The sequence below is a fragment of the Psychrobacter sp. Pi2-52 genome (genome assembly GCF_904846705.1).
GTDB lineage: Bacteria > Pseudomonadota > Gammaproteobacteria > Pseudomonadales > Moraxellaceae > Psychrobacter.
The window spans coordinates 1-57,671 of record NZ_CAJHBS010000021.1; the positions used below are offsets into that span (position 1 = coordinate 1).

Here is a 57,671-nt window from a genome sequence, read left to right on the forward strand (position 1 = left end):
CTTTTGGGTGTTCTAAGGTCTTTTTTTTGACTGATGCCAAGTCGCTTTAGGGCATGATAAATGCCTGTTTTACTACAGTTTAGACGACGCGCTCGCTCATACTGGTAATCATCGGGATGTTCTTTAACATCATTAAGTAGCGCGTCATCTGGTATTTTATAGGGTTTGGTTTGCCTGGTTGTTTTACTATGAACACGTCTCTTCCAGTTCTGTATAGTGGTTGGGCTAAGATTATAGAACTCAGCTGCCTCGGCAAAGGTCATACCATCATCTATACTTTTAAGAACTTGTTTACGAAAATCTAGTGAGTAAGTCATGGTCTTTATAATAACAATTGGGTTTGATAATTAATTTATAACATTTTTAGGTGGGCTTGACTATAGTTTTTGAGAAGGTACTTCTTAATTTATGAGCTTCTTATTCATCAATTGCTGAAGGAGTTTGCTAAAAAGCCATGCTAAAAAATTCTGTCAAAAAAAAGAGTCGTCTTAATTAGTTAATAACACAGACGACTCAGCGTTAATTATACTAATCGGGCGCTAGCGAGTTCAGTCAATTGATATAAGCCTGTACGATAACGGTTGTCTGGTAGCGTACTCAGTGCATCTTGTGCCAGTTTAGTTTCTTCTAGAGCGCGCTGCTTACAATAAGCCAATGAGCCAGAACTACGTACCAATTCAATAAGCTGTTCAGCGTTTGGTGTCTTACCTGTCTGAACGGCAATACGTAACTGCTCATAGCCTTCAGTGTCGCTGTCTTTGAGTAGCTCGAGTGCTTTGATAGTCGGTAGGGTAGGTTTGCCTTCAGCAAGATCATCGCCTAAGTTTTTGCCCATCACTTCACTGTCGCCACTATAGTCGAGCACATCATCGATAATTTGGAAAGCATTACCAAAATGCTGTCCGAAATTGCCCAATGCCGTCATATATTCTGTCTTGTCTTGCAAGATAGCAGCACCTTGGGTCGCCATCATGAAAAGGCGTGATGTTTTGCCATCGATAATGCATAAGTAATCTTCTTCTGTCGCGGCAGGGTTATGCTGGTGCTGTAGCTGTAACACTTCGCCTTCGGCAATGTCACAAGTCCCATCGGAGAACACTTGCAACAATGGCAGGCTCTGAAAGCCAACCAAGAGATTAAAAGCACGAGCAATCAAATAGTCACCGACCAATACGGCAGTGGCGTTGTCCCACGTTGCATTTGCCGTCGGTTTTCCACGGCGTTGCCCTGACTCATCAATGACATCATCATGGACTAGGGTAGCGGTATGTAACATTTCCGTGATAGCAGCTAGATGCATGGCCTTTTCTGATGGATTGTCATCGAACATACGTGCGCAAAGCAAGGTAATCAACGGACGCATACGTTTGCCGCCAGCATTGATCACGTGTTGCGAGACGCTCATAACGAGCTGTACTTTTGAGTTGAGACTACCAAATACTTGCTTGTCCATCACCTCAAAATCATTGGCCACGATACTTTGAATATCAGCATAGCTAGGGGTTGATTGCGGAATGGAATCGGTGTTACTTAAAGAGGTAATAGTCATAATAAATAGTCATATTAATAAGAGTAAAGAGAGTTTTTATAACCTTGACTTCATTTATCTATAGGTAAGGTATTATTTCGCTTATGATAGCATAGCTATCTGCTTAAATTGTTGGTTAAAGTATATAGCACAAGTAGGTCAAGCATATGATATACAGGGCTTACTATGCCTATTGAATAGAATAAAAACGATAAGAAATGTCTTATGTTGTACAGATATATTTTCTAGCGCGTTTTAAGCTTATTGGTCACATAAATGATTCATAAAAGGCTGTAAGTAACTGATTGCATAAGTTATAATGGCCGCTGTTGGGCTTAATCTATCACTTATCATTACTATTCCTCATGTTTATATTCGTATTGTCATTTATTGACTTTCTTTGATGAGCAGCAGTTATAGCAAAACGAGAGATGGTCATTAGTGTAACCACCTTGCAAAAACAAGAGGCGCGGCTTGCTTTTATGAGCAAAAAGCCGTAAAATCTTGCCTTTAATTTTTCCCTGTCGTGTTCGTCGTAAAAGCGTTGATATAACATCAGCCACGGCACACGGGTTAAACGGAGTCATACAATGTACGCAGTAATCAAAACTGGTGGTAAACAGCACCGTGTAGTCGTCGATGAATTGCTTAAAGTTGAACTACTAAAAGCAGAAAAAGGCGAAACAATCAAATTTGAAGACGTGTTGATGGTTGTTGACGGCGATAACGTCAAAATCGGTCAGCCTGTTGTTGACGGCGCTAGCGTAGAAGTTGAAGTTGTTGAGCATGGTCGCGGCGAAAAAATCCGTATCATCAAGCACAACCGTCGTAAGCATTATCACAAAGAACAAGGTCACCGCCAATGGTATACCTTGTTAAAAATCAAAGCGATTAATGCCTAATTATCCATTTAGCAATTATTGCTAAATAGCGCACTAAATGCTTAAGAGTTATCGCATCAGCGATAAGTCAAATTAACAAGGAGATTTTCTCATGGCACATAAAAAAGCTGCCGGTTCGAGCCGTAACGGTCGTGATTCAAACCCAAAAATGCTAGGCGTAAAAATCTTTGGTGGCCAAGCTATCACAGCTGGTAACATCATCGTTCGTCAACGTGGTACAGAATTCCACGCAGGCGAAGGCGTTGGCATGGGTCGTGACCATACTTTATTTGCACTGAATGACGGTGTTGTAAAGTTTGCGACCAAAGGTAAATTTAACCGTCGTTATGTTACGGTTGAAAACGCATAATTATCTATTTAGATCGTTTGATTCTTTGAATAGAATGGTCAGATAATTAAAAAAGCCCTTACTGCCTTATGGTAGTAGGGGCTTTTTACGTTTGTAGGGTATCGTAAGATAATGATAAGAATTAGGGAATGGTATTTTGAACAATAACACTCAACGCTGGTTCTTAAAATATACTATTTCAACAATCTCAACTAGTATCTTTTTATGAAAGACGGATAGTTTGAATAAAAGGTTTGATGAGATAATAAATGAAATCGTGGATAGATTTGAAGGAAAAATGAAAAAACAGCACTATATTTCTCATAAGACCATGCTAAATATCCTTAATGACTTATCACCTTTTAAATATATCTATCTTTATGGATTCGGGCTCGTGTTTTTTACACCGTTAATGTTTGGGAATTATTTCTCGGATTTTGCCGGAATAACACCCTTCGCTCAATCCATGGAGCTAGCCTCGGGTAGAATAAGACTTTTGAATGACCTTACAGTCTTGTACTTCATAATGATTTTTATTGTTATAACAGCTGCTTATTTTTTTAAAGGATTGTCATTCGAGATTGTCAGAGAATTCAAATTAGCTGCAAGAAATTCAAATAAGTTGAATCATGAAGTGGGAGAAAATCCCAAAAGATCTATCTTTATAACTGCATCGCTACTTATCGCTATCAACTTAGGCTGGGTTTGGTTTTTTGGTTTTACTTCAGCGGGTAACTCTAAAGTAATGAGAAGTTATTTAGAGGGAACTGAAACTTTCATCATCATAGCTATTTCTTTAGGATTTCTAGCAAATTTTTATCTATTAATTTATGCATTATTAATGATGGAAGGCAGAAAGCACGTCATCTTTCAAGGAAACCATTAGTCATAATAATGAAATTGCTTACCAAAATTGAGATGAGCATTCAGTTGTAGCAGACATATTTCTTGCTCTTTTATACTGTTAACTTACCTACTTAAAGGTTTAGCTGTATTCATTACCTCGGTTTCGCCAACTAACGATGCTACATGCAAACTTTTACCGTGTAACTGTATTGGTTACAAGCGTGTATGGCAGCCGTAGTAAAGATTGCAAATCATGACTAGGCGCGTAATAAAAAAACTGGCACACTGTTGCCATTGCTGATGGTTACCAGTTTTAACTTTGTAAAATCAGTATTTATAGAAAACAAAAATTTCAATAGAATATTTTATTTTTAGCGACAACTTTAAAGCGATTATGCTTTTTTAGAGAGGATTTATGATGAACTTATCTACGAAAAAATCAACCAAACAAAAAATGATGAGTGGTGCTTTAGCAGGTGTATTAATGACATCGATAGGTATCGCAGCGCCAATGATGGCATTGACTCAAACGGCTACAGCAGCTCCTGCTGATAACCTAACAGCAGCTAAACGTTTGAATAAATTGCTGACCAATACCAAGAGTATGACGGCTAATTTTAGTCAAACGACTAAAGGTGCGAGCAGTGGTACGTTTAAAGGCTCTATGAGTGTCCAACGTCCAAATAATTTCCGCTGGGAAACCAAGTCACCATCAGAGCAGCTGATCGTTGCTAATGGTAACTCTATGTGGGTTTATGACAAGGATTTAGAGCAAGCGACTAAGCAGAATGTTGACAGTCAAGTAGGTAATACACCAGCCTTGCTACTATCAGGTGATCCAAGCAAGATTGATCAAAACTTTAAAATCACTCAGCCATATGACAACAAAAACTACTATGTGCTCTATCCTAAGTCAGACAGTGCAAGTTTTAAAAGTCTTTCAATAAGCTTTAGTGGTGGCAAACCTGTCATGATGGTATTAAATGATACTTTGGGACAGACAACCTCTATTAAGTTTAGCGGTATTAAGATGAACCCAAGTATTGGTAGTAGTCAGTTTAAATTTACACCGCCAAAGGGTGTTGATGTGATTAATCAGTAATTAACATAGATATTGCTAGGTTTTGATATCAGTTCAAAATTAGCAACATAATAAAAAGGACAGATCCTATGAGGTCTGTCCTTTTTTATGTGAGTAACTATAGTTTGTTCAGCAGAAAATTTAAGACATGGCTCGTATGGTTTCCATATCTGGCATAGGTGGTAATTCATCTAAATGGCTTAATCCAAAGGCATCTAAAAACTGCGCAGTAGTATGAAGCAATGCAGGACGGCCTAAAGTATCTTTAAAGCCTTTCTCTACAATCCATCCTTTATCAAACAACTGGCGCAGTATATTGCTCGATAATGTTACTCCGCGCACATGCTCGATATCACTGCGTGTCACAGGTTGTTTATAGGCAATAACACTTAGGGTTTCAAGTAGGGCTTGGCTCAGGCGTTCCTGACGCTGCGGAAAAATACGCTGAATTAGACTGCTATAGTCATCAGATATCTGTAAACGATAACCGCTGGCGGTCTCATGTAGCCTAAGCACACCTGTATCTAAGCGTTGTTGCAGCACTTCCAAAGTCTGCTTTAATTCTTTAGTAGATAATGACAAATGTTTCTTTAATGCGTGAGCGGTCAGCGGTGCCTCCGATGCATGCAGCAGCACCTCGATACGTTTACTCATCTCTTCCAAAGAATCATGCTGTGCTTCAGCTGATGGAGATGTAGTCATAGTTATTGGGTCTCGGGTCTCGTCATGTTGCTTTGGGCCTTCAATATCTACCATCTAAAGTATGCTCTTATTTCAATGTTTTTTTCATAGAGAATGGGCTAGGAGATAGTCTTAGAGGCTACTAGGCTAACCACTGTAATGTGAGATTTGTGGATTCATTATTCATATTAGTCTGATCAGAATTATTGGAAACAGAGTTGACGATACCGCTATCTGTCTCAATATTGACCACACCAACTAACTGCCGCTTTATAAGCTCAAGTACGGCGACAAAACTCACGACCACGCCTATTTTACCTTGTGCCTTGTCTAGTAGCTCATAAAAGGAGCGCGCCCCATCTATACTTAATTGTCTGCTAATACTGGCAATACGATCGGCAAGGGGTACCGCATCAACTTTGATCGTGTGCATTTGATAGTCGGGCTGTAGCTGCATTTTAAATAAGCTATCAATCAGCAAGTTAGGTGAGTAGCTTGGCAGTTCCGCATTCATAACGTCTTGACCAGGCATACTAACCATTGCCAAAAACACATCGTGCTCTAGACGTACTAGATTGTCTAAGCGCTGACTGACTAATTTGATTTGCGCGTATTCTTCAAGGCGCTCGATTAGCTCTGCTTTTGGGTCACGCTCGTCGGTTGGAGTATCAGGGGCAGGCAATAGCAACTCGGTTTTGATAGCGATGAGCGTTGATGCCATTAGCAGATAATCACCTGCTAACTCAAAGTGTTCGGTATCTAGTTCACTGATATAAGCTAAGTACTGCTCAGTGATGGGCAAAATGGGCATTTGGGTCAAATCGACGTTGTTCTTTTTGACCAAATACAATAGAAAATCCAATGGACCAGCAAACTGCTCTAACCAAATAGCAAAGGCTTGCGGCGGTACATATAGATCTTCTGGCAAGTGCTGCACAGGCGTCTGATAGATACGTAGCGACATATCATGGTTGACTGACTCATCATGCTCGCTCTGATTGTCTGTAAGTTCGGAGGTTGAATCAGCCATAGCAGATAAGGCGGCTTTAGACAAAGCCGCCTGTTTGGTGTTTGGTTCAGTTTGCACGTTTAGCACCCGCTTTGATAATAAATTGCGCCAGTAAAACGACTATTCCAGCAACGATTATTTAAGCTTAGCAAGCGGGCGGATACCGATAGCACGGCGAGCTTTGTCTAGTTGCTTACGACTATGGCGACGGGCTTTATTTGCACCCATCTGCAAGATTTCTTCTAGCTCTTTTGGATTGGCCATCAGCTCTTCGTAACGTGCACGGAATGGCGCGATTTCATCATTAATCTTGTCAAATAAGGATTGCTTAGCGTCACCCCAGCCAATACCAGCAGCATAACGCGCACGCATATCAGCAATCTCTTCAGCGGTCGCAAATGCTTTATAAATCTCAAAGATAGCTGAATCATCAGGATCTTTTGGCTCATCAGGTAGCTGTGAGTTAGTCACAATTTTCATGATGGCTTTATGCATTTGTTTTTCAGGACTAACCTGTGGATTTGGCTCACCGAATAGGGGAATCGTATTGCTATAGCTCTTACTCATCTTGCGGCCATCAAGCCCAGTAAGCAGCGGTATATCGTTATCAACGACTGCTGACGGTAGCGTGAAAAGCGACTTATAACGATGATTAAAAGTACCTGCGATATCACGCGCCATCTCGATATGCTGCACTTGGTCACGCCCAACAGGCACATGGGTCGCATTAAACATCAAGATATCTGCCGCCATTAGCACGGGATAACCAAACAGACCCATGGTGACACCTTGATCAGGATCGACATCGGCTTTTTCTGTATTGATATCAACGGCTGCTTTATAGGCATGAGCGCGGTTCATCAAACCTTTGGCACATGAGCAGTTCAAAATCCAAGCAAGTTCTGGAATTTCAGGCACGTCTGACTGACGATAGAACGTCACACGCTCAGGGTCTAAACCACAAGCAATCCACGTAGCGGCAATGGCTCTCGTCGATTCGTGAATGATAGCAGGGTCATAGCAGCCGATGATGCCATGGTAGTCTGCTAAAAAGAAAAACGCTTCATGATCACTATTTTGAATAGACTCAATCGCTGGACGAATAGCGCCAACATAGTTACCTAAATGTGGAATGCCAGTTGGTTTAATACCAGTCAGGATGCGCTTAGCTTCGGTTGAAGTATCAGAAGTTTGATTGTCAGGAGTACTGTTATTGCTCATGGAAAATCCGTTATTTTGTTTATCAAATTATTATCAGTGCACAGCTAAAATGCAAAATATTAGCCGCAAAGTATAGCAAACTTCACCAGTATTTTTGGGAATAAAGATTTACTTATAGATATCAGTACGACCGTTTGGGCCATGTTTGAAGCGGCGATGGAACCACATCCACTGAGTGGGATCAATACGAATGAGCCCTTCTAAAACTTCATTGACCCGAGTGGCATCAGCGACTTCATCTTTACTTGGATAGTTGTCTAATTCTGGCGTAATCGTCAAATGATAATGGGGGCGTTTACCACGCGGCAAATTATCAGGTGTCTGCCGATAAGTATGAAGTGCCATAACAGCTGGTGGCTTTGCTTTGCTGCCCAGTTTTGCCATGCGACGCGATGCAGTGATAGTCGCGGCGGGCACACCGAAGAATGGTGCCATAACACCTTGCTTGAGGCCATAGTCTTGGTCAGGAGAATACCAGATGACGTGTCCTGCTTTGATAGAGGTAACTAGGCTACGCATATCACGACTAGAGATTTGCTTACCAAATATATTGGTACGACCATTATAAATAAACCAGTCTAATAAAGGATTGTTTTGCGTACGATACATACAATCTACAGGGAAAAACTGCGCACATAATAGGCCACCCAAATCTAGCATCGTATAATGCGCACCGAGCAGGATAACTGGTCGCTGCTCATTTTGCGCATTAACAATATGCTGTAACCCTGAGATGGATACAGTTCTAGTAAATATATCTGGCCTGAACCAAGCGCATAACGTTTCAAACACACCAATACCTTGATTGACAAAGACTTGCTTGGCCATCAGTTCACGTTCAGCTTCGGGCTTTTCTGGAAAAGCCAACTTCAGATTGATTAGCGTATCGCGTCTACGTGAGCCAGCAACTTTATAAATCAACATACCGAGCTTACGACCTAGCCAAAACTGCCAACGTAACGGCAGATATATCATGGGTAGCATTATCAAAAATAACAGCCAAATGCCCCAATTCTTTGGTGATAAGAACTGCCACTGAAATGGCTTGTTATCTGCTTGCGCTGTACGCTTATGATTTTGGGTAATTGTCGGCGTGCCAGCAGGTATAGCAGGCGACTTAGCCGACTGTTTCATGCTAGGCGGTACGCTGCTATTGGCAGATGGCTTGCTAGGGTCGAATTGTTCTGGCGCTTTCATAATATCCTTCTGCAGCACGGTTTGAGGCATCATGGCTAATAATAAAAAGTTACTGATATGATGGGGTAGCGTTTAATGCTTTGCAAGTTAGAATTTCTACAGACGCTCTACTTTGCAGTGTCGAAACAAGGTGCTCATGTTAATTATTACCGTAAAACAAAGCTGGTTTGATGAAGACAATCAGATAATCAACACGCTATCAGTAGGCATAAAAAAACCTTATAAGCTGTGACCAGCTTATAAGGTTTTGCAAAACCAGACTCTTATTTAACTTTGTTACTGAAGCTCTGAGAAAAAGACAACAGCAGCAAAAAGATAAGAGAGAGTTTTGATTAACGTTTTGAGAACTGTGGACGTTTACGTGCTTTACGTAGACCCAGTTTCTTACGTTCAACTTGACGTGAATCACGAGTAACAAAACCAGCTGCTTTTAGGGCAGGCTTCAAAGTTTCGTCAGCTTCGATTAATGCACGTGTGATGCCGTGGCGGATTGCGCCAGCTTGACCACTAATACCACCGCCTGCAACAGTTACATATAAGTCATATGCGTTAACAGAGTCTAGTAGTTCTAATGGCTGACGTACAACCATGCGTGAAGTTTCACGGCTGAAGTATTCGTCAAGTGGCTTACCGTTAACAACGATACTACCAGTACCTTTTGATAAAAATACACGAGCAGTAGACGTCTTGCGGCGACCAGTTCCGTAATTGCGTTCCATAAGTATATCCTTAGATGTCTAGTTCTTTAGGTTGCTGTGCAGTATGTGGATGATCAGTACCCGCATAAAGTTTCAGCTTCTTGATCATCGCATAGCCAAGAGGGCCCTTTGGAAGCATACCCTTAACTGCTTTGTGTAGAACATCTTCAGGCTTATGTGCAAGCAACTTATTGAAGTTGGTTTCTTTAATACCACCTGGGTAGCCACTGTGACGATAGTACTTTTTGTCTTGTGCTTTTTTACCCGTTACCGTGATTTTGTCAGCATTGATGACAACAATAAAGTCACCAGTATCAACGTGCGGAGTAAAAGAAGGCTTGTGCTTGCCACGTAAGCGAGTTGCGATTTGAGTGGCTAAGCGACCAAGGGTTTTGCCGTCAGCATCTACGACATACCAGTCATGGGTCACTTCAGCTGGTTTTGCACTAAGTGTTTTCATGATAAAACCTTAAAATTAGAATTCGTTGAGAGTTTAGCTGGGAACGGGGCTCTCAAAAAACAGACTGCATATTATAAGCAGTAGCGCCTACGCTTGCAAGCTGCATTGGGGTTTATTTTCGCCTTATATACATTAAACTGCAGCGTCGGCCAGTTTTTAGCGGTTCTAAACATTTATAAAATACGTTAACGGCTTTCATTAACCCGACAATTATGACGATGATAGACGATAAAGTCCAGCAACAACTTGTCCGACTTTGGTTTGTTTCAAGCATTCAAAAGCGATTGGTTGCTGAGTAACGTTTGATTGGGGGGCTAAATTCTCATTTAGCGACGCTTCCAATTGCTTAAGCTGTGCTGACAAATCTTTATCAGCTTCTAAATAAATCAGTGTTTCAGTATTTATTAAGGTATTGGTAATAAGTGCAGTCAAAATAGGCTGCCATAAATCTTGAGCATAAGGCGGATCGATAAATACAATGTCAAAGGGGCGCGCAGTCAGCTGCTCTTGACGCAATATTTGCTCAGCAGTGCCAGTGATGACTTGATAAGCAGCAGCCTCAAGGCGTAATTGCTCAGCGCTCTGACGTAGCATGTTGCTTTGTGCTGGGTTGATTTCGATAAATGTCGTATGGGCCGCACCGCGAGATAGCGCTTCAAACCCTAGTACGCCACTGCCAGCACAGCTATCAAGTACATGGGCATCATGAATGTCAGCGAGTAGCCAGTTAAATAAAGTCTCCCGCAAGCGATCTGGGGTCGGGCGCAGGCCATCTGCATCGATGAAACTTACAATACGGCGCTTAAACTGACCACCGATAATGCGTACATCACCCGCTGCCGCACTTTTCGCCTTACGATTATTCTTTGGTGCGCGTCCATTTGAGGCTTTTTTCATTATCGTGTCTCGCTTACCAATTCTTTGCTAGGTTTTGCTTTTTATACTATTAATCACTTAAACGTCTAGTTACTCAGACGTCGCTGCTGCCGCTTCAGCTTCCGCGGCTTCTTTCTCTTCCAATGCTTTTGCTTCTTTATCACGAATGGCATCACGCATCGCTTTTTCAAAAGCCTTTTGGCGTTTAATGACTTTTAGCTCATCAGCAGAAGGTGGCAGCACAGGATCTGTCTTACGTTGTAATACCCAGTAGTCAAATAGAGCACGGCCAATAGGCGCTGCAACAGCACTACCACCGCCGCCATTTTCAACCAATACTGCAAGGGCAATCTGCGGGTCTTCTACTGGGGCAAAACCATTAAACCAAGCATGATCCCAGTGACGCTTATCGATTGCTGACTTGTCATAGCGCTGGCCTTGAGCGATAGACTTTACCTGTGCAGTACCTGTTTTACCAGCGATACGATAGCGTGGAGTATAGATGCCGCGGCCTGTCCCTCTTTTGACGGTGTCTTCCATAGCATCATGCATTCGTAGCCAGTCAGACGGCTTACCGTTGTAGTCTATTTTGCCATCTGGCTTAGTGATGATTTTGACGTCCGCAGCACCGTCACTGCTCTTTAATAAATGCGGGGTAATGTGCTGTCCCTTACTGGCAGTCATGGCTGTAGCGTTGGCAATCTGTAGCGGCGTTGCCAAGAAATACCCTTGTCCAATACTGACCGAGATGGTTTCGCCCGGTAGCCAGTCTTTATCGTAAGTGTCTTTTTTCCATTTTGGCGATGGCATGATGCCTGATTTTTCGTTGGGCAAATCAATGCCTGTTTGTTGACCAAAACCAAAGCGTGTCATCCAATCATGTAGACGTTGTATGCCCATCTCGTAGGCCAGTTTGTAGTAATACGTATCGACCGACATCATGATGGATTTTTTGAGGTCTACCGTGCCATGACCGCCACGTTTCCAGTCACGGAATCGATGCGTGTCACCAGGTAAGCTAAAATAACCAGGGTCATAGATAGTGCTGTTCCAATCGCGTAGACCATAATGAATACCGCCCAAACCTTCGAACGGTTTAATAGTAGAAGCAGGGGGGTACATCCCTTGGAGTGCGCGATTGTATAGTGGCTGATCTAAATCTTCACGCAGATCGTCGTAGTCTTTGAAAGAAATACCCGATATGAAAGGGTTAGGGTCGTAGCTTGGATTACTAACAAATGCCAATACATCACCGTTTTTGGGATCTATCGCGACGATTGCACCGCGGCGTCCATCGAGTTGCTGTTGGGCGATGGTTTGCAAACCATAATCCAAGCTCAACGTAATATCGTTACCCGCTATTGGCGGCTTGGTATCCAGTTGACGTAAAATATTGCCATGTGCGTCTGTCTCTACCGATTGATAACCCGGTTGCCCAAGCAAAATATCCTCGTAGTAGTCTTCAATACCGATTTTACCAATCAAGTCAGTACCAGCATAACGGTCTTTATCAATACGCTTTGACTCTTTGTCATTGATACGTCCGACATAGCCGATGACATGGGCAAACAGCTCATCATAAGGATAAGAGCGCGTAAGCTTGCTTTGGATAGAGACCCCGCGGAAGAAAGGCTTACGCTCACTAAACTGAGCCAACTGTGCTTCTGTTAAATCGATTTTAATCGTCACAGGGTCGTTTTTATTTTTACTTAGACGCGCCAAAATGTCAGTGATATCTGTATCGGTTAAATCAAAAATCGGCGCAAGCAGATGCAACGTGCGCTCAGGATTTTCGACTTCATCAGGGCTGAGCATCGCTGTAAATACAGGCTGATTGTCTGCCAGTATTACCCCGTTACGATCATAGATATACCCACGACTAGGCGGCGCAGATATTAGTTTGATACGGTTGTTATCGGCTTGCGTGGTGTACTGATCATGAGCATAGACTTGCAAATACCCATAACGTGTTATCAAACCGCCCAAACCAATCAATATTATAATCCCAAAGATGATAATACGATTGGTAAAGGTACTGTTGACCTGTTCGGTATTGGGAGTTATCGGTTTATTCATAGAAGATCAGAGCCCAAACGGTCAGTGAGTCAATAAAAGAAAAGTAAGAGGGCAGGTTGGTTAACCAAAGTGCGGTGAGTCTAAAAGATAATGCAAATGGTTTCAATCACATAGAAGGGTATGGTGTGAAATCGTCATGCAGTCATTTATACGCAGGTAGTCTTTGTTATTGCACTACAAATTATAACAGAACAAATGAGCAGACGCAGTACTCAGTCATATATTTTGTCTTGATTATCTACTGACCAAGCACTTGCTTATATTTAGGTTTTTATTGGTTAACAGACGATATGAACCATGTCATCTTTAGTCACAACTTGCCGCTGGTCTATATGTGCTAATAAATGGCAAGTATGCTAAAATCAGGCGATTTATTTTATAGTAGTTATTATGGGCGGAGCGTCTTTTGAAACGTTCTCATTTTGCTAAAGTCTCGTTATCAGTAGCGACAGTATTAGCAACGACAATCAACCTGTCAGGGACTAGATAAGTCATGGACGTAAATTCATTATGGCAGACGATAGCTGAACACCCAGAGTTCTTTGCTATGCTGACCATTCCACCAGTGACGGCATTCGTCACTTGGGTACATGTGTGGATGGCGCTCAAGATGCTGTTCTATCCGGTCAAGTTCTGGGGTATTCGTATTCCGAACTTCCCGTTTTTTGGGTTGCCAGGTATCGGTTGGCAAGGTATCGTTCCGCGCAAAGCGGGCAAGATATCAGGGGTTATCGTTGACCAGACGCTCTCAAAACTCGGTTCACTTGATGAGTTTTTTAAGGCGATGGAGCCTGAGCAAATGGCGATATTTGTCACTGATACGGTGGACAAAAACCTTGAGCCATTGATTGATGAGGTAATGCTGGATCACTCGCCAGCATTGTGGGGCAACCTTCCTTACGCCCTAAAGCGCCGTGTCTATGCGCAAGCCCATAAAGAGCTCCCTAGTATTATGCAGTCGCTTGTGACAGATTTGACTTATCATGTCGAAGACTTGGTCGATATGCGCAAAATGATTGTCAATACCATGGAAAATGATCGTCGTTTGATGGTCAATATGTTTTTAAAAGTTGGGCAAAAAGAGATCGATTTTATCTGGCACATCAGTGCTTTGATTGGTCTGGTATTTGGTATTATCCAGATGTTTATATTTTTGGTAGTGCCGCAGCATTGGACCGTACCGTTCTTTGCTGCAATTTGGGGTTTTCTCACCAATTGGATTGCCATTTGGATGGTATTTAATCCAGTAGAGCCGCACTTCATACCTTATTTGAAGTTGTTTTCGGTGCAGAGTTGCTTTCCATTTATCAAACCTGTCATACCGCATATCGCAAAGTATCGTTTGCAAGGCGGCTTTATGAAGCGCCAAGAGGAAGTTTCTGAGGTTTTTGCTGAGATTGTGGTAAAAGATTTGGTCACTCTAGAAAACATCATGAATGAAATGATGTATGGCGATCGCTCAGCGCAAACCCGTGATTTGATGAAATCGCATCTATATACGGTGCTAGAGTCACCAGTGATTAGTACGACATTACGTGTGGGATTGGGTCGCCGTGATTATGGACAACTCAAAAATACCATTATCGATAAGTCTATTGTCGCGACGATGGTACCACTGCGAGATCCTGAGCTAAATGAAAGCCGAGCCAGTAAAATATTTGGTCTGTTTCGCGATAGAATACGTGCGCTCACGCCAAATGAGTTTCAGAACCTGTTACGTCCAGCTTTCCGTGAGGATGAGATGACGTTGATTGTTTTGGGCGGTTTGACTGGTTTTCTAGCAGGTTGGCTGCATTTAGTGTTAGTATTTTTCCCCTCGATGCAATAATGCATCAATAAGTATTTTTAATTAGTCACGAACGGCTGTATTGAATAAGCTTTGAATAACTAGAAAATGTAAAATTAACAACAGATAAGCATTTTGTATCAATCATTCATATTGATACGTCACAATGATAGTAGCGGGTTTTATGTGCTTCTACAGCAATTGAAACCTCAGTTTTTAACCGTAAACTATGACCGCATAAAGGACTATTAGCGTTTGCCAGTGGCTAGCAATGCCATCGGTGAACCCTTAATTGTATCCAAGGTAAACAAGGTTAGACCGTATGTTAATCACAGAATTGGGTTATTTTGCCTTGCTGGCCGCTTTTATACTGGCGATTTTGCAGGTGGTACTACCAACCATTGGCGTCATGCGTGACCACGTCGCTTGGCAGCGTTTGGCGCCAAGTCTGGCATGGGCACAATTTGCGGCAATGATTACCTCATTTGCAGCATTGATGGCAGGCTTTTATTACAACGACTTTAGTCTCGTCTATGTCACTCAGCACTCCAATACATTGCTGCCTTGGTACTATAAGCTGTCGGCGACATGGGGCGGACATGAAGGCTCGCTGCTACTGTGGATGACCATCATGGCCACTTGGTGTGCGCTGGTCTCTTACTTCAGTCGTGGGTTGCCGTTGTCCATGCGTGCGCGAGTGCTAGTGATACTGGCAGGCGTGCAGATGATGATGCTAGCGATGCTAATCTTTACCTCATCGCCATTCGATCGCACATTGCCCAATTTACCTGTTGATGGTGCGGATCTAAACCCTGTATTGCAAGATTTCGGTCTGATCATTCACCCACCGATGCTTTATATGGGTTACGTGGGTATGGTTGTGCCATTTGCGTTTTGTATGGCAGCACTGTGGGAAGGGCGTTTGGATGCGGTATGGACACGCTGGTCGCGTCCATGGGCATTGGCTGCTTGGGGTTTCTTAACAGTCGGTATCGCGCTTGGCTCATGGTGGGCTTATTATGAGCTTGGCTGGGGTGGTTGGTGGTTCTGGGATCCAGTAGAGAACGCCTCATTAATGCCATGGTTGGCAGGAACAGCGCTACTACATTCACTTGCTGTCACCGAAAAACGCGGTGTATTTAAAGCATGGACAATCATGCTCGCAATCTTTGCTTTTGCGCTTAGCTTGCTTGGTACGTTCTTAGTACGTTCAGGTGTCATCACGTCAGTGCATTCATTTGCCGCTGATCCAACGCGTGGTTTAGTGATTCTAGTCATTCTCGGTATCATCGTCGGCGGTGGTCTGTTGATGTTTGCGGTACGTGGTTGGCGTTTGACGGTCGAGAGTCAGTATCGACTTATCTCACGTGAATCATTTTTGGTAATTAACAACGTTATTATTCTCATTTCAACCTTAGTGGTACTACTGGGTACACTATATCCTATTATTGCTGATGCCTTTAATTTAGGTCAGGTATCTGTTGGCCCTCCATACTTCAACGCTCTATTTGTGCCGTTGACATGGCTGCTACTGGTGGCGATGGGTATGGGCTCTAATATCCGCTGGAAACAAGACAGCCGCCCGTTATTGGGTGCTGGTATGGTTATCGCGGTGAGCAGTTTGGTATTGGCCGCCATTATCACCTATTTTGCCAGTCCATCAGCGATGCTAAATATCGGTGTCACATTGGCGGTGAGCTTTTGGGTGTTGTTATGGATGGTTGTCGATTTCAAAGACAAGACCAAAAATGCACCAAGTCGTTTAAACGGCTTACGTCAGTTGCGTCTGAGCTATTGGGGTCAGCAAACCGCTCATATTGGTGTCATCATTGCAGTTATTGGTGTGGCATTTACCAGTACGTTGAGCATTGAGCGCGATGTGGCATTAGGGCCTAATGACAGTGTCAACGTGCAAGGCTATGACTTTACGGTAAAAGGTTTTAGTGAAGTAAAAGGCAGTAACTTTGACGCTACGCAAGCAGAAGTAACAGTCAGCAAAGACGGTCAAGAAGTGACCACGTTATATCCTGAAAAGCGTAACTATATTATCAGTATGATGCCGATGACGGAGGCTGCGATTGATGCCAATCTGATGCGTGATGTGTACGTAGCACTTGGTGAGCCAATTGCTGAAGATAGCAATGAATGGGCTTTCCGTATCTATGTCAAACCGCTTATCCGCTGGATATGGTTGGGTGCGCTTATCATGGCGTTTGGCGCATTGCTCAGCATGCTAGACAATCGTTACCGTATCAAAAAAACCAAAACACCTGCGCAAATCGCGGCCAAAAAATCAGGCTTTGCTACGGTTGCGGATTTGGATACGTCGGCTACAAAGATAGGGGAGCGTTAATATGACTACCTCAAACAATGAACCTGATAAAAAAGCTCAGCAACAGGCTGTCAACGAGATTAAAGCGCCAAGCAGCAATAGAGTAAAAACTAAGAAAAAACTTAAAATTGGGTTTTTGATTCCGCTGGTTATCTTTATTGGGGTGCTTTATCTGCTAGGTAATCAGCTAGGTAAACCGACTGAAGTAGTGATGAACACCGCGCTTGAGCGTCCAGTACCTGCCTTTGAGTTGCCATTATTATCAGATACCAGTCGTATCATGACGAATGACAACCTGCCAGATAAGCCATTCCTCATGAATATTTGGGGCTCTTGGTGTCCAACTTGTATCATTGAGCATCCTTTTTTGATGAAGCTAGAAGAGCGCGGTATTAACTTGGTGGGCGTAAACTACAAAGATGATATTGGTGATGCGTTAGGGTATCTGAATCGCGGTGGTGACCCGTTCTCTATGTCTATTCAGGACTTGTCAGGACAGTTCGCTCTAGATTTGGGTCTGACTGGTGCGCCTGAGACTTTTATCGTCGATGGTGATGGGATTATTCGTCAGCATATCATCGGTGAGATCAATGAAAGCAATTGGCAAAGTCGTATTACGCCTTGCTTGATGGTACTCAATGACGCTAGTAATAATGGGGTCAGTCCAGATCCGAGCCAGGTTGAGGAGGCGTGCAAATGATAGCCTACCAAATAAGAAAGGCGACCATAAAGTTAGTAAGCTTGTTTATCGCTTGTCTATTGAGCATAGCAAGCTTTGCTGCCATTGATGTCTACGATTTTGATTCTGTGCAACAAGAAGCCCAGTACCGTGGTCTTATCGAAGAGCTGCGCTGCCCGAAATGTCAAAACCAAAACTTGGCAGGGTCTGATGCACCCATTGCGCAAGACTTAAAGCAAAAAACCTATGATTTGATAAAAGATGGGCGTAGTGATGGCGAGATTCGAGCCTATATGCAAGAGCGCTATGGCGACTTTATCAGTTATAAGCCGCCAGTACGTCCTTCAACATGGATTTTATGGTTTTTCCCACCGTTATTATTGATCGTTTTATTGGTCGGTTGGTTTTGGCAAAGTAAACGCCGTCAGCTTGTCGCCAGCGGTGAGAGTGGTGTAGCAGTAGACAACCATGTCAAAGCGTTGTCTGCCGCTGAAAAAGCAGAACTTGATCGCTTATTGTCACGAGCCAATAACGATGACAAAGACGACACTACAAGCCTTGGGGGCAAAAAATGACCATATTTTCTACTGTTGGCTTATTTATTGCGCTGAGTTTACTTGTCGCTCTACTATTGGGCATTATCACTATTAAGCCATGGTTAAGAGCACCGCGTTCGCATAGTAAGCCTGTGGACAATCAACTGCTGGATATCAACGTTGCTGTGTTTCGTGAGCGACTAGCAGAGCTGAAAACAGACAAAGACAGTGGTATCATTGATGACCATCACTATCAAAACCAGAAGCTTGAGCTTGAACGTCAGCTTTTGGATGCTCAGCGTGAAGTGTCACCGATGGTCACGCCAGGTATCAAAAGCCGATTAATTATTATGGTTTGGGTGCCTGTATTAACGGCCATGGCATATCTGATGGTCGGTGATCGCACACCTGTATTTGAGCTATGGGCTGCTGAGGACAAAGTCGGTCAAGTGGCGGACGATTTATTAACAGGTAGAATCGATCAGCCACCGGCTTGGGCAATTGAAGATGGTAATCAGCTGATTAGTGCCATGCAGACTAACGTCTATCGTCATGCCAGTGACTACAATCGCTGGATGCGCTTATCAGAGCTGTTCTTGTCATTAGAGGCGACTGATTCGGCATTAGAGGCTTTGTCGCGCGCTTATCGTCTATCACCTGATAACGAAGAGATTGCGACCACTTATGCGCAGATTAGTTTCTTTGCTAATAAGGGTCAGTTAGATGCCAATAGCCGCCGAGTGTTAGAAAACATACTGGCCAAAAACCCAGAGCATGAAGGCGCACAGATGCTTATGGCGATGGGTGAAGCACGCGCTAGTAACTTCGATCAAGCGCAAGGCTGGATTAAACGTCTGCGTGACAGTATCGCGGCCAAACCAGGCGATCATACGCAAGCGCTATCAAGTCTAGACGAGCTCAGCGCTAATGTGGTGATGCAGCAGCAGCAAGCCTCTGAAGGCGTCGAGGTGACAGTCAAAATAAATGCTAGTCTGTTACCATTGGTAAAAGCTGACGATACACTGTTTGTGGCGATACGTGACGTGAAAGGTGGTCCACCATTTGCCGCGAAGCGTCTACCAATTAGCAATATCAAACAAGGCGAAGCAGTTATCAGCCTAAGTGATCTTGATGCTATGATGCCAGAGCGTACCCTAGGGTCGGCTCGTTCTGATAAAGTGCAGCTAGCGGTCATCGCTCGTATCAGTCATAGTGGCAATGCTACCGCAGAGTCAGGCGACCTCTCGGGCAATCCCGTGGTTATCAGTGCAGAACAAAATCAAGTCAATGTGGAGATTAATCAGCAAGTTCCATAGTCATAGTAGTAATATAAATACCTGACGTTAATAGTATTTATTATACAGACGCTGTTGCTCAGCATAGCCTCGAGCAACAGTGCTATGATTGTTCTAATTTGATAAAGATGTGAAGTGAAGATGACCCAGATATATAAATGGGCATTTTAAACGCAGTCAATGCTGCTACTTTTTATCTTGAATTGACCATGTATGAACAGATAAGTCATGCCAACTTATCACATCAATAGTGAAAATACTTGAGCTTTGCAGGGCCACAAGGTAAGGTAGCTTTGCAAACAACTAATCCCAGAGTTTTATTAATCCCAAAATCCTATCTATTAAGGAGAGTCGTGTAATGATGCGTATTATTTTACTAGGACCACCAGGCGCCGGTAAAGGTACCCAAGCCCAGTTTATTTCTAAAGAATATGATATTCCACAGATCTCAACTGGCGACATGCTACGTGCAGCAATCAAAGAGGGTAGCGAGCTTGGCAAAAAAGCCAAAGATATCATGAATGCTGGTGGTTTGGTTTCTGATGACCTCATTATCAACCTAGTGAAAGAGCGTATCGCTAAGCCTGATTGTGTGAATGGTTGTATCCTAGATGGTTTCCCGCGCACTATTCCTCAAGCGCAAGCACTTGCAGACGCCGATGTTGCTATCGACCATGTTATCGAAATCAGTGTACCTGATGACGAAATCGTGAGCCGTTTGTCTGGCCGTCGTCAGCATCCAGGTTCAGGTCGTGTTTATCATGTCGATCACAATCCACCAAAGGTTGAAGGCATCGATGACGTTACTGGTGAAGCGCTTATCCAGCGTGAGGATGACCAAGAAGCGACTATTCGTGACCGTCTATCTACTTATCATGAGCAAACATCAGCATTGGTTGGTTTTTACCAAGACAAAGCTAAAGAAGGCGGTGATGCGCCTAACTATGACAAGTTTGATGGTACGCAAGGTATCGATGACGTTAAGCAGCAAATCCTATCTGCACTAAAAGGCTAATTATCGATATTAGCTAAGTGATTTAGCCAGTCGATGTAGTCGGTGAAGACCCTGTTTAATAGCAGGGTTTTTTTTATGGCTGATGACTTTATACCTCATAAAACATACCCACAAAAAAACCGCTTACTCATTATAAGTAAACGGTCTTTTATCAAATACATGACTGATAAAGCTCATATATTTTTGGTTAGCGCTTATGCGTTACCTTGAGCATCAACTTGTGCTTGCTGCTGACTCTGTGCATATGCTTGATCAAAGTTCACAGGTGCTAGTAGCAATTGTGGGAAGCTACCACGCGTCACGATATCACTGATGACTTCACGAGCATATGGGAACAACACATTAGGGCAGTATGCGCCTAGGATTTGACCGATTTGATCTTCTGGAATGTCTTTTAGTAAGAAGATACCTGCTTGATGCACTTCAGCGATAAATGCTGCTTCTTCCGCATTTTTGGCAGTAACGCTCACAGTTAGGATGATTTGATAATGATCGTCATCTAGTTTTTCAGCGTTGCTAGACAAATTGATATCAAGCTCTGGGTTCCACTCTTTGGTGAATACGCTAGCGCCTGGCACTTCAAGTGACATGTCTTTTACGTAGATGCGTTCTAGTGCCAATTGTGGTTGTGCTTGTTCTTCAGCCATGGTAAATCCTCTAAAATTAAATCAAATGATTGGGCAAATCGTTATTTTAATAAACGTTCATTGTAATATAAATCGAGACTATTTTTTGGTATTGTCTCGATATTTTTTATTATTACTTCTTACTGCTCTATTAAAACGTGCCACTGCCTATCTTTACATAAATAAAGACAGACAGTAAAGAAAGGTAGCAGATTAACCTGCCAATAGCTCGTCAAGTTTGCCTTGCTGGTTCATTTGGTTAAGCTCATCAAAACCACCGACAAAGGTTTCACCAACGAAGATTTGCGGCACAGTGCGGTAGTTATTGGTTTTTTTCATCAACGCTTGACGCTCTTCGCTGCTCATATCGTGCATGCCGATTTCTTCATAATCAACGCCTTTGGTTTTTAGTAGTTGTTTGGCGTTTGAGCAGTATGGGCAGATAGGGGTAGTGTAAACTTTTACAGATACAGTCATGGTAAATCCTTATTTATAAATTTATGGGATAACAAACATATTATAAAGAGCATGATAAATTATCATAGTCTAAGCGTTGGTATAGTCTGTTATCAATGAGTAAAGTAAAAATGCATTCGGTGATGCTCATAACTAAAGTGGGGATGGGCATAACAAATTCAAGCCGTTTTGGCTCAAAACGTATTTTAGTGCTATAAAACCTGATAAATAGGTCATAAAAAATAAACCATAAAAAAAGACACCTGATAAAAAGGTGTCTTTTTTATAGCGTTGGTAGCGCTGATAACGTTAGTCAGGTCGCATAAACATCAGCTAAGCGATGTGTATAAACGCTTCACTTAAGCGCCTATACAGATCTATTACTTGCTTAGACTTGGTTTTGTTTTACCTTTAGCCTTTGCTTTGGCGTCTTTTACACCAACCAATGGCATGCCAGCGCCTTGCCAGCCGCCAATACCGCCATCTAAGCGATAGACACTATCTTTACCAATCATCTGAATCGCAGCGCCTGCTTGAACGCCCATGTCGCAGATGATAATCACTGGCTGCTCAATCGCGCGAATCTCTTCTAAGCGGTCTTTGAGGTCAGTGAACGGTATGTTACGGCTGCCTTGAATATAGCCTGATTCAAACTTCTTCTTAGCGCGAATATCGATAAGTTGCGCGTTTTGAGAATTGACCATCATGCCAAGCGTGTTAGGCGATATCTTTCTACCGCTACGTTTGTTTTCAATCGTAAAAAACAGTATAGCAAGTACGGCTAATATACCAAATAAAAACGGGTGGTTGCCCACAAATTCCAGCGCACGATCCAAACCATACCTCCAAAAAAATAAGTGTTCTATTAAGCTGAGAAGACAGCCCAATGATAGTGAACAAGGCGCTATTATACCGATAAGGTCATCTATAGTAAACGGGCGATGACACGGGCAGTAATTGAGCGGTTATTGTACCTATCTATAGATCTTCTCAGCCTAATAAAAATATCTACTCACAAGACCGTTTTAATTAAAGCGGTCACTAACAAGCCAAATATTAATAAGGCTTAGTATCAGCCTCTTCTCGTAGCGTGACGAGGTTTTCAACGCGGCGCTGCAATACCTCACCATCAGCTACTGCTTGCCATAGTGCGCAGCCTTTGCTGTTGTGAGTATGGCGACAGTCACGGAATTGGCAACCGCCGGCCAATGGTGCTAGCTCGACGAAGCCTGAAATAATATCTTCAGGAGTAAGATGCCAAATGCCATATTCACGAATCCCTGGTGTATCGACGATACCGCCTTGAGTGAGGTCTTCTGGATTGAATGGCAGCAGTCGACTGGTCGTAGTGGTGTGCTGACCAAGCTTAGAGTTTTGCGAGATAATATTGACGCTCTGTCCAGAGTCAGGCAGTAGGGCGTTGATTAGACTGCTTTTGCCGACACCAGATTGACCCGCGAAGATCACCAGCTTTTTATCTATATAGCGTTTTAGCTCATCAAGGCCTTCTTGCTCATCGCTCTCAGCAATATTTTCAGGGCAATCGACCGAAGTTAGAACACTTTCATAACCAAGCGCGGCATACTGCGCCAATAATTCATTGGTATCTACATCATTTTCTTGCGCTAATAAGTCTGCTTTGTTGAGTACCAATAGTGGTTTTACCCCTGCATGATGGCATACCACAAGATAGCGATCGATTAACGTTGGCGCAGCGGCAGGCAGTGGCGCAAAAACAATCGCCAAAATATCGACATTGGCGGCAACAGGTTTGAGCTTGTGATAGCGGTCAGGACGAGAGACCAGCGATGTACGCGGTTTGACCGCTTCGATACGTCCAAAACCAGTATTAGAGTCGGCATTCCAGCGTACTTGATCACCAGCAGCTAGCATCGGTAGATTGGTACGCACATGACAGCGCCAAATATCATTTAACTCAAGCGTTTGCCAAAACGGCTCAGGATCATCAGGGGCAATCTCTGGCTGCTCAGGTATAACAGCAGGCAGGCTAGTGACTTGTACTTCTAGTTGCTTACCGTAATGCGCCATGACCACGCCATCCATCAAACTGTCATCAATACTATCTTGATTGGACAGTTGCTGCTTGTCGATGCGACGAATCTGTTGTTTAGTCAGTTTGCGTTGCCGGATTAATGCCATGGGTTTTTGACCTATTATAAAAATATTGCTAAGTGTAGCGTGAAAATTTGCTAACATACAGCCTAAAGCGTCTGCGGCAGACAGTGGTTTTGTAATATTTTGGCTGCTTGCTAGATTTTTTGAATCAATCAGTGCATTACAATGCTGCCTGAATATGAGTATTCAACCGCAATACGTTTTTCAAATTATGTTTAAAGCTGTCCCAAAATTTAATGACCATAGGATATTGTATGACTACCGGTGACCATCCCAATAAGATTAAAATCAAAAATCAAGGCAAAAAAGGGCTGGTGTGGATTGATTTAGAAATGACCGGACTTGATACCTTAAACGATGAGATTATCGAGATTGCTACTGTCGTTACTGACGAAGATTTGAATGTGCTTGCTGAAGGGCCTGTATTTGCTATCAAGGTATCAGATCAAGTCTTAAATAAAATGGATGACTGGAATACCAAGCAGCATGGTCAATCAGGATTAGTCGATCGTGTACGTCGTAGTACGGTGACATTGGCAGAAGCCGAAGCGGAGACCATCAAGTTCCTGAATAAATGGGTTGATAGTGGTAAGTCACCAATGTGCGGCAACTCTATTTGTCAAGATCGCCGCTTTATGGCGCGCCAAATGCCAGAGCTTGAGCGCTTCTTTCATTATCGTAACCTTGATGTATCGTCAATTAAAGAGCTGTGTTTCCGCTGGCGTCCTGACATCTTAAAGAACTTCGAAAAAGGTGGCAGTCATTTAGCATTGGATGATATTCGCGACTCTATCCGTGAGCTAAAGCATTATCGTCAGCATTTCTTTAAATTAATACCTTAAAAAGCAAGCAAGCGATAAGCTATTTAAAAGTGTAGTAAAAGAATTGTAGTAAACATAAAAAGGGTCTGTTGATATTTCAACAGACCCTTTTGTTTTTTAGATAGGTTCAACGATAAAATCAAACAAGCATTGTAAACTCAAACAATCCAAACTCAGCATCATTACTGCTTAAATCGTTACTATTCAAACCGTCATTTGAATGCTCGTCGCCTGTTACTGCACCAATCACGGCACTGACTTTCGGCTGGCGAGTGTCTTTATCTAATAATCGCCAGTCGCCAAGCACGTAGCACTTTTTATCATTAGTTACCTGATGAATGTCTGGACGATGAGTATGTCCGTGTAATAATGCATCACTAGTAGCAATAGCCTGACGTACAGCTTTATCATTCACATCCATGATATGAGCAGCTTTGTTCGCATTATTCTGCTGGCTTCGTTGACGCATGTTATCTGCGATGGCTAAGCGTTTTTCTAATGACTTATTAAGCAGGTACCACTGGGTTAAGCGGTTGCGCATAATTTTGCGAAAGAACTGATATTTTTTATCATCAGTACAGAGCGCATCACCGTGTTCTAAGCGGTAATTCTGCTGACCAATAGGCAAAGTATATGGCTCGCTGATTAGCTCACCACCGAACAGATTACAAAACGGCTGACCCAACAAGAAGTCACGATTGCCATGCATGACCAATATTTCACAGCCATTGATACGTAGCTGCTTTAGCTTTGCAATCAATGGGGTTAGCCAATGCGTTATTTGTTCATCCTCTGACCTTTTCTCTTTTAATAGGGACAAGTAGGTATCATCACCCAGCCACACCTCAAACCAATCACCCAATATAAAAAGGTGTTTGAGCGCTGGTAGCGCTAGACAGTCATCTAATAGCGCCAAAAAAGCCTGCACTAAGGCAGGCTCCTGAGGCGATAAATGCAAATCGCTAATCAATACTTGCCGCACTTGATGAGGGCGGGTCGTGATTAAGTGATCAAAACTTTGCATTTATCTTGGTCCTCGTGACTTATCGTATAGCGAGCATGATTTAATAAACTCTATTAAAAAATGCTCGCTCATTCACAGCTATCGCTAAGTAACTATTACTGAATAGCTGCTATTGAATGACTATTACTGAGTAATAATGGTTGCTGAGTTGATAACAACTGGCTCTTTTGGCACATCAGCATGCATGCCGAAACGACCAGTTGGTACGCTGCGCATTTTCTCGATAACGTCCATACCACTTGTTACTTTACCAAATACGGTGTAACCCCAACCTTGCATGTTTTTGCCAGAGTGGTTTAGGAAGTCGTTGTCTTTTACGTTGATGAAGAACTGGCTAGTCGCTGAATGCGGATCTTGGGTACGCGCCATTGCGATAGTACCTTTGTCATTTTTTAGACCATTGTCCGCTTCGTTTTCGATAGGCGCATTGGTTGGTTTTTCATTCATCTCAGCGTCCATTCCGCCGCCTTGAATCATGAAACCATCAATGATGCGATGGAAAATTGTACCGTCATACTGACCAGATTTTACGTAGTTTAAAAAGTTTTCTACGGTTTTCGGTGCTTTTTCTTCGTTGAGTTCGATAACGATCGCACCCATATTGGTTTCAAGTTCTACTACTGGTGGCATGTCTACCATGGGATATTCCTTTTTGATTGCAGCGCCTTAAATAGCACTATTGTGAGTGGTGGTTAAAAAGTTACGGGTAGTCTAACGGCTTTTTTATCCCGTGTCATGTATCAGGCTGTTAATGCGTTTGCGAAACCTGATAGAATAACGCAACTTTACCCATTTTTGACAAATTTTGATAATGCGGTCGCACTATCTAAGTTTTAATATTCTCGCTTTATTTTAATATTCTCGTTTTATTTTAATACTTTAGTTTAAACGTTTTGTGATGCGTGATGACACGCACCATGAATTGACAATTTGCGTTAGGAGCAATGCCCGATGAGTGATCACTCAAGCAACAATGCACAAAAAGATGAACCAAAAAACGATTTTATTCGTAATATCATTCGTGACGATGTCAATGCGCAAAAATATCAGCAAATTGTAACGCGCTTTCCGCCTGAGCCAAATGGCTACCTGCATTTAGGCCATGTGAAATCTATCTGCTTAAACTTTGGTGTGGCCAAAGAGTTTGGTGGTGTGTGCAACCTACGTTTTGATGACACCAACCCAACTGCTGAGAAGCAAGATTACATCGACAATATTAAGAACGATGTGCAGTGGTTAGGTTTTGAGTGGGCAGGCGAGGCGCATCATGCCTCAGGTTATTTCGATCAGTTGCATGCATGGGCAGTTCAGTTGATTGAGCAAGGCGACGCTTATGTTGATTTGCAAACCCCTGAGCAAATCAAAGAAAACCGCGGCTCATTTAATGAAGCGGGAACGCCTTCACCATATCGTGATGCCAGTGTTGAAGAAAACCTAGCGCTTTTCAACGATATGAAAGATGGTAAATACGCTGAAGGAAAGGCTATTTTGCGTGCCAAGATTGATATGGCCAGCCCAAATATGAACCTACGTGATCCTGTTATCTATCGCGTGATGCATCAAGCGCATCATCAGACTGGTGATAAATGGTGCATCTATCCGATGTATGATTTTGCTCATCCACTCTCGGATGCGTTAGAAGGGATTACCCATTCATTATGCACGCTTGAGTTTGAAGATCATCGTCCATTTTATGATTGGGTTATCGAAAAAATCGGCTTTGACGTACCGCCGCATCAGTACGAGTTTAGCCGCTTAAACGTTGATCATACATTGACCAGTAAGCGTAAGTTAAAGCAACTGGTAGATGAAGGTATCGTTAGTGGTTGGAATGATCCCCGTATGCCGACCGTTGCTGGCATGCGTCGCCGTGGTTATACGCCAGAGGGCTTGCGTGATTTTTGTGAGCGTGTGGGTGTGACCAAAGCGGATAGTGTGGTTGATTTCCGTTTACTAGAGTTTAGTGTTCGTCAATCGTTAGAGACAACTACTGGTCGCGGTATGGCAGTCCTAAAGCCATTGAAAGTGACGATCACTAACTTTAGCGAGGCGGTAAGCAGTTGGGAGTCACAAAAAGCCGATAGCGTTAATGCGCGTTTTGACGATGCGACTCAGACGCTTTGGTTGACTCAGCCAAACCATCCTAACGTCGATATGGGCGAGCGTGAGATTCCGTTTACCGAGACGCTATACATCGATCAAGGTGATTATGAGATTGAACCGCCAGCAGGCTACAAGCGTCTCTCTCCAGAAAAGCCAGAGATTCGTCTGCGTAACACCTATGTGTTAGCCGTCACTGAGCATATCACTGATGAAAATGGCAATGTCGTTGAGCTAAAAGCGACGATTGATCCTGCTACTTTGGGCAACAACCCTGAGGGTCGCAAGGTCAAAGGTGTGATTCATTGGGTATCAGCCAGTCAAGGTGTGCCAGCGACAGTACGCATGTACGAGCAGCTATTCAGTGCTGAGGACCCAAGTGGCGTCGCTGATGTTCATCAAGCGCTAAACCCGAACTCGCTCACTGAGCTAAATGCAGTAGTTGAACCATCTTTGGTCAATGCAGATGCTGGCACGCGCTTCCAGTTTGAGCGTGAAGGTTACTTCATCTCTGACAGCGAAGATCACAGCACTGATAAGCCAGTATTTAACCAAATCGTTAGCTTACGTGATAGCTATAAGCCAGCTTAATTTATGTTGGCTTAGTATTTAAAAGTATCCTTATCCAAATGAATATTTTGAAATAATACTGAACAATAGTAGTTTATAAGTTAGCCCATTTCTAGTACGCTAGGGATGGGTTTTTTTGTGTGTAGTTATAAAGTTAAGTATGATTATAGTGCGAGTTTTGCTTATGGGATGCAGGTATGGTGGTTTAATTATTTATCAAAGCTGCTTGTCCATAAAAATTCATTAAAAAATTTGTCCATCAGCTTAGAGGTAAATGGAATAACCGCATTACAATCCGTCACAAGACATTCATAACCAGTTTGTTAAGATAAAGTCAGTTTTTACGGATGTGCTTTATGTTATATTTGATAGCTGAGCACGTCGATGACAATAATAGAACGCGAGGCCGACGTGTCGATACAAGCGTTCATTCACATAGCTAAGGAATAAAGCATGGCACATTTACGTTTAGGCGATACCGCACCAAACTTTGACGCTGCGACCACAGAAGGCGATATTAATTTTCACGAGTGGGCAGGCGATCATTGGGTGGTTTTTTTCTCACATCCATCAGACTTTACCCCAGTATGTACCACTGAGCTTGGTCGTACCGCAGCACTAGGCGGTGAGTTCCAGAAGCGCAATGTTAAACCAATTGCGCTATCGGTTGATGGTTTAGAAGATCATAAAGGTTGGGTAAGTGACATTGAAGAAACCCAAGGTACTGCTGTCAATTTCCCTATCATTGCAGACCCTGAGCGCAAGGTTGCAGATCTTTATGACATGATTCATCCAAATGCTGACAATACAGCGACGGTCAGAAGTGTGTTTATTATTGATCCTAAGAAAAAAGTACGCTTAACACTGACTTATCCAGCCAGTTGTGGCCGTAACTTTGATGAGATTATCCGTGTGATTGATGCGATGCAATTGTCTGATGAATATAACGTAGCAACGCCTGTTGATTGGAAAGATGGCGACGACGTTATCATTCCTCCAAGCGTGAAAAACGAAGATATCGCTGCTAATTATCCTAAAGGTCACAAAGAGATTAAACCGTATCTACGTACCACACCTGCACCAAACAAATAATTAGACTGATGTATAAATGTGATTAAATAAAGCCCCATGACTCAAGGTTATGGGGCTTTTGCTATTTTTACCTCATGAATAATAAGCCTTTGCCATGACGGTCAGAGTAGGCTATAACTATGGTATGGAGTATCAATAGATAGGTGCTCATTAGTGCCACCATCATAATAAGGCGTATCAGCGCCAAATCGCTGTCCAATCATTCTTACAAGGAGTTTGCTATGAAAAAACTATATATTACCCGTACAGCGCCCAATCCGCGTAAAGCGCTTATCTTATTGGCTTCAAAAGGTATCGATGTCGATGACATGGATGATGTGGATGTGATTGATATTGATTTTGCGGCAAATGAGCAAATGTCAGAAGCCTTTACGCAAATGAATCCGATGCAGACCGTACCTGTTTTGACCTTAGATGATGGTACGGTATTGAATGATTCTCAGGCAGTTTGTGAGTATCTGGATCGCGTCTATGGTGAGCGTTCTGTTATGGGCAATGACGTGATACAGCGTGCCCAAGTGTGCTCGATGCGCCGTATTGCTGAGTTTGAGGTGATGTATAATTTCATGCTAGCGTTTCAGCACAGTCATCCGTCTAAAGCCCAGCGTGTTGAACAAGTGCCAGAATTTGTTGCGCCATCAATTGCCCGTGCTGTCAAAGCCATGGGGTATTTTGAGACAATCCTAGAAGGTCGTGAGTATCTGGTGGGTGAGCAATTGAGCTTTGCAGATATCGTGCTGTATTTGGGCTTAGATTTTGGTAAAGTGCTCAAGGTTGATCCTAATGAGCAAGGCAAAAACTTAGCCCGTTTTTATCAAATGATGAACGAGCGCTTTAGTATCAAAAACATGGCTAAAGCCAAACCTGCCAGTGTGAATGACTAAAAGGTTCTAGGGCGTGTCCTCAATTCAATCGATAGTTATCTAAATGGGTTAAAAATGGCTAAATCTTGCCAAATGGCGTCAAATAGCTGACTAATATCTCGATATTATCTGCGCTATTTTCCTTGTTTGACTGCCATTTATCTCATTTTTATCACCATTTTTAAAATGAGGATACGCCCTAGAAAAATAGTTTAAATCATAAAATTTATCTATTAACCTATTTGGTAAATTGATCGCTATAAAGCAAAACAGCTAACCTCAATCGTTAGCTGTTTTTTTATGAAATATAATAAAAATCAACATTTCGTTACATAGGTTAATAGTGCCAAGGTTATAGTGGTTAGTCTAGCTTAGTTATATCAATTATATTTCTAAATTATTTATTAAAGAGGACTGTTTTTAAATTATGACTTCTTTTGAATAGGTTTTTTAAAATATAGATGGTACGCGAGATAAGTTGTACAAGCTTACTAAGAGGTATGTAATATGGTAGGTAGCCGAAATAAGCCAACGTTAAAATTACTGCTATTATCCAGTATGATGGCAGTTAGTCTGATGCTAAGTGCGTGTCAAAAAGAAGCGGCGTCTAGCGAAAATGATACATTAGAGGGTGCTGAAGCTGGCGAGATGACAGACTTAGCCGTAAGTGAAGGTCTGGTATCTAGTATGAGCCCTACATCAGACGAATCTGAACCTGTTGAACTAACTGCTCAAGACAAGCTGACGACCACCTTATCTCATCATCGTTGGACGTTAGTAAATGCAGTCGATGCCAATGAACAACCTATGGCTGAATTTGCGAATATCAACAGTCAGGTAACGCTTGCATTCAACCAGTATCAAGGGCAAGATACGCTAAGCTATAGCGTAGGCTGTAATACGATTAGTGCTGGCTATCAGTTAAAAGGGCATACCTTAACTACTGAAGAGGGTATGAGTACGAAGATGTCTTGTGGCGAGCTAGATTTGGCTGAAAACATCTTGAACACTTTGATGCAGGGCAGTAGTGAGTTCAAAATTGATCAAGGCGATAATCCAGTATTGACCCAGTTTACTGACGATGATGTGACTCTGGTTTGGAATGGTAGGCTTACTGCACAAGCGAAATATAACAGTAAGGGTGAAACAGTGTTTTGGGCAGTAAACTCCGAAACAGTACCTTGCGAAGCAGGTAACTCTGAGCAGTGTCTACAAGTTAAACCTATCACCTACAATGATCAAGGTATTAAAACTCACGAAGGACAGTGGCGAGTATTCGTTGGTGAGATCGATGGCTATCAGCATGACAGCAAACACGAAGAAGTATTGCGCTTACAACGCTATCCGCTAAACATCGATGAACTATCAGAGACTAATGAGCCAACTAAAGATGATACTGCTGATGAAAAGTATGCTTATATATTAGATGCTGTGATTGAAAGTTTAGTTGTAGAGTAGTCTATTATAGTTTGAGCATTTGAAATGCTCATAGTCATAAAAAACACGCGTCTAATAGCGCGTGTTTTTTATGGGATGTCTAATTTACTGGTTATCTATTTTGACGATTGTTTGCTCTAACACCTAGCTATTTTAACGCTGATCTTTAACGTAAGTTACCCAAATCTTCTTCAGTCAAGCGCCAACGACCTTTCTTCTTAGAAGCACCGCGGCCACGCATGGCGCTATTCAATATCAGTTTGTTCATTGAATGGCTTGAGTGAGCATGACAGATGGCGCAGGCAAGACCATCGGCAGCATCTTGTTGCGGTACAACTTCTAACGCTAATATCCGGCACACCATCTCCTGTACTTGTTCTTTGGCCGCCGCTCCATAGCCACAGACGGCTTGTTTGATTTGCCGAGCCGTATATTCTGACACTTCTAAATCTAGTGCAACCATTGCTGCAATCGCTGCACCTCTCGCTTGCCCGAGCTTAAGTGCGGAGTCAGGGTTTTCTGCCATAAATACTTGCTCAATCGCTGTATAGATAGGCTCGTCAGCATATTTTAAATGATGCTGTGTGATACGGGTTAGTCCATTAAAGATACGCTTGAGGCGTTCAGGCATCTCTTTGGTATCTGTACGAATCGTCCCTGCATCGATATAGGTCAGCTTGTCACCTGTCTGCTGTACTATCCCATAACCGGTCATGCGTGACCCTGGGTCAATGCCTATAATAATTGCCATAATATTCCGTCTTGCTTACCTGTCATTTTATATTCAGTCCTATAGAAATCGGATATGGAGTCAGACTCGCTTAGCCTACTGCTAGTAGCACTGACGTTTGTCTTCCTTGTATCCAAATTATATTGTACCGACTATATGGCTTAAAAATTAGCCTTAAGTTTGATAGTATAGCAACCAATCCCCATATACATCATATGCTAGCCATTTTAATTTTCATGGCGCTCAATTTATTGGTTTTTATTTTATAGGACGACACTTTATGGGTCAGATAGTTGGTATAGCCATCGTTTGGTTTATTATCGAGATGCTACTGTGGTATTTGCTTGCTCAGTTTATGAGCGGCTGGTGGGTGTTTATGTGGTTTATTATCGCCGCGGTTATCGGTATCTCTTTGATGCGCAAAGGTATGGCTGCTCTTAATCCAATGGCACAGCAAATGAAAGCTGGTGGCATGATGAACCCTGCGATGCGTCCGCCAGAGACCACGATGATTAAGAGTATCGCGATGGCAGCTGCAGGTATTTTATTGCTTATTCCTGGGGTACTTAGTGATTTGATGGCGCTGTTGGTGGTATTGCCACCTGTGCAGAAAAAGCTAAAAGACTTGGCCAATAATTATGTCATGAATAATCAGCAAAAAATGATGGAAATGATGGCGAAGCAGATGGGTGGTCAAATGGGTGGTGGTCAAAATCCATTTGGCGGTGCTGGTGGTATGGGCGGTCAAAACCCGTTCGGTGGCGCAGGTGGCATGAATGGCCAGAATCCGTTTGGTCAACAGCAGCAAAACCCATTTGGTGACGTGTTTAAACAGCATACTACGGTTGATGGTACTGCCAAAAACATCCCTAAAGATGTAAAGAAAATTACCAAGTCTGCTAATGACGAATAACTATTCAGTTAAATCGTAAGCATAAAAAAAGCCCCTCTCGTCGATGACGAAAGGGGCTTTTTAGTGGTAGTAAATAAATTATAAGAAATATATTTACTAACCGAATGAAACAACCGAAGTGCCGCTGTAAGATGGTGACCCATGAACCGTGAAGTTCAGGGCGGATGCGTCATCATCTCTGCAGGTTTCCTGATACACCGCAAGCGGTGCAGGCATACACAATGAGACAATAGGTACCACATCCTGGTAAAGCATTATCGGCTCAGGGAATAAACATCTACTAGCCAACACTTCAGAATAGTTTTATCTTAACCAATGAAAAGAGTGATTGCAAGTCTGAATTACAGATTGATACGTAGCTTGGTTAATTGGCCGCATTCATATTGCATTATCTAGAAAAACTACAGCAAGCTAACTCTATAAAATTGTTCATAAACTCACGAAAAATGCTCAGTTTTTCAGCTATTTCAAGATGTGTGTTAATATAGAGGGCTTTATATTCCCTTACACAGCATTATAGGCGTTCATTCACTCGAGGAGCGGTAATATATGACCAGTACCCAACAAGCATCAGACTCTATTGATAATAATAAAACACAGCTTAGCAATAACCAAGACGGTGCACAGAATAAAAAGATACCACATGTCTTGATGATATTGGACGGCTTTGGTCATCGTGAAGAAGATAAAGATAACGCCATCGCTGCCGCTAATATGCCAAATTTAAACAAGATTTATCAGCAATACCCTCATGGCCTGATTTCTGCTTCAGGGGAAGATGTTGGTTTGCCAGATGGTCAGTTTGGTAATTCAGAAGTCGGTCACATGAATTTAGGGGCGGGGCGTGTTCTTTATCAGGACTCAACTCGTATCTCAAGTGAGCTTGCCAATCGTGAATTTTATAAGAACGAAGCATTGGTCAATGCGGTAAAAGCGGCCAATGAACGTGGCGGTAATGTCCATATTATGGGCTTGCTTTCTGATGGCGGCGTTCACTCTCATCAAGACCATATCGAAGGCATGTGTCATTCAGCATTGGTCCATGGTGCCAAGAATGTCTTTATTCATTGTTTCTTAGATGGCCGTGATACCCCGCCTAAATCTGCTGATAAGTACATCAATCGTCTGCGCGACTATATTGATAAATTGAATGCTCATTACGAAGGTGGTCGCGTACAGATTGCGAGTATCATCGGTCGCTACTATGCAATGGATCGCGACAATCGTTGGGATAGAGTGCAAAAAGCTTATGAGCTGATTACTGAAGGTAAAGCTGATCGTCTATCGACACGGGCAGATGGCGCTGTTCAAGCTGCTTATAAAGCGCGTGAGACCGATGAGTTTGTCAGTCCAACGACCGTAATTGGACGTGATGAAGTGCCATATACTGTTAACGATAACGACGCACTTATTTTTATGAATTTCCGTGCTGACCGTGCTCGTGAGCTTGCCCAAGCGTTTGTATTGCCAGATCATGAGTTTTCTGGATTTGCGCGTCAAAAACAGCCAAAACTGGCGGCGTTTGTGATGCTAACTAAGTATTCAGATGTCCTAGCTGACAATCCAAAAACCAGCATTGCTTACTACCCAACGTCTTTGGCCAATACATTGGGAGAGTACTTACAGGATCAAGGAAAAACCCAGCTGCGAATCGCTGAAACTGAAAAATATGCGCATGTGACGTTTTTCTTTAGTGGTGGCCGCGAAGAAGAGTATCAGGGTGAAACTCGTATTTTAGTGCCATCTCCAGACGTTGCGACTTATGATCTACAGCCTGAGATGAGCGCGCCTGAAGTCACTGATAAATTAGTAGGAGCAATTGAGTCTGGTAAGTATGATGTATTGGTGGTCAATTATGCCAATGGTGATATGGTTGGACACACAGGTATCTTTGATGCAGCGGTAAAAGCGGTAGAGGCTTTAGATGTATGTGTTGGCCGTATCGAGTCAGCAGTCCGAGCAGCTGGTGGTGACATGCTTATCACAGCCGATCATGGTAACTGCGAGCAGATGCAAGACTATGAAAGTGGTCAAGTACATACACAGCATACGACAGAGCATGTACCATTAATTTACGTAGGTGATCAAAAGTTGCAAGTACGCCGTGGCGGTAAACTTAGTGATGTGGCACCGACTATTTTATCATTGATGAACGTCGACGCCCCTGCTGAGATGACGGGTGAGAGCTTATTGGTTCCAGCAGTCTAAGCCAGTCGAGTTAAACCACAGTACTTGAATGACTGTGGTTTATATCAATTCGTTAGCTGTACCAGAAGATATTAAAAGGGAAAGGATAACCTATTATCCTTTCCTTTTTTTGTGATACATTTTACTTAATTTACTTGCAATACTATGCTAGTTCGAAATATGCGTTTGGTGCTATCTTATAAGTCGCTATATAACGATAAATTCGTATTCTCTATTATTCAAATGAGTTCTTTTATGCAGCCTATTTCTTTTGCACGTTCTTTTTTATCCAAAGGGTTAAGTAAATCAGTAGGGAAGGCATCAGTCGTGTCCACGGTTTTGCAGCCTGCAATTATAATAGGTGTGCTTGGTTGTGCGATGGGCGTAAATGCACAAGCAGCAGTGGAAGCTTCTACAAATAATAATAATCCTACAAACGGTTTACAGCTCATTAGTCTAAATGCAGATGAGATAGCGGATGAAAACGACGCTGATAATTTATCGAATATTGCTGATATGTTAGATGTCGCCGATGAGCCAGATGACTCGATAGATAGTGTGCCAGATGAAAGCGCGCTAACAGATGATGCCGATGATATTGATACGGACATTCCAGCAGAAGTTGCACAAGTATCGTTAAATGCTATCTCTCCTGAGACGCTAAAGACATTTGTGGCTGTGGTAGATTTAGTACGTCGTCAATACGTCGATGCGGTCAATGACGAAGAGTTATTTAGCAATGCGATGAGCGGTATGCTGACCAAACTTGACAGCCATGCTGAGTTTTTGGACGCAGAAGCTTATGAGAACCTGCGTGCTTTTACTGAGGGTGACGTTGGTGATATTGGTATTAAGGTTAATTACCGACCAGAGGCAGGATATTGGGTCGTGACAGAGGTTATCGATGATTCACCTGCAGACAGAAAAGGCATCGCAGTTGGTGATTATTTGCATCAAGTTGATGAGTTTAAGCTAGACGACGGGCGACAGGTCAATGACGTTGAGCAGCTTTTGACAGGTATTGCCGGTACGCAGGTAGATATTGTTACTTCCAAAGCTGGTCGCCGTAAGCACACAACGACGTTGCAGCGTAATAATAGTCATCCGCAGATTATCGAGACCAAACTGGTTGATGGCATTGCCATTGTCAAATTACCGGCGTTTCAAAACAACAGCCGTGAAAAATTACTAGAAGGTTTAATTAACCTAAACGCTCCGATATCAGGCATTTTACTAGATATGCGTGATAATCCAGGTGGCGTACTGACATCAGCAGTGAGCGTGGCCAGTTTATTTATGGATGATACCGATGTAGTGCAGGTGCAAGCACGTCAAAATAAATCACGGGTACTATCGACCCAAGGTGATGCGATACTTAAACCTTTGCCATTAGTGGTATTGCAAAACCGCTATTCAGCATCAGCAGCAGAGGTGCTTGCCAGTAGTTTACAAGCACAAAAACGCGCTACTATTATCGGTGAAGTTAGCTATGGCAAGGGCTCAGTACAATCAGTCATACCGTTAAACGATGAGCAAGCCGTCAAATTGACTGTGGCCAATTATATGACGGTAGCAGGCAAACAAATAGACGAGATCGGCGTAGAACCTGATGTGACTTTATCAGGCAGCGAGAACACGTGGGAGCAGCAAGCATTAGAAATAGTAAAGGCGCGCGCGCTTGGTTCTGGCATTCGCTTTGTTAGAAAAAATGCTACGAAAGAATAGAATTTCGTAGCAATTAATTAACAGCACATACCATTCAACGCTTAAAAATATTTGATGATGACGTTCAAAAGAAACTAGTCGAACGCATCTTCAGAAATTTCGAGCTTTTTCATACGGTAGCGTAAAGAGCGAAAGGTGGTTCCTAATAATTCAGCTGCTTGGGTTTTGTTCCAGCCAGTTTGTTTGAGTGCCGTGATAATCAGCTGCTTTTCTTGTTCCTGCAAATAATGCTCTAACCCTTGAGGCGGTAATTGACCGTCGAACAATTCTGGTAAACCTGATATGTCTTTAGAAGTTTCTTGTTGGGCGGTGGAGTCAAGGAGCGACTCTTTGCCATGAGTACTTGCTACGTTGGTTGACGAACTGTTATTACTAGCTGACGAATGCTGTACCATTGAGGGGTAGTGGTTGGTGTTAGTACGATAGGGATGTAAATTGGTCTGTCTTTGCTCAACCTGCGTCGTTGTATTGTTACTAGATTGAATGACTTGCTCGCCGTTCTTTGTTGATTGGCCTGTAGATTGAACGTCTATATGATTTTCTACGTTACGGTCAGGTAGCTCAGAGCTATCGATAGCTGAGCTATGATTTTGCTCTTGCATATTTACAAGCTCAGGGTCAATGTCAGGAAGACCTAAATGACTAACGTCTATGTATGAAGTTTCAGCTAACGTAACTGCACGCTCCAGTAAGTTGCGTAGTTCACGAACATTACCCGCAAAATCGTGGCATTGTAAGCGTTCGCAAGCTTCCATTGTCAATGACGGCGGCGACTCTAATTGCCAATCATTAGAAATCATAGCCAAAAAGTGGTCTGCCAACACAGGGATGTCATCACGGCGTGCATTAAGCGTTGGAAGCTTTAGCTCAATGACATTGATGCGATAATACAAATCTTGTCTAAACGCACCATCCTGTACCAATTGGCTCAAGTCCTTGTGAGTGGCAGACAAAATGCGGATGTCTACAGGCACTTCTTTTGTATCACCAATTGCCCTTACTGTTTTTTCTTGAATGGCACGTAACAATTTAACCTGCATGGCTAAAGGTAAGTCTGCCACTTCATCTAAAAATAACGTGCCGCCATTGGCTTGCTGGAATAACCCTTGTTTATCAGCGACAGCCCCTGTAAAGCTGCCTTTTTTATGACCAAAAAATTCCGACTCCATTAACTCCGATGGTATCGCACCGCAGTTCACTGGTACAAAGCTGCCATCACGCCGTGGACTTAAATCATGGATCAATCTGGCGACCACTTCTTTACCTGTGCCAGAAGCGCCCGATAAAAACACAGGTGCCTGTGAGCGTGCTAGCTTTAAAATAGTGTTTTTGAGGGGATGCATGACAGCAGAATTACCAATCAACCTACTATCTAGCATTTTTTGTTCAGGAGAGCATTCTGGTGCGGCCTGTACTTCGTTATCTTGATGAATAACTTTTAAGGCATTCTCTACCAGTTGGCGCAAACGTGGTAGTTCCAGCGGCTTATTGACAAAATCAAAGGCACCGAGTTTTAACGCCTCAATAGCCAAATCCATGCTGCCATGAGCCGTAATCACCGCTATTGGAATATTAGAGCTATCGCTAATTTCTTTTACCAGCTCAAGTCCCGAGCCATCTGGTAGTTTTAAATCCGTCAGACAAAAATCGTAATTATTGTCTTGCCAAAATGTTCTTGCTTGCGACAATGTATAAGCCACATCACTTTTGATACCCATTTTAGTCAGGGTAATTTGCATCAATCGACATAAATCTACTTCATCATCGACGACTAGCGCAGTTGTTGTCATACATCATCTCATCGTATTTTATGGCTATAAAATCAATAGCTGGGTCTAAATGGGCGTAATAGCTTTCAAAAGGTAAATTTAGGTAAGATTTTCTTCGATAGTTTGAAATTTATTATCAGATTTAATAGAAGGTACAATTAATCGAAAGCATGTTTTCTCATGTTCAGGAACATAGAGTAAACGTGCTTGATTGGCTTCACAAAATGCTTGTGATAAATAGAGCCCCAGTCCTGTACCAGCTTTATCTGTTGTAAAAAATGGATCGAACAAAAGTTCGAAATTTCCAGTACTAACACCATCACCATTATCTAATATATCGATTATAACATCGTTGTCTGCGCAGTAAATGTCGATTTCTACATAAGCATGAGGATGAGCATAGCTGCTATAACGCAGGCCATTGTTGATTAAGTTGATCAATATCTGCTCTAACTGATGAGTATCAAATGATATGATGGGTTTGGTTTTTATTCGTAGAAAAATGTCGTGTCCTTGAAAGTAATTCTTCAAAAACGATGGCATCCATTCAGCCAATTCGAGCACCTGTTGGGTAGCCGTCTGCTGACGAGACAGCTTTAAAATATCTTCGATGATACGGTTTACACGCTTTGTCTGTGAAAATATCATCTCATAAAGCTCATGGTTGCCGGTTATGGCAGCATTCGATTCACTTGTTAATGCACTGTCATCTTCCATTTGTTCTGCAACATCTTCCATTAATAGTTGACTGGCTTGCGATATCGCTGCTAATGGGTTTCTGATTTCGTGGGCAATACTGGCAGTTAATTGCCCTAAAGAAGCCAGTTTCAACTGTTGAGCACTGGCTTGCTCACGGCGTAAATCTTCTAATATGACAAGCTTACTATCGTCTTTTAGTGGAATAATTTGTACACGTAATTTGCCAAATATTGAGGCATTTGCCACAGCTGGCACGTCGTAGGTAAAAGCGCGTGACTGCCCAGATGCTACCGACAAGCAGGCATTAAACAACTGTGAATGCTGCTTATTGAGTTGCTGCTCGAAATTAGAGAGAAGTGCTTTGTTCTGAGTTTCTTTTGTATCGTCAAAGGTATTCTGCGCTGTGATAGGCGAAAGACTCAGCAACTGATGTGCGGCAAGATTTGCTAAGACAATATGTTGCTTATCGATAACGATGACACCATTCACCATCTGCGTGATAACTTCTTGATTAATCACGTTGAGTCGCTCGACTTCCTTAGCATGGTTTGCCGCGACTTTCTCAAGCTGTACCAATCGTTGAGAGATAGACCAACTCAAACCGCCCACTGCCAAAAAACTCGCTGACATCAGTAGCGCATCACCTAGATTAGCTAGACTCATGCTATTAGCAATAGCGTAAAAAAACTGCTGATAAATAACGAGAATGATGGCAAGTAAAGTAATAACCAACGCTTGTGAGCCATGTAGTAGCATAAAGCTAGCTGCGACGACCACCATGTATAGCATGGTTAACTGCAAATCAGGGTTGCCTGTCGTGTAGAGCAGTAAACTTAATATAATAACGTCTAAGGCCAGTCCGAATGCCAGTTGGCGGCGCATATGTTTTCTAACGACATAAAATAACCCAAGTAATATCAAACTTAACAGTACATAGAAGCTTAGAGTCGTTTGTTGTAAAAAACTCGGTAAAGAAGTGCCATCACCAGTACGGGCACTAATGTATAGCATGAGCATAGAGAACAGGCTAACGACGAAGCGATAGCTGCTATAGATCAGCCCCAACTTACGCAACATCGACAGAGGAAGCGTATCATCATGATGTATATATTGGATAATGACAGAGCTAGAATTGGTAGCAGGGTTCATAAACTGGCCGTAATAAAATAAACGCTAGAATGGTTTATGGTTGAATCAGACCATGACGAATGGCCAAATGGGTCAATTTAACATCACTATCAACCCCAACTTTTTCATAAATACGGTAGCGATACGTATTAATGGTCTTGACGCTAACAAATAATTGATCGGCTATTTGCTGAGGACTCTGACAATTAACAACCATCATGGCCACTTGTTTTTCTCTGTCACTCAATAAGTCAAAAGGTGAGTTTGCGTTATCAGATAACAGAACATCTGCTAACTGTTCAGCAACATCTTGGCTGAAATAGCGACCTCCTTGATAAATCTTTTTGACCGCACGTATCATTTCATCAAGCGGCGTGCCTTTGGTAATGTAACCATTTACACCTGCTTTGATCAGCATTGAAGGATAGGGCTGTGCAGACATACTACTGACCGCCAAAATCTTGATACCCATGTCGAGTTGTATCAGACGTTTGGTTGCTTCGAGCCCGCCAATATTCGGCATATTGACGTCTAGCAAAATCACATCAGGATGTAGTTGTTTGGCTTGTTTGATAGCCATATCACCGCTGTCTGCTTCACCTACCACTTCAATATCGGGGCTGTCTGACAACATACGGCTAATACCCATCCGTACCAAATCATGATCATCTACCACTAATACTTTAATCATAACCATACTCTTTATTGATTGTCAGAATGAACGCTTTATTAGGTTCAAATAGTATAAAAAACGAATATATTTCAACCATTCTTGTTATCTTTGTATATTCAAAATACTACCGATTAATATAACAAAATACGAGTAATCATAACATTCGAAGTTAAATTATATTGCTGCAGTGTGAATTGATGTTTCTATAATATAAATTGGTTGTAGCAAAGTTTGAATGAAGCCAAAAAAAACTACTAAATCAGTTTGATAGATTAAACTTAAATGTAAACCATGATACACTAAAAATACAAAAGCTCTATGTGAGTACTTACAAACACATCTATAAACGCTACGTACGTTTTTGGCGTCAGACAATATGTAACTGGCGTAATAGCGACAGCAGGAGGCATAATGAAGCAACTACCATTAACCAAACAGCAATTGATCGCTGCTATGATTTCATTGAGTTTGGGCAGTGTTGCACAAGCCGCACTTACAATTAATGGTAGCACTGACACTGCCTCTAGTGCACGCCTGAGTTGGGGCGGCGCTGATAGTTTGTCTGAAGCCCGCAACATAATGTACAAGTCCAACGGCTCTGCTATTAAGAAAGTCGATAATGGCTATGGTACTACCAATATTACGAATACTAATAGTTTTGCTAGTAGTAATAACACCAATAGTGCTCGCTATAACACAACCTATCGCGGGGCATTTGGTAGCAGCGATATGATTCCGATTAGTACTGATTCACGTAGTGTTGCGGTGATCGATGCTGAAACTGGCGAATCTATTTACGAAAAAGATGCTGATATCGCACGCCCGATGGCCAGTATCACTAAAGTCATGACGGCGATGGTCGTGTTGGATGCAGGCCTTGATATGCGTGAAGAAATCACGCTTGATCCAGAAGATTTCGTTGGTCCCAAGCGTGCAAGCTCGCGTTTGAAATCAGGTGATCGTTTAAACCGTGCTGAGATGCTATTAATGGCGTTGATGAAGTCTGAAAATCCAGCAGCGAAGAGTCTAGCGCGTAATTACCCAGGTGGCTATGATGCCTTTATGCGTGCAATGAATCGTAAAGCGCAAGACTTGGGTATGAATACGGCGTTTTTCGGCGATCCAACTGGACTTGATAAGCGTAACGTAGCTTCGTCAAAAGATTTGGTTAAGATGGTACGTGCCGCTGGTAACTATGATGTGATTCGTCGTTTTTCTACCACTAAGAGCTATGACTTTTTCGTCTCAAACTACTCAAGCGGTAACCGCACCTATAAAGCCAGTAATACTAGCACGTTGGTCCGTGACGGCAGCTATCCAATCGGTATCTCTAAGACAGGCTTTATCAATGAAGCCGGACGTTGTGTTGTGATGGAAACTCGGGTCAATAATCGTCCTGCAATTATTGTTATCTTAGGAGCAAACAGCTCAGCAACACGTTGGGGCGATGCTAAAAATATCTTAAATAGTTTGGCTACACGTCGTACAGTATAAGCTATCTGTTCTAAATATATAAAAAAGCTGTTATATCATATAACAGCTTTTTTATTGTGTTGAATTTAAGAATTAAGGATACACGCTATGGGTCATTCACCATTCTCTTCTCCTACACCTAAGCTATATCTATTGACGAACGACGATGAGTTTGAGCTGTTATATCAAAAGCTACAGGCAGCCTTATCGACAGGATTGATTGCGCTATTACAAATTCGTCGTAAGCAAGTTCTTAGTCTACCTGATGGAGCTTTGAAGCTTTTTGATGAGGCGCAAAGAATTGTTGCGTTAGCTAAAACGTACAAAGTGCCAGTTGTTATTAATGATGACGTGAAGTTAGCCGAAAGGCTTGGCGTAGGGGTGCATCTTGGACAAACAGACGGCAGTATCGGCGATGCTTTACAGTCTCTATCGCCGCATCAAATCATCGGTCGTACCTGCCATGGTGATGTAGCGCTGATTAAAGAAGCAAAAAATGACGGCGCAAGCTATGCTGCGATGGGTGCAATATTTACCTCTACAACTAAGCCAAATGCTAATATCATTTCGCGTCAGCAGCTTGTGGAAGGGTGTCAGCAAGGCATACCAATCTGCATAATAGGTGGGCTAACCGCAGAAAATATCTCAGATTTAGTAGATTTGCCCATTGCGCTTGTGGCAGTAGTCGGGGATATCATGGACTTGCCAGTAGCAGACATAGCTCAGCGCTGTCACGAATGGCAGCAGACATTTTCTAAATGGAAAATACCTACTTGAAGTACTCTTCTTAGAGAGGTTTTGGAGTAGCAATAGTCTTACAATAGAATATTAATATGACAGCGCTACTCAGCGTGTTCCATACATAAGGTGGCATAGGGTAGCGCTTCTAAGCGTTGCTCTTCGATTGGCTCGCCGCAGACTTCGCACTCGCCATAAGTACCATTTTCAATTCGACTCAATGCATTTTCGACATAGATTAAGCTTTGACGCGCCTCGCTCATCAAATTTTTGCGCATGTCGTTTTGACGATAGGATATGGCCTGATCTTCCCAGTGCTCATTAAGATCATCTTGCGGGTTTTGAATGTGATCTTCAATTTTATTAATGCGAGACTCATACTCATCTTTTAGTTCTAATAGATTTTGCTTGGAAGTGTCTAAATTGATGCTCATTATTTTCTCCTAATGGATTATTTTTATTGTCAATGTTTCTATCATAAAGAGCTTGACTGCTGAGTACCACCACGAAATGTTACGGTTTATTGACTATGCTCAAAGCTAGCAACGGCAATTGTTACCGCTGAATAGTAGTCTGAGAATTTAGACTAAATATTTTGAACGTGCTGAAATTTGTGTCAGGTTGCTTGTGAGACTGCGCTAGAAAACTGGTAGAATACACCGCCGCTGAATTCTGCTCACTTGATCGACTCATCAGAGTGGTTTGATAGGTGTCAGAGCCAAGCGTTAAAAAACATTAAAAATTAATAAAGTGGATAGTTACTATATAGCACGGGTATAAAATAGCTTGGCTATATGGCAGGCGAGCGAGAGTGCTACAAAATAGTAGATTGATCGAGCTTAGCACTGAATCTGATTTATATAGAGCTGACTATAATGGTCATATCAGTAACGATAGTAATCGCAAATTAACAGATATATTGATGCATAGGAGCAGGTGATGAATTTTTTGCGTATGAGTGAGTTGAACTTAACGGATAAAGTGGTCTTAATCCGAGAAGATTTAAATGTGCCTATTAAGGACGGTAAGGTCACGAGCGATGCGCGCTTGCAAGCCAGTCTTCCTACCATCAAGATGGCGCTCGAAAAAGGTGCTGCGGTAATTGTTTGCTCACATTTAGGCCGCCCAACAGAGGGCAATCCTGAAACTGTATACTCATTAGCGCCGGTTGCTGACTATTTGACGGACAAATTAAGCTCGCAACTATCGACACCTGTACGTCTTAATAGTGATTATCTTACCCAAGGTGCCAATGTAAAATCGGGCGAAGTGGTTCTATTAGAAAATGTACGCTTCAATGACGGTGAAAAGAAAAATGATGCCACGCTAGCGAAAAAGTACGCTGATTTGTGCGATGTATTTGTGATGGATGCTTTTGGTACAGCGCACCGTGCACAGGCATCAACAGAGGGTGTTACGCAAGCGATGCGTCAAGCAGACAAAACCGTTTGTGCAGGGCCATTGTTAGCCGCCGAACTTGATGCTTTGAGCCTAGCACTTGAAACACCAGCACAGCCAATGCTTGCCATCGTTGGTGGATCAAAAGTATCTACCAAATTAGAAGTGCTACACAGCTTGGCTGAAGTTTGCACGCAAATTATCGTTGGTGGGGGTATTGCTAATACTTTCTTAGCAGCACAAGGACACAGTGTTGGCGCCTCATTGTACGAAGCAGACTTGCTCGATACTGCACGTGACATTATGACCAAAACCGAAATCTTACTGCCTGAGTACGTCGTAGTCGCTGATAAAAATGACATCGATTTCGCTGACTTTACTGGCTCATTGCAAAAAGCTACCGCAACGATCAAATCAGTTGATGCAATCGGTGACAATGACATGATATTGGACATCGCACCAGAAAGCGCAAAGCAGCTTGCCGATGCCATTATTAATGCAAAAACCATTTTGTGGAATGGTCCAGTGGGTGTATTTGAGGTCGATGCTTTCGGGCAAGGCACACAGATATTAGCTATTGCTGTAAAAGACAGCGATAGTTTTTCTATCGCGGGCGGCGGTGATACATTAGCAGCTATCGATAAATATCAAGTTGCTGAAGGCGTGAGTTATATGTCAACAGGTGGCGGTGCGTTTTTAGAGTTTGTAGAAGGTAAAGTACTTCCGGCAGTTGCTGCACTGCAAATAGATGCCTAACTAATTAACGATACTCTGTAGCTTAGTAACATTAGACGTACAACTAACTCTAAACAACTAAGGTAGTCTGTAAAAATAATATTTTGGCTGTTGATTTGCTTGTTTTTATTGACATAAGTAAGCGCAATAGCCATCGATTATTATTAAGCAGTAATTATTTATTTATATACTGAAAATTATTATTGCATGTCTGATTCGCACTCTATAAAATAGCGCGACCATGTATTTTGACATGCATTATTTACGAGAGGTTTATTATGTTAAAACGTCATTTATTACTTGCTAGCGTACTTGCTGGTACCTTTGCAATCACTGCATGTAGCCAACAAACAGAAGAAAACACTGAAGCTGCTGTTGAATCTGCTGGCGATGATGCTGCTGCGAATGTTGATGCTGCTGCCGCTGAAACAGAAGCTGCTGCTGCTGAAGCCGAAGCTGCTGCTCAAGACGCTGGTACTGAAGTTGCCGAAGGCGCTGACACTGCTGGTGCAGCTGCGACAGACGCTCTAGAAAACACTGGCGATGCTATCGCTGAAAGCACTAATACAGCGGTTGAAAATACTGCTGAAGCTGTTGCTGATGGCGCTAACGCTGTTGCTGATGGCGCAAATGATGTTGCAGTTGATGCAGAGCAACAGTACTAAGCTACGCGATAACTAAGCACTATTAACTAAGCACTATAATGACTGATTTACTGGGATTATATCGATTGATAGATAATCATCGGTAAATAACTTTTAAAAAGGGTCGTTGCTTTATAAGCCTCAAAATACTAGAAAAGCCTTGGTGATTGCCAAGGCTTTTTGCGTTGTATGCCATTGTTACATTTTATAAAGTATCAGTTTATAAAATTAAACTGATATCAAGAGACGGTATAGACTGACAAATAGTCGGTCAACCGCTACGAAGACAGGACAATTTTTGCTATAATCACCGCGTGGTAATCATATCCAATAGCATTCAGATTTTTACTAGCCTGTGTACAGTCAGTATGGTCGAATATACAGTGAAATGATTGCTATCAAGCTGTTTTTTAAAATACTATTCAAAATCTAATCAGAGAGCGTCTTATGGCCCTAATATCCTTACGTCAACTTCTAGATCATGCCGCTGAACACAGCTATGGTGTTCCTGCCTTTAACGTCAATAACTTAGAGCAAATGCGTGCAATCATGATGGCTGCGGATGCTTGTGATTCACCTGTTATTGTCCAAGCCAGTGCAGGCGCACGTAACTATGCAGGGTCAGCATTTTTGCGTCATTTGATTATCGCTGCGATCGAAGAATGGCCACATATTCCAGTAGTAATGCATCAAGATCACGGTATGTCGCCAGCTATCTGCCAACGCTCAATCCAGTTAGGTTTTTCATCAGTGATGATGGACGGCTCACTTGGTGAAGATGGCAAAACGCCAATGGACTATGACTACAACGCTAGCGTCACGCGCGAAGTTGTCAAGATGGCTCACGCTTGCGGTGTCTCTGTAGAGGGCGAAATCGGTTGTTTAGGTAGTCTTGAAACTGGTATGGCTGGTGAAGAAGACGGTTCTGGCGCTGAAGGCGTATTGGATCATGAGCAGCTTTTGACCAGTGCTGATGAAGCTGAGCAGTTTGTAAAAGATACCAATGTCGATGCGTTAGCAATTGCTATCGGTACTAGTCATGGTGCCTATAAGTTCACACGTCCACCGACAGGCGATATCTTGTCTATTGAGCGCGTAAAAGAGATTCATGCCCGTATTCCTAACACGCATTTGGTCATGCATGGTTCTTCATCAGTGCCACAAGAATGGCTAAAAGTTATTAATGAAAACGGCGGTGATATCGGCGAAACTTATGGCGTGCCAGTTGAGCAAATCGTTGAAGCGATTAAGCATGGTGTGCGTAAAGTAAACATCGATACGGATTTACGTCTGGCATCAACTGGCGCTATCCGCGAATTCCTTGCAAAAAATCCAAGTGAATTTGATCCACGCAAATACTTCAAAGCGTCTATGGTAGCGATGTCAGATATCTGTACCAATCGTTTTGAAGCGTTCGGCTCTGCAGGTCAAGCACATAAAATTCGTCCAACCAGTCTTGAAGGTATGGTGAACTTTTACCAATAAGACTGTGTTGTAGAACGTAGTTGTTGATCATGAAGTAGCAGCTGATTTTATAATATGCCACATAAGAGGTCGTAAATAATGATTGGATTGATTACCGGACAGGTGCAGTACTTGATGGCACCGACGGCTTGTATCATGACGACCTCTGGTGTGGGTTATGATATCGAACTGCCATTGCCTTCATTTTGTCAGTTACAGCTGAATGAGCAGGCTAGCATCTGGACACATTTCCATGTTCGCGAAGATGCTCAGTTGCTATACGGCTTTATCGATCGAAAAGAACGTGATGTCTTTCGCCAGTTAATTAAAATTAATGGTGTTGGAGCAAAAATGGCCTTGGCTATGCTGTCTGCAATGTCAGCAGCTGAGCTGAAAATGCACGTCGAGCAAGAGTCGGAAACGGCATTAACTCGTATTCCTGGCATCGGTAAAAAGACGGCACAACGTTTATTAATTGAGCTAAAAGACAAGCTAAAGAATATCAACGTTGATAGTGGTGCGTTTGAATTGACGCCTCAGGAAACTACGATTTCTCACGAAGGTAGTATCATCGCTGAAGTAGAAGGCGCGTTGATTAGCTTGGGTTACAAAGAAAAAGAAGCTCAGCTAGCGATTAAAGCTGCTAAGAGTAAAGGAGATACTTTTGCTGATACTCAAGGCTTGTTAAAAGCTACTTTGCAACAGCTATCTGGCTTTTAATTCATAGTAACTAGCCGTCTATCGATGACAACTACATAATGTATCAAATTAATAAGCGACATTGAATGTCGCTTATTTTCGTTTTAGTGCTCGCTTAATAAGGTTTTACATGACTTATGCGCAGCGTTTGGTTATGCTATTTGTTAACTAATTTTTTAATATAATGATAAATTCTATGACGCAAGATCGTTTAATTAATCCGCTAGAAGGCGCAAGTGATGCTCCTGATGCCAATATCCGACCAGCATTATTGGCCGAGTATATTGGTCAACCGGTGGTGCGTGAGCAGATGGAAGTGTTCATCGGTGCTGCTCGTGGCCGTGACGAAGCGCTAGATCACACACTTATATTTGGTCCACCGGGTCTGGGCAAGACGACCCTTGCCAATATCATCGCTCGTGAGATGGGTGGTAATCTGCGTTCTACTTCAGGGCCTGTGCTTGAGCGCCCAGGAGATTTGGCAGCCATGCTGACCAACCTAGAAGCGGGTGATGTGCTGTTTATTGATGAAATTCACCGTCTAAGCTCGGTTATTGAAGAAATCCTTTATCCAGCAATGGAAGATTTCCAATTAGATATTATGATTGGTGAAGGGCCTGCTGCGCGTTCTATCAAGCTTGATTTGCCACCGTTTACCTTGGTAGCAGCAACAACTAGAGCAGGGCTATTGACGTCACCGCTACGTGACCGTTTTGGGATTGTACAGCGACTCGAATTTTATAATATCGCTGATCTAACGACGATTGTTAGTCGCGCAGCACGTCTAATGCGTGTACCAATGAGTGAAGATGGCGCTGTAGAGATTGCGCGCCGTGCACGTGGTACACCAAGGATTGCTAACCGCCTATTACGCCGCGTACGTGACTATGCCGAGGTAAGAGGCGATGGTAGTATTAATGGTGCGATTGCTGGTAGCGCGTTAGATATGTTGGCAGTGGATAGACGCGGTCTTGATCATCTAGACAGACGCTATATCGAAATATTGCACGAGCGCTTCGATGGTGGTCCTGCTGGTGTTGAAGCGGTGGCAGCAGCGATGGCTGAAGATCGTGGAACCCTTGAAGATGTGATTGAGCCGTATCTGATTCAACAAGGTTATGTGCTGCGTACTGCTCGTGGCCGCGTACTGACACAGATGGCAATCGATCAGATGCTATAGTATTCAGCATAAAAAATGCGCCTACTTTTAATGAGAAGCAGGCGCATTTTTTTGTTTAAGTCTAAAATTGTGAAAAATTTTCTGAACTGATTGATTAAAAATAAATCTGATTTCTAAGCTAAAATTCGCCAAACAACTACCAGAACAGCCAGTATATAAAATATAGGTGATAGCCAGCCGATAACTTGCGTAGCGATAGCGATAAATATAGAAAACCCTGCAAGTGCCAACCAATCACGACGACGGTCGTTTAGCATGTCAGCGCGAATTTGCTGTATTTCCCGCAGTTGACTGTCCTGACGAGAGCCCTGTGAGGCAAGGCTTTGTAGCCCTTGATCTAATAGTTTGGGAATATCAGTGGTAGATAGGAGCATTTCAGGCAGTTGTTGGCGCAGTTGCTGTAGGTTACGCATAGGATCTAACTGCTCTTTAATCCAACTGCTTAGAATTGGCTTGGCAAGTGACCAAATGTCCAGATCAGGATATAAATCACGACCGAGTCCTTCCACATGGACCAAAGTTTTTAGCAAAAGCATCAGCTGCGGTGGGATACTCATATGATGTCTGCGTGCAATATCTAGAATCTGCATCAGTACGCCAGCAAAGTCGATATCATCGATTGATTTTTGTAGCATAGGGCCGACGGTACGTTTCATATCACGCATTAGGGCATGCTTATCAGCGTTTGGTGGTATCCAGCCTGCACGGCTGACGATATCAACGACAGCGGTAAAGTTGTTGTTCATCACGGCAAGTAACATCCGCGCCACGATTAGCTGATCGTCTTTTGATAAAGTGCCCATGATGGCGCAATCAAGCCCGATATAACGTGGCTCATGACCTAAATCAACTGCTTCCATACCTGCATGTAAGGTTTGCACAGGTGGCGTCTCTACGAACACATTGCCTGGATGCATATCAGCATGAAAGAAGTTATCACGGAAGACTTGGGTAAAAAATATCGTTAGGCCTTTTTCTGCAAGCGCTGCACGGTCATAACCTAACTGATCGAACATCTCAACTTGTGAGATAGGGACGCCTTGGATGCGCTCCATGACCATCACGTTTTTGGCAGCGTCATAAACTTCAGGCACATACATCAGTGCTGAACCCAAGAAGTTATTACGCATTTGAGTAGTATTATCAGCCTCAAGCGTCAAATCAAGCTCATTGAGCATGACTTGCCGATAGTCTTCGACAATATCGATGATATGAACGGCACGTGCCGCTTCAATACGAGCAGATGCCCAACTTGCCAATTCCCGCAGTAGCTCAAAGTCAGAAACAATCACAGTGCGAATATCGGGGCGAACCACTTTTACCACGACTTCACGTCCATCATGTAGGGCAGCCGTGTGAACTTGGGCGATAGAAGCGGCCGCTAACGGTTTGATATCGAATCGGGCAAACAGCGTTTCAATCGACTGGCCAAGACCATGTTTAGGATGTTGAATTTGGGCGACAGCGATATCAGCGTCAAAAGGCTTAACTTTGTCCTGCAACTGAATTAATTGAGCGATAATCTTAGGTGGTACCAAGTCGCGACGCGTTGAGAGTAACTGGCCTAATTTCAAAAACAGCGTACCCATGTCCTCAAGCGCATACTTAATCGCATTTGGTTGGTGCTTCTTGCCCCATGCTGCTGGATGCATGCGAATTAATCGCGCCAAAGGTTGCAGCTGCGGTGCTTCTTCGATAGAAAAATGGGTATCAAGGCGATACATTGCGGCGATACGCCAAAGCTCAAGTAGACGAGCGCGGTGCGATAATAGCATGAGGTTAGGTACTCTAAACAAAGACGAAAATGGGGTAATCGCTGTGCTTAATCATAAATAGTGGCATCGGTAATAGCGTTCATTTATGATTGCTGCAATCGGCTATTGATGAAACGAGTTATTAAGAAACTGCGCTTGCTCTTCTTTGATAGCAGCAAGTTTGGCTTCTTCTCGTTCGACGTCAGCACGTAATTTTAACAATTGCTGTTTCAGATCATTTACTTCAGCGACCTCAATAGGGTCAGGTGTGCTATTGCCAGCCACTTCATTAGCCCAATCACTAACGTCATCAAAAGCACGTTTAGCACTATGACGCCAGCTACCTTTGAGCTGAGAGATAAGAAGGTGTAACTGGCTAGCCATTGGTTTACCAATAAACAGCTCAAGCTGTCCAGCCACGTCAGGATCAAATCCTGCCACCAGTTGTTTGAGCTGCATTAGCACCTTGTAATCACCAGCGATTGGTAGGTTGCCTTCAGCGCCACGCATCAGATTGAGCAGTTGAGCAGCATTGTCTACGGTGATGGTACAGTCTGGACGACTATGACCAAAACGTGCGCGCTCCATGCTGGCTTTTTGGCGCTCATTCATCTGGCCACTTGGCTCAAATACGCTCTCTGTCGTGACTGGCTCAAAGCGCAAACGCTCATGAGTGAACAGGATGTCTAAATGAATCTCAGGCAATCCCATATTCAGACGTAACACTTTACCTGCAAGCGGCGCTAAACCTGCTTTGGTAATCTCATCACTAGCAATGGCAATGTTAATTAGCTTCTCGGCACCAGCTAATAGAAGGACAGTCAGCATAAGGCTCTCGCATCGGTAAGTGAGCGCCTTTGCATTAGCTGCATCAGCGCATGGTATGTTCGTGTTAGGTTCAATATAGTCTGCTAAACGTAATAGTCTTGCCAATCGTGCTCGATCGTTACGCTTTAAAGCCGCGATGGACAGCCACGATACCAGCAGTCAGGTTATGATAATCACAATTCTCAAAACCAGCTTGTTGCATCATCTGCTTAAGTGTCTGTTGATCAGGATGCATACGAATTGACTCAGCCAAGTACTGATAACTTTCAGCATCATTAGCAATTAACTTACCCATTACTGGCAGTGCGGTAAATGAATACAAATCATAAGCCTTAGATAGTGGCTCAAATACTGGCTTTGAGAACTCCAGAATCAATAGACGACCACCTGGCTTTAGGACGCGATACATAGACTTTAGCGCGGCATCTTTGTCTGTGACGTTACGCAAACCAAAGCTAATAGTGACTAAATCAAAGCTTTTGTCATCAAAAGGGGCCAACGTCTCAGCGTTAGCTAATACAAAATCGACGTTATTACAGCCAGCATTGATCAGGCGCTCACGGCCCACTTCTAACATCGCAGCATTAATATCAGATAGTACTACGTGGCCATTTCTACCGACTTCACGGCTAAATACTTTGGCCAAATCGCCTGTACCACCAGCGATATCAAGGACATGCTGACCAGCACGCACGCCTGATAGACTAATCGCATAGCGTTTCCACAGACGATGAATACCGAATGACATCAAGTCATTCATGATGTCGTATTTTTTGGCAACAGAGGTAAATACGTCAGCCACACGTGCTTGTTTTTCTGCTTTATTGACTGTCTTATAGCCGAAATGCGTCTGCTCGTTGCCGTCTGTTTCAGGCGTGTGCGGATTATTGATGTCATCACGCTGATTGAACAGGGTTTGTCTTATGGTTTGCTCTGAAGTGTTTGTGCGAGTCGTTTTGTCGTTGTTTGGCATAGTGGTTTGTTGGCCTTGCGGCGTTCCAGTAGGTAGGTCTTGAACTTTAGTAAAGTCGCTATTGTCATCACTAGCAACGCTGTTATTCTTGCTCGGCACGACATTGGTTGTTTGGTTACGTAATATCTGCGCGCTGATCTGTTGGTTATGAGCAATACTGTCTTTTACCAGTTTGTCTTGCAAATGACCATTGGTCGTTGTGGCTTGATTAGAATGAGCGCTGCTGTCTTTTGAGTTATCAGTCATCATGTTGTCCTAGAATTTATTTTTATGATTGTCTTTATCGGAGGAAATCGTTAAATAGTAAGCGTCAATTGGCTATTCAACATATTGAGCTTATGATACACCAAACGCTACTGGCTTACTGCCATTATCCGTATCATGAACCTGATCAATAATGGACAGTTCACGCTTGCAGAACGGCTCGATAAAATCACTGACACTGCTCAGAGGTTTCATGGCCTTAAAGCCTGTATCAATAAAATCATAAAGCGGCTGGTAGCCATGACGATAGGCTGTACTTTTTGCTAGTGCAAAGGCTTTTTTGAGCATAAACGAGTTTAGGTGTTTGTCCGTGCGATAGCAGTCGTCTTTTAGATTGGCAATCTGAACTCTACGCTCGTCTTCTTCATCGACAGTACGGTAGGCAGTTAGCATGTTCTCTTCGTTTACTGGTAAATCTTGAGCGAGTAACCACTGGGCTAAATGCAGATCTAGCTCAATAGCAAAAATCGCTGCTTGGATACCCATGCTACCAGCCTCTAGAGCTGACTCTTTGGCAAGGCGTTCTAGCTTTTTCGCTTTTGGCAGGATACGTGCTAACTGCTCTGCTAATAATTTGAACTCTTCGCCGCCATATAGTTGGGTGAGGAAGTAATCTGCCATCAGCTGGTTTTTAGGTTGTTCAAATAGCTCGCGATGCGTCTGCTGGAGACGTGCTTGTTGCCATGATTGTACTTCTTTGAGCTTAGCATTTAATTCATCATCTTGGTGATGAGGCATCGCCCAAAATCGTGTCAAATGCTGTTGTAAATCAGCTAAAGCGGTCATGGCAGTAGATCCTGTAGAAGTAAAGAGTAATCATATTTAAGTATGGTTGTTTTAAATATGGTGGTTCAGGGTTATAAGGTTTTCAACAACTGTTCTATCCTATACTCAAAATTGTGTTCACCTTAAAAGAAAATAATTAAGAATACAAATACCAATCTGTTACACAGCAATATTATTTACTCGATTGGCGCAGTGCTATGATTAAATGAGATAAAAATGATTGATGAGATAAAAATGTTGAGAGTTATCTTATCGAGAGCTATCCCATAAGTCATTCATTAGTAAAGCCGCCCAATAACAATAATAGCGAGTGTAATCATGTCTAAAAAAAATGATACTACTGAACCAAAAGCACCACAAGCGGTAAGTACACAATTTAGTGAGCAAGTTGTGGAGCAGCGTCTAAAGCCTAATCCTTTGAGTCAGTTTTCACTGGACGAGGATTCGCTTAGACTGGCATTGGTAACAGCTCAGTATGCTTTAAAAGCCACTCGCCAGCAAACGCCTCCGACCCTCAATAAGCCAACAGGTCTGTTAGTACTAGTTAATGGAATGGAGCAGGCAGGTAAAGGTACCGCCGTTAAACAGTTGAGGCAATGGGTGGATCCAAGGCTGCTTAAAGTTGAGGCAACCATTGGCCATTCGCCATTGAGTTATCAACCCATTTGGCAAGCGCATACTAGCGCTATGCCGCGTCATGGCGATGTCATGGTATATTTCGGCAACTGGTATGCTGATCTATTATATAACGTCATGCGACTAGCGACATCAGATAGTGAGAACCTTGAAGCATTATCAAATGATAAAGGTCAAAAAGGTAAAAATCCGCTTCCTATCGCTCAGTGGCAAGACTATCTACAGCAGCAGTTAGACACGCTAAAAGCATTTGAAGACGATCTCATTGCCAATCAAACCAAGTTATTAAAATGTTGGTTTCATGTCGATATTGAAACGTTGCACAGTCGCTTAAAGGATGATGAAGCAGATCCGCAGTTTTTATATCAAATTGACTGGAACAACAAGCAAGTCATCGAGAAGTTTAATGAGGTGGCTGCGACCTTGCTGCGTCAACAGGATGATTGGGTCATCATTGATGGTGACGATAAGTTAGAGGCCGCTGATAACTTCTGCCATCTGGTGCTACATTCTATGCAAACCGCGCTGGCAAGTAGTCAGGCAGATAGCAATGATAACGACAATGACAATAATAAGGAAACATCAGAAAACCATCCTCAGTCCGAGACACTAAAACTTAACTCAGATACTAAGCAAAAACAGTTTGAACCTGTACCGATACCTAAGCAGCTGACGTCTATTAAAGATAAAAAAATCAGTAAGTCCGACTATCGTGAGGCATTGGCAGAGAAGCAAGCGCGGCTTGCTGAGTTGCTACGTGCTCGTCAAGGTCGGCATGTGGTGTTTGCCTTTGAAGGAATGGACGCTGCGGGAAAGGGCGGTGCGATCAAAAGGTTGGTCGCACCGCTAGATCCTCGCGAGTATCAAATTTATAATATTGGCGCGCCGATGTTGTATGAGACTCAGCATCCTTACTTGTGGCGTTTCTGGACAAGATTGCCTGACGAGCAAACCAATCGTATTAGCCGTATCGCCATTTTTGATCGTACTTGGTATGGGCGTGTGTTGGTTGAGCGCATCGAAGGGTTTGCGTCTTCTGATGAATGGCAACGAGCATATGATGAGATCAATCGTTTCGAGGCAGACTTGGCAGCAGCAGGAACGTTGGTTATCAAATATTGGTTAGCGATTGATAAAAAAGAGCAACTTAAACGGTTTGAAGATCGTCAAGAAACACCGCATAAGCAATTTAAACTAACGGATGATGACTGGCGTAACCGTGATAAATGGTCAGACTATGTGCAGTCTGCAGCAGATATGCTGGCACGCACGGATACAACGACAGCGCCATGGTGTGTTATTGCGACCAACGAAAAGCGTCAGGCGCGTTTGGACGTGTTAGATCATGCTATCGAGCAGTTGTCTGCATTTACTGAAAGCAAGTAATTGTTATAAATGCCTGAAATTTAAGGACTCTTATAGGTTTATATAACTGTATTTTCCACGTATTTCCTAAGTAGGATGGCTCGAAACATATTTGAGCCATACTGTCTTTTAAAGAGTGTGGTCTTGTCCGTATACACCCGCAGTTACAAATCTCGCAATATCATCATGCATTATGTGCCCATATTTAATATAATAGAGCGCAAAACAGCTTCTGCTAAATAATAATTTTAATTTAGCAAACAACGTGTTTTGGTTATTTAGTATAGATAACTTAATAATTACGACAAAAATTGTTACAATAGCAGTTAGTAGTACCACAAATATCGCTAAGAAATATATAAGCCGCAAGATGCTGTAATCAGACGATTTGGCAATATCACTTGCGGCTTTGTGACATGTTGAAGGATGTGTTTTCCCTTTCGCTCTAGTCGGTTTAAGACCTTCTAACCACGTGTTATATATTTTCTATTGCTAATTCATTAGATGCCGTAAAAAGCACTGTGAGTAGCAGCGCAATATTATCAACCTCATATAATTTTCATCAGCTTACGCAGGACGTACTAACGTATGGGTATTAGCAGCAGTTCTACAGAGTCAGTCAAGCCAGTTGGCTCTATGAGAATCAATCTATTTTTTGCCATTTTACTGATTGCGATGACTTCCTACTTTTTGTGGTGGGGTTTAGATTACACCATGCGTCAGCAAACGACGCTATTCATCGTGGCGACCGCTTTTGGTGTCTTTATGGCATTCAATATCGGTGGTAACGATGTCGCCAACTCCTTTGGTACTTCGGTGGGTGCAGGGACGTTGACTATCCCGCAGGCATTGGGTATTGCCGCGATATTTGAAGTATCGGGAGCAGTCCTTGCAGGCGGGGAGGTTACTGATACGATTCGAAGCGGCATCGTCGATCTAGATGGTCTATCAGTGACGCCCAATCAGTTCATTTATGTCATGCTCTCCGCATTGGTTGCAGCGGCATTTTGGCTGTTATTTGCGACCAAAAAAGGTCTGCCTGTTTCGACCACTCACTCCATTATCGGCGGTGTGATTGGTAGCTCCATTGTTTTAGGTATCACGTTAGGTGGTACGGACATGGCGCTATCAACGGTAGACTGGGGAACGGTTGGAACTATCGCTATTTCTTGGGTGCTGTCACCGCTACTAGGTGGCGTGTTGTCTTATCTTTTATATGGACAAATCAAGAAAAACATC

At 42.8% G+C, this 57,671-nt stretch carries 52 protein-coding genes and 1 other RNA gene (1 of these 53 running past the window's edge); 27 read left to right on the plus strand and 26 right to left on the minus strand.

All coding sequences use genetic code 11. The features are described 5' to 3' along the window. Together JMY00_RS10900 and JMY00_RS10905 are read right to left on the minus strand one after the other, a co-directional pair. A partial coding sequence (locus JMY00_RS10900) for an IS630 transposase-related protein (RefSeq protein ID WP_346765013.1) occupies positions 1-263 on the minus strand: 263 nt, incomplete at its 3' end. A gap of 260 nt (positions 264-523) precedes the next feature. Beyond that, positions 524-1,549 carry a polyprenyl synthetase family protein gene (locus JMY00_RS10905; protein WP_201580170.1) on the minus strand — a complete coding sequence of 342 codons (1,026 nt, stop codon included), beginning with the start codon at positions 1,547-1,549 and terminating at the stop codon, positions 524-526. 569 nt (positions 1,550-2,118) lie between these two features. Between JMY00_RS10905 and rplU the strand changes: the two genes are divergently transcribed. From rplU to lolA, 4 genes are all read left to right on the plus strand, one after another. Next, positions 2,119-2,430 carry a 50S ribosomal protein L21 gene (gene rplU, locus JMY00_RS10910; RefSeq protein ID WP_057761012.1) on the plus strand — a complete coding sequence of 104 codons (312 nt, stop codon included), beginning with the start codon at positions 2,119-2,121 and terminating at the stop codon, positions 2,428-2,430. A 91-nt stretch (positions 2,431-2,521) separates the two neighbouring features. After that, a complete protein-coding gene (rpmA, locus tag JMY00_RS10915) occupies positions 2,522-2,779 on the plus strand; it encodes a 50S ribosomal protein L27 (protein ID WP_021813611.1) in 258 nt (85 codons plus the stop codon). Between the two features lie 220 nt (positions 2,780-2,999). Next, complete coding sequence (locus tag JMY00_RS10920; protein WP_201580171.1) at positions 3,000-3,644, plus strand: hypothetical protein; 645 nt, start codon at positions 3,000-3,002, stop codon at positions 3,642-3,644. 378 nt (positions 3,645-4,022) lie between these two features. Beyond that, entirely contained in the window at positions 4,023-4,706 is a 684-nt protein-coding gene (gene lolA, locus JMY00_RS10925) for an outer membrane lipoprotein chaperone LolA (protein WP_201580200.1), read from the plus strand. Positions 4,707-4,826: 120 nt separating this feature from the next. Here the strand turns inward: lolA and scpB are convergent, their stop codons facing one another. The 8 genes from scpB to mrdA all read right to left on the minus strand — a co-directional run bounded on the left by scpB (position 4,827) and on the right by mrdA (position 12,903). Continuing rightward, on the minus strand, positions 4,827-5,387 hold the full coding sequence (scpB, locus tag JMY00_RS10930) for an SMC-Scp complex subunit ScpB (protein WP_201580172.1): 561 nt from the start codon (positions 5,385-5,387) through the stop codon (positions 4,827-4,829). Between the two features lie 121 nt (positions 5,388-5,508). After that, positions 5,509-6,330, minus strand: a complete 822-nt coding sequence (locus JMY00_RS10935) for a segregation/condensation protein A (RefSeq protein ID WP_201580201.1) — start codon at positions 6,328-6,330, stop codon at positions 5,509-5,511. Between the two features lie 180 nt (positions 6,331-6,510). Beyond that, positions 6,511-7,596, minus strand: coding sequence for a tryptophan--tRNA ligase (locus JMY00_RS10940; RefSeq protein WP_201580173.1), 1,086 nt, complete (start codon positions 7,594-7,596; stop codon positions 6,511-6,513). A gap of 108 nt (positions 7,597-7,704) precedes the next feature. Beyond that, entirely contained in the window at positions 7,705-8,793 is a 1,089-nt protein-coding gene (locus JMY00_RS10945) for a lipid A biosynthesis acyltransferase (RefSeq protein WP_201580174.1), read from the minus strand. A gap of 332 nt (positions 8,794-9,125) precedes the next feature. Further along, entirely contained in the window at positions 9,126-9,512 is a 387-nt protein-coding gene (gene rpsI, locus JMY00_RS10950; RefSeq protein ID WP_101206364.1) for a 30S ribosomal protein S9, read from the minus strand. Positions 9,513-9,522: 10 nt separating this feature from the next. Next, positions 9,523-9,951, minus strand: coding sequence for a 50S ribosomal protein L13 (rplM, locus tag JMY00_RS10955; RefSeq protein ID WP_057761004.1), 429 nt, complete (start codon positions 9,949-9,951; stop codon positions 9,523-9,525). A gap of 210 nt (positions 9,952-10,161) precedes the next feature. Continuing rightward, positions 10,162-10,848, minus strand: coding sequence for a 16S rRNA (guanine(966)-N(2))-methyltransferase RsmD (rsmD, locus tag JMY00_RS10960; RefSeq protein WP_201580175.1), 687 nt, complete (start codon positions 10,846-10,848; stop codon positions 10,162-10,164). 69 nt (positions 10,849-10,917) lie between these two features. Beyond that, the gene (gene mrdA, locus JMY00_RS10965; RefSeq protein WP_179798395.1) at positions 10,918-12,903 is read right to left on the minus strand and encodes a penicillin-binding protein 2; all 1,986 of its coding nucleotides are present in this window, start codon (positions 12,901-12,903) and stop codon (positions 10,918-10,920) included. Positions 12,904-13,396: 493 nt separating this feature from the next. On the opposite strand from mrdA, the gene JMY00_RS10970 reads away from it, so the two are divergent. The 6 genes from JMY00_RS10970 (at position 13,397) to adk (ending at position 20,546) form a co-directional block, all read left to right on the plus strand. Beyond that, a complete protein-coding gene (locus JMY00_RS10970; RefSeq protein WP_201580176.1) occupies positions 13,397-14,731 on the plus strand; it encodes a hypothetical protein in 1,335 nt (444 codons plus the stop codon). A 280-nt stretch (positions 14,732-15,011) separates the two neighbouring features. Continuing rightward, positions 15,012-17,042, plus strand: coding sequence for a heme lyase CcmF/NrfE family subunit (locus tag JMY00_RS10975; RefSeq protein WP_201580177.1), 2,031 nt, complete (start codon positions 15,012-15,014; stop codon positions 17,040-17,042). Position 17,043: 1 nt separating this feature from the next. Next, positions 17,044-17,721: a DsbE family thiol:disulfide interchange protein gene (locus JMY00_RS10980; protein ID WP_201580178.1), complete on the plus strand. Its 678-nt coding sequence runs from the start codon at positions 17,044-17,046 to the stop codon at positions 17,719-17,721. Further along, positions 17,718-18,275, plus strand: a complete 558-nt coding sequence (locus tag JMY00_RS10985; RefSeq protein WP_201580179.1) for a cytochrome c-type biogenesis protein — start codon at positions 17,718-17,720, stop codon at positions 18,273-18,275. Before JMY00_RS10980 ends, JMY00_RS10985 begins: the two co-directional genes overlap by 4 nt. Continuing rightward, positions 18,272-19,552, plus strand: a complete 1,281-nt coding sequence (ccmI, locus tag JMY00_RS10990) for a c-type cytochrome biogenesis protein CcmI (protein ID WP_160020809.1) — start codon at positions 18,272-18,274, stop codon at positions 19,550-19,552. The genes JMY00_RS10985 and ccmI overlap by 4 nt, the downstream gene beginning before the upstream one ends. A gap of 340 nt (positions 19,553-19,892) precedes the next feature. Next, positions 19,893-20,546, plus strand: coding sequence for an adenylate kinase (gene adk, locus JMY00_RS10995; RefSeq protein ID WP_179798483.1), 654 nt, complete (start codon positions 19,893-19,895; stop codon positions 20,544-20,546). A gap of 194 nt (positions 20,547-20,740) precedes the next feature. On the opposite strand, the gene secB is transcribed toward adk, so the two are convergent. From secB to rsgA, 4 genes are all read right to left on the minus strand, one after another. Further along, entirely contained in the window at positions 20,741-21,193 is a 453-nt protein-coding gene (gene secB / locus JMY00_RS11000; protein ID WP_057760989.1) for a protein-export chaperone SecB, read from the minus strand. Between the two features lie 192 nt (positions 21,194-21,385). Beyond that, positions 21,386-21,649, minus strand: a complete 264-nt coding sequence (gene grxC, locus JMY00_RS11005) for a glutaredoxin 3 (protein ID WP_021813631.1) — start codon at positions 21,647-21,649, stop codon at positions 21,386-21,388. 359 nt (positions 21,650-22,008) lie between these two features. Beyond that, positions 22,009-22,464, minus strand: a complete 456-nt coding sequence (locus JMY00_RS11010) for a rhodanese-like domain-containing protein (protein ID WP_201567342.1) — start codon at positions 22,462-22,464, stop codon at positions 22,009-22,011. Between the two features lie 220 nt (positions 22,465-22,684). Next, the gene (gene rsgA, locus JMY00_RS11015; RefSeq protein WP_201580180.1) at positions 22,685-23,788 is read right to left on the minus strand and encodes a ribosome small subunit-dependent GTPase A; all 1,104 of its coding nucleotides are present in this window, start codon (positions 23,786-23,788) and stop codon (positions 22,685-22,687) included. A gap of 230 nt (positions 23,789-24,018) precedes the next feature. Here rsgA and orn point away from each other — a divergent pair, with 230 nt between their 5' ends. Next, positions 24,019-24,606, plus strand: coding sequence for an oligoribonuclease (orn, locus tag JMY00_RS11020; RefSeq protein ID WP_057760984.1), 588 nt, complete (start codon positions 24,019-24,021; stop codon positions 24,604-24,606). A 118-nt stretch (positions 24,607-24,724) separates the two neighbouring features. Here the strand turns inward: orn and JMY00_RS11025 are convergent, their stop codons facing one another. Both JMY00_RS11025 and JMY00_RS11030 read right to left on the minus strand, forming a co-directional pair. After that, positions 24,725-25,609 (minus strand): UDP-2,3-diacylglucosamine diphosphatase, encoded by an 885-nt coding sequence (locus tag JMY00_RS11025; protein WP_201580181.1) that lies wholly within the window; start codon positions 25,607-25,609, stop codon positions 24,725-24,727. A 123-nt stretch (positions 25,610-25,732) separates the two neighbouring features. Beyond that, a complete protein-coding gene (locus JMY00_RS11030) occupies positions 25,733-26,248 on the minus strand; it encodes a peptidylprolyl isomerase (protein ID WP_057760980.1) in 516 nt (171 codons plus the stop codon). Positions 26,249-26,560: 312 nt separating this feature from the next. On the opposite strand from JMY00_RS11030, the gene JMY00_RS11035 reads away from it, so the two are divergent. The 4 genes from JMY00_RS11035 to JMY00_RS11050 all read left to right on the plus strand — a co-directional run bounded on the left by JMY00_RS11035 (position 26,561) and on the right by JMY00_RS11050 (position 31,692). Beyond that, positions 26,561-28,300, plus strand: a complete 1,740-nt coding sequence (locus tag JMY00_RS11035) for a glutamine--tRNA ligase/YqeY domain fusion protein (protein ID WP_201580182.1) — start codon at positions 26,561-26,563, stop codon at positions 28,298-28,300. Between the two features lie 432 nt (positions 28,301-28,732). Continuing rightward, on the plus strand, positions 28,733-29,371 hold the full coding sequence (locus JMY00_RS11040; RefSeq protein ID WP_201580183.1) for a peroxiredoxin: 639 nt from the start codon (positions 28,733-28,735) through the stop codon (positions 29,369-29,371). A gap of 221 nt (positions 29,372-29,592) precedes the next feature. Next, entirely contained in the window at positions 29,593-30,255 is a 663-nt protein-coding gene (locus JMY00_RS11045; protein WP_201580184.1) for a glutathione S-transferase family protein, read from the plus strand. Between the two features lie 486 nt (positions 30,256-30,741). Beyond that, complete coding sequence (locus JMY00_RS11050) at positions 30,742-31,692, plus strand: META domain-containing protein (protein WP_201580185.1); 951 nt, start codon at positions 30,742-30,744, stop codon at positions 31,690-31,692. Between the two features lie 145 nt (positions 31,693-31,837). On the opposite strand, the gene ruvC is transcribed toward JMY00_RS11050, so the two are convergent. After that, complete coding sequence (ruvC, locus tag JMY00_RS11055; protein WP_057760973.1) at positions 31,838-32,422, minus strand: crossover junction endodeoxyribonuclease RuvC; 585 nt, start codon at positions 32,420-32,422, stop codon at positions 31,838-31,840. Between the two features lie 259 nt (positions 32,423-32,681). On the opposite strand from ruvC, the gene JMY00_RS11060 reads away from it, so the two are divergent. Further along, complete coding sequence (locus tag JMY00_RS11060) at positions 32,682-33,314, plus strand: FxsA family protein (RefSeq protein ID WP_057760971.1); 633 nt, start codon at positions 32,682-32,684, stop codon at positions 33,312-33,314. Positions 33,315-33,420: 106 nt separating this feature from the next. On the opposite strand, the gene ssrS is transcribed toward JMY00_RS11060, so the two are convergent. Then, positions 33,421-33,616: non-coding RNA, 6S RNA (gene ssrS / locus JMY00_RS11065), on the minus strand. Between the two features lie 247 nt (positions 33,617-33,863). Here ssrS and gpmI point away from each other — a divergent pair. Further along, positions 33,864-35,522, plus strand: coding sequence for a 2,3-bisphosphoglycerate-independent phosphoglycerate mutase (gpmI, locus tag JMY00_RS11070; protein WP_201580186.1), 1,659 nt, complete (start codon positions 33,864-33,866; stop codon positions 35,520-35,522). Positions 35,523-35,756: 234 nt separating this feature from the next. After that, the gene (locus tag JMY00_RS11075) at positions 35,757-37,226 is read left to right on the plus strand and encodes a S41 family peptidase (RefSeq protein ID WP_201580187.1); all 1,470 of its coding nucleotides are present in this window, start codon (positions 35,757-35,759) and stop codon (positions 37,224-37,226) included. Between the two features lie 74 nt (positions 37,227-37,300). Here the strand turns inward: JMY00_RS11075 and JMY00_RS11080 are convergent, their stop codons facing one another. From JMY00_RS11080 to JMY00_RS11090, 3 genes are all read right to left on the minus strand, one after another. Further along, positions 37,301-39,016, minus strand: coding sequence for a sigma-54 dependent transcriptional regulator (locus tag JMY00_RS11080; protein WP_201580188.1), 1,716 nt, complete (start codon positions 39,014-39,016; stop codon positions 37,301-37,303). Positions 39,017-39,094: 78 nt separating this feature from the next. Continuing rightward, on the minus strand, positions 39,095-40,843 hold the full coding sequence (locus JMY00_RS11085; protein WP_201580189.1) for an ATP-binding protein: 1,749 nt from the start codon (positions 40,841-40,843) through the stop codon (positions 39,095-39,097). 34 nt (positions 40,844-40,877) lie between these two features. Then, the gene (locus JMY00_RS11090; protein ID WP_101206382.1) at positions 40,878-41,513 is read right to left on the minus strand and encodes a response regulator; all 636 of its coding nucleotides are present in this window, start codon (positions 41,511-41,513) and stop codon (positions 40,878-40,880) included. 393 nt (positions 41,514-41,906) lie between these two features. Between JMY00_RS11090 and JMY00_RS11095 the strand changes: the two genes are divergently transcribed. Next, on the plus strand, positions 41,907-42,989 hold the full coding sequence (locus JMY00_RS11095; RefSeq protein WP_057760963.1) for a serine hydrolase: 1,083 nt from the start codon (positions 41,907-41,909) through the stop codon (positions 42,987-42,989). Positions 42,990-43,076: 87 nt separating this feature from the next. Next, the gene (locus JMY00_RS11100) at positions 43,077-43,745 is read left to right on the plus strand and encodes a thiamine phosphate synthase (protein WP_201580190.1); all 669 of its coding nucleotides are present in this window, start codon (positions 43,077-43,079) and stop codon (positions 43,743-43,745) included. A 65-nt stretch (positions 43,746-43,810) separates the two neighbouring features. Here JMY00_RS11100 and JMY00_RS11105 read toward each other — a convergent pair whose 3' ends face one another. Beyond that, positions 43,811-44,140: a TraR/DksA C4-type zinc finger protein gene (locus JMY00_RS11105; protein WP_102092925.1), complete on the minus strand. Its 330-nt coding sequence runs from the start codon at positions 44,138-44,140 to the stop codon at positions 43,811-43,813. A 505-nt stretch (positions 44,141-44,645) separates the two neighbouring features. Between JMY00_RS11105 and JMY00_RS11110 the strand changes: the two genes are divergently transcribed. From JMY00_RS11110 to ruvB, 5 genes are all read left to right on the plus strand, one after another. Further along, positions 44,646-45,860, plus strand: coding sequence for a phosphoglycerate kinase (locus JMY00_RS11110; RefSeq protein WP_201580191.1), 1,215 nt, complete (start codon positions 44,646-44,648; stop codon positions 45,858-45,860). Between the two features lie 257 nt (positions 45,861-46,117). Beyond that, positions 46,118-46,504: a hypothetical protein gene (locus JMY00_RS11115; protein WP_201580192.1), complete on the plus strand. Its 387-nt coding sequence runs from the start codon at positions 46,118-46,120 to the stop codon at positions 46,502-46,504. Between the two features lie 426 nt (positions 46,505-46,930). Then, positions 46,931-47,968, plus strand: a complete 1,038-nt coding sequence (gene fba, locus JMY00_RS11120) for a class II fructose-bisphosphate aldolase (protein ID WP_057760953.1) — start codon at positions 46,931-46,933, stop codon at positions 47,966-47,968. A gap of 78 nt (positions 47,969-48,046) precedes the next feature. Beyond that, entirely contained in the window at positions 48,047-48,667 is a 621-nt protein-coding gene (gene ruvA / locus JMY00_RS11125) for a Holliday junction branch migration protein RuvA (protein WP_201580193.1), read from the plus strand. A gap of 175 nt (positions 48,668-48,842) precedes the next feature. Then, a complete protein-coding gene (gene ruvB, locus JMY00_RS11130; protein WP_057760949.1) occupies positions 48,843-49,826 on the plus strand; it encodes a Holliday junction branch migration DNA helicase RuvB in 984 nt (327 codons plus the stop codon). A 113-nt stretch (positions 49,827-49,939) separates the two neighbouring features. Here the strand turns inward: ruvB and JMY00_RS11135 are convergent, their stop codons facing one another. From JMY00_RS11135 to JMY00_RS11150, 4 genes are all read right to left on the minus strand, one after another. Continuing rightward, positions 49,940-51,601, minus strand: coding sequence for an AarF/UbiB family protein (locus JMY00_RS11135; RefSeq protein WP_201580194.1), 1,662 nt, complete (start codon positions 51,599-51,601; stop codon positions 49,940-49,942). Positions 51,602-51,703: 102 nt separating this feature from the next. Next, positions 51,704-52,408, minus strand: a complete 705-nt coding sequence (locus JMY00_RS11140; RefSeq protein ID WP_201580195.1) for a hypothetical protein — start codon at positions 52,406-52,408, stop codon at positions 51,704-51,706. Positions 52,409-52,526: 118 nt separating this feature from the next. After that, positions 52,527-53,627, minus strand: coding sequence for a bifunctional demethylmenaquinone methyltransferase/2-methoxy-6-polyprenyl-1,4-benzoquinol methylase UbiE (ubiE, locus tag JMY00_RS11145; RefSeq protein ID WP_240990734.1), 1,101 nt, complete (start codon positions 53,625-53,627; stop codon positions 52,527-52,529). A gap of 90 nt (positions 53,628-53,717) precedes the next feature. After that, the gene (locus JMY00_RS11150) at positions 53,718-54,431 is read right to left on the minus strand and encodes a hypothetical protein (RefSeq protein ID WP_201580196.1); all 714 of its coding nucleotides are present in this window, start codon (positions 54,429-54,431) and stop codon (positions 53,718-53,720) included. 318 nt (positions 54,432-54,749) lie between these two features. Here JMY00_RS11150 and JMY00_RS11155 point away from each other — a divergent pair, with 318 nt between their 5' ends. Both JMY00_RS11155 and JMY00_RS11160 read left to right on the plus strand, forming a co-directional pair. Beyond that, positions 54,750-56,453: an ATPase gene (locus JMY00_RS11155; RefSeq protein ID WP_201580197.1), complete on the plus strand. Its 1,704-nt coding sequence runs from the start codon at positions 54,750-54,752 to the stop codon at positions 56,451-56,453. 567 nt (positions 56,454-57,020) lie between these two features. After that, on the plus strand, positions 57,021-57,671 hold the 5' end (the start) of the coding sequence (locus JMY00_RS11160) for an inorganic phosphate transporter (protein ID WP_102090468.1). It continues 957 nt past the right edge of the window; 651 of the gene's 1,608 nt are visible here — the first part of the coding sequence; its start codon is at positions 57,021-57,023; its stop codon lies off the right edge, out of view.

Bases quoted from the DNA above. Each gene is read 5' to 3' on its own strand.
- JMY00_RS10905 (WP_201580170.1), bottom strand. From the start codon at position 1,549: ATGACTATTACCTCTTTAAGTAACACCGATTCCATTCCGCAATCAACC.
- rplU (WP_057761012.1), top strand. From the start codon at position 2,119: ATGTACGCAGTAATCAAAACTGGTGGTAAACAGCACCGTGTAGTCGTC.
- rpmA (WP_021813611.1), top strand. From the start codon at position 2,522: ATGGCACATAAAAAAGCTGCCGGTTCGAGCCGTAACGGTCGTGATTCA.
- lolA (WP_201580200.1), top strand. From the start codon at position 4,023: ATGAACTTATCTACGAAAAAATCAACCAAACAAAAAATGATGAGTGGT.
- scpB (WP_201580172.1), bottom strand. From the start codon at position 5,387: ATGACTACATCTCCATCAGCTGAAGCACAGCATGATTCTTTGGAAGAG.
- JMY00_RS10935 (WP_201580201.1), bottom strand. From the start codon at position 6,330: ATGTCGCTACGTATCTATCAGACGCCTGTGCAGCACTTGCCAGAAGAT.
- JMY00_RS10940 (WP_201580173.1), bottom strand. From the start codon at position 7,596: ATGAGCAATAACAGTACTCCTGACAATCAAACTTCTGATACTTCAACC.
- JMY00_RS10945 (WP_201580174.1), bottom strand. From the start codon at position 8,793: ATGAAAGCGCCAGAACAATTCGACCCTAGCAAGCCATCTGCCAATAGC.
- rpsI (WP_101206364.1), bottom strand. From the start codon at position 9,512: ATGGAACGCAATTACGGAACTGGTCGCCGCAAGACGTCTACTGCTCGT.
- rplM (WP_057761004.1), bottom strand. From the start codon at position 9,951: ATGAAAACACTTAGTGCAAAACCAGCTGAAGTGACCCATGACTGGTAT.
- rsmD (WP_201580175.1), bottom strand. From the start codon at position 10,848: ATGAAAAAAGCCTCAAATGGACGCGCACCAAAGAATAATCGTAAGGCG.
- mrdA (WP_179798395.1), bottom strand. From the start codon at position 12,903: ATGAATAAACCGATAACTCCCAATACCGAACAGGTCAACAGTACCTTT.
- JMY00_RS10970 (WP_201580176.1), top strand. From the start codon at position 13,397: ATGGACGTAAATTCATTATGGCAGACGATAGCTGAACACCCAGAGTTC.
- JMY00_RS10975 (WP_201580177.1), top strand. From the start codon at position 15,012: ATGTTAATCACAGAATTGGGTTATTTTGCCTTGCTGGCCGCTTTTATA.
- JMY00_RS10980 (WP_201580178.1), top strand. From the start codon at position 17,044: ATGACTACCTCAAACAATGAACCTGATAAAAAAGCTCAGCAACAGGCT.
- JMY00_RS10985 (WP_201580179.1), top strand. From the start codon at position 17,718: ATGATAGCCTACCAAATAAGAAAGGCGACCATAAAGTTAGTAAGCTTG.
- ccmI (WP_160020809.1), top strand. From the start codon at position 18,272: ATGACCATATTTTCTACTGTTGGCTTATTTATTGCGCTGAGTTTACTT.
- adk (WP_179798483.1), top strand. From the start codon at position 19,893: ATGCGTATTATTTTACTAGGACCACCAGGCGCCGGTAAAGGTACCCAA.
- secB (WP_057760989.1), bottom strand. From the start codon at position 21,193: ATGGCTGAAGAACAAGCACAACCACAATTGGCACTAGAACGCATCTAC.
- grxC (WP_021813631.1), bottom strand. From the start codon at position 21,649: ATGACTGTATCTGTAAAAGTTTACACTACCCCTATCTGCCCATACTGC.
- rsgA (WP_201580180.1), bottom strand. From the start codon at position 23,788: ATGGCATTAATCCGGCAACGCAAACTGACTAAACAACAGATTCGTCGC.
- orn (WP_057760984.1), top strand. From the start codon at position 24,019: ATGACTACCGGTGACCATCCCAATAAGATTAAAATCAAAAATCAAGGC.
- JMY00_RS11025 (WP_201580181.1), bottom strand. From the start codon at position 25,609: ATGCAAAGTTTTGATCACTTAATCACGACCCGCCCTCATCAAGTGCGG.
- JMY00_RS11030 (WP_057760980.1), bottom strand. From the start codon at position 26,248: ATGGTAGACATGCCACCAGTAGTAGAACTTGAAACCAATATGGGTGCG.
- JMY00_RS11035 (WP_201580182.1), top strand. From the start codon at position 26,561: ATGAGTGATCACTCAAGCAACAATGCACAAAAAGATGAACCAAAAAAC.
- JMY00_RS11040 (WP_201580183.1), top strand. From the start codon at position 28,733: ATGGCACATTTACGTTTAGGCGATACCGCACCAAACTTTGACGCTGCG.
- JMY00_RS11045 (WP_201580184.1), top strand. From the start codon at position 29,593: ATGAAAAAACTATATATTACCCGTACAGCGCCCAATCCGCGTAAAGCG.
- JMY00_RS11050 (WP_201580185.1), top strand. From the start codon at position 30,742: ATGGTAGGTAGCCGAAATAAGCCAACGTTAAAATTACTGCTATTATCC.
- ruvC (WP_057760973.1), bottom strand. From the start codon at position 32,422: ATGGCAATTATTATAGGCATTGACCCAGGGTCACGCATGACCGGTTAT.
- JMY00_RS11060 (WP_057760971.1), top strand. From the start codon at position 32,682: ATGGGTCAGATAGTTGGTATAGCCATCGTTTGGTTTATTATCGAGATG.
- gpmI (WP_201580186.1), top strand. From the start codon at position 33,864: ATGACCAGTACCCAACAAGCATCAGACTCTATTGATAATAATAAAACA.
- JMY00_RS11075 (WP_201580187.1), top strand. From the start codon at position 35,757: ATGCAGCCTATTTCTTTTGCACGTTCTTTTTTATCCAAAGGGTTAAGT.
- JMY00_RS11080 (WP_201580188.1), bottom strand. From the start codon at position 39,016: ATGACAACAACTGCGCTAGTCGTCGATGATGAAGTAGATTTATGTCGA.
- JMY00_RS11085 (WP_201580189.1), bottom strand. From the start codon at position 40,843: ATGAACCCTGCTACCAATTCTAGCTCTGTCATTATCCAATATATACAT.
- JMY00_RS11090 (WP_101206382.1), bottom strand. From the start codon at position 41,513: ATGATTAAAGTATTAGTGGTAGATGATCATGATTTGGTACGGATGGGT.
- JMY00_RS11095 (WP_057760963.1), top strand. From the start codon at position 41,907: ATGAAGCAACTACCATTAACCAAACAGCAATTGATCGCTGCTATGATT.
- JMY00_RS11100 (WP_201580190.1), top strand. From the start codon at position 43,077: ATGGGTCATTCACCATTCTCTTCTCCTACACCTAAGCTATATCTATTG.
- JMY00_RS11105 (WP_102092925.1), bottom strand. From the start codon at position 44,140: ATGAGCATCAATTTAGACACTTCCAAGCAAAATCTATTAGAACTAAAA.
- JMY00_RS11110 (WP_201580191.1), top strand. From the start codon at position 44,646: ATGAATTTTTTGCGTATGAGTGAGTTGAACTTAACGGATAAAGTGGTC.
- JMY00_RS11115 (WP_201580192.1), top strand. From the start codon at position 46,118: ATGTTAAAACGTCATTTATTACTTGCTAGCGTACTTGCTGGTACCTTT.
- fba (WP_057760953.1), top strand. From the start codon at position 46,931: ATGGCCCTAATATCCTTACGTCAACTTCTAGATCATGCCGCTGAACAC.
- ruvA (WP_201580193.1), top strand. From the start codon at position 48,047: ATGATTGGATTGATTACCGGACAGGTGCAGTACTTGATGGCACCGACG.
- ruvB (WP_057760949.1), top strand. From the start codon at position 48,843: ATGACGCAAGATCGTTTAATTAATCCGCTAGAAGGCGCAAGTGATGCT.
- JMY00_RS11135 (WP_201580194.1), bottom strand. From the start codon at position 51,601: ATGCTATTATCGCACCGCGCTCGTCTACTTGAGCTTTGGCGTATCGCC.
- JMY00_RS11140 (WP_201580195.1), bottom strand. From the start codon at position 52,408: ATGCTGACTGTCCTTCTATTAGCTGGTGCCGAGAAGCTAATTAACATT.
- ubiE (WP_240990734.1), bottom strand. From the start codon at position 53,627: ATGACTGATAACTCAAAAGACAGCAGCGCTCATTCTAATCAAGCCACA.
- JMY00_RS11150 (WP_201580196.1), bottom strand. From the start codon at position 54,431: ATGACCGCTTTAGCTGATTTACAACAGCATTTGACACGATTTTGGGCG.
- JMY00_RS11155 (WP_201580197.1), top strand. From the start codon at position 54,750: ATGTCTAAAAAAAATGATACTACTGAACCAAAAGCACCACAAGCGGTA.